The organism is Chryseobacterium sp. DZ-32, from assembly GCF_059587025.1.
Map to the genome: position 1 here is coordinate 1 of NZ_JCAIOM010000011.1, position 57,671 is coordinate 57,671.

Consider the following 57,671-nt stretch of genomic DNA (forward strand, 5'->3'; position numbering starts at 1 on the left):
AATCAAAAATTCAAGACTCAGAAACTTCAGCTAAAAATAAAATCTGTTCTCTAAAAACTCTAAACTCGTGCGGAAACAGCCTATGTTTAGAATTATATTTTGTGCCGCACTCAAACACCAGAGTTTTCTTAACGTTCACAGAATTCATTTTCTTAACGCTTCAGTTTCTTATGTCATTTGATATTGCCAGAAACATAAAAGCTTCACAAAAATTGTGAAGTTTTTTTCATCACTGAAGCCATCCTGCTTACTAAATATCGAAGATGTTTTCTTCACTATTCTTAAAAACTTTATTATTCTTAATGGTTCGAAAAATTATTATTAATCTACTTCTTTTGTCTTGAAACAAAAGAATCAAAAATTCAAGACTTAGAAACTTCAGCTAAAAATGAATGCTGTTCTCTAAAAACTCTGAACTCGTGCGGAAACGATCTATGTTTAGAATCATATTTTGTCCCGCACTCAAACACCAGAGTTTTTTTAACGTTCACAGAATTCATTTTCTTAACGCTTCACTTTCTTATGTCATTGATTCTGTCAAAAAAAAGCTTCACTGATTGTGAAGCTTTTTCATCATTGTGTTTTTAGAATCTGATTTGTGTACGAAATAATTTAATATTGAATATGATTTTAAATAAGCAAATTCATCAGAGAAGGGTCATTGTTCAGATAGTTGACAAAGAAATCATATTGTTTCATCTTATCGATCAGAGGAGTGAAATCTTTGTTTTGCTTCAGAGCAATTCCTACGACTGCTATTCCCTTTTCTTTTGAATTTTTTTGAGTGTATTCAAAATAAGTGATGTCATCATCAGGTCCCAGTACATCCATTACAAAGGTTTTCAATGCTCCGGGACGCTGTGGGAATCTGACCAGGAAATAGTGTTTTAATCCTGCATGAAGCAATGCTTTTTCCTTGATTTCTTCCATCCGGGTAATGTCATTATTGCTCCCGCTGATAATACATACTACGTTTTTACCTTTTATTTCTTCTCTATATTTTTCCAATACTGCTACTGAAAGTGCTCCCGCTGGTTCTACCACGATAGCATCTTTGTTGTACAGTGACAATATGGTTTCACAGACAAGTCCTTCATCTACTATAGCCATATCATATAGTACATCTTTACAACGTTCAAAAGTAAGATCTCCCACTTGCTGTACGGCTGCACCGTCTACAAAACGGCTGATCTTTTCAAGAAGAACAGGTTTTCCTTTTTCAAGGGCTTTTTTCATGCTTGCTGCTGCGGAAGGTTCTACCCCGATAATCTTTGTTTGCGGAGACAGATGCTGAAATACAGTACAGACTCCTGCTGCCAGTCCGCCGCCGCCGATCGGTACAAAAAGATAATCAACCACACCTTCTGTCTGTTCCAGAATCTCCAGTGCTGTTGTTGCCTGTCCTTCAATAATCGCCGGATCATCAAAAGGATGGATAAATACACTGTTATGGTCTTTACAAAACCTCATCGCAGCATCTTTAGATTCATCGAATGTGTCTCCAAATAAAATAACATCAATGTATTCTCCACCGAACATTTTCACCTGTTCAAGCTTTTGCCCGGGAGTTGGCAAAGGCATGAAAATCGTTCCTTTCACCTTCATGGTCTGGCATGCAAATGCAACTCCCTGCGCATGATTTCCGGCACTGGCACACACAACACCTTTTGAAAGTTCTTCCTCAGACATGGTGGCCATCTTGTTATAGGCACCTCTTATTTTATAGGATCTTACCCTTTGAAGATCTTCTCTTTTAAAATAAATATTCGACTCATAAATAGCTGACAGGTTGTTATTGACAGCCAAAGGTGTTTTTACCACTACATTTTTTAATCGTTCCTCCGCTTTATAAACATTCTCTAAAACGGAGGAACTTACTCCCTCTTTCATCATCCGTTTACTTATTAATTATTTTCTGGTCTCAGGCTTCGTACTGTTTTCCCGGCCTTCCACATTTCGCTTTCTCTTAGCTCACTAAGTTCAGCTTCCAGTTTTTCACGGTAATCCGGTTTGCTGTTGCTGTCAATGGAACGTTGAGCTTCATTTCCTTTGGCTACATTGTCATACAGCTCTTCAAACAAAGGTGAAGTAGCATCTCTGAAACGTTTCCACCAGTCCAAAGCTCCTCTCTGAGCGGTTGTACTGCAGTTAGCATACATCCAGTCCATTCCATTTTCTGCTACCAATGGCATCAATGACTGAGTCAGTTCTTCTACGGTTTCATTAAAGGCTTCAGAAGGGCTGTGGCCATTTTTTCTCAATACATCATACTGAGCAGCAAATATTCCCTGTACGGCTCCCATCAGCGTTCCGCGTTCTCCGGCAAGATCGCTGTATACTTCTTTTTTAAAATCGGTTTCAAAAAGATATCCGCTTCCGATCGCAATACCTAATGCTGTCACTCTTTCTCTGGCTTTTCCTGTAGCATCCTGATATACGGCAAAACTGCTGTTCAAACCTCTGTTCTGCAAAAACATTCTCCTCAAGGATGTTCCTGAGCCTTTCGGAGCTACAAGAAATACATCTACATCAGCTGGAGGAACGATTCCTGTACGCTCGCTGAACGTAATTCCGAAACCATGAGAAAAATACAACGCTTTCCCTGGAGTAAGATGCTGTTTTACTTTCGGCCAGTATTCAATCTGTGCAGCATCACTCAGAAGATAGCAGATAATGGTTCCTTTTTCCAATGCTTCTTCAATTTCAAATAATGTTTCTCCCGGTACAAATCCGTCTGCTATTGCTTTATCCCAAGATTTGGAGTTTTTTCTCTGCCCTACAATCACATTAATTCCGTTGTCTTTCTGGTTTAAAGCCTGCCCAGGCCCCTGTACTCCATATCCAATTACTGCTACAACTTCATCTTTTAATGCTTCCTGAGCTTTTTCCAACGGAAATTCTTCTCTTGTTACTACGTTCTCTTCTACTCCTCCAAAATTCAATTTTGCCATTTTTTTTGATTTTATTTATTATTGATTGTGATGTTTAATTTTTTGCTTTTAGCTTGCATATTCTACTGCTGTCAGGTATGGATTTCTGTGATAATGTACTTCCAGAACGTCTACCTGCTTTTCCATTTGTCTGCTGATCTTCTGAACAGAATCTTCTGTTTCTCTGATAACAATAACAAACTTTTTTACTTTTTCCATTTCTGAAGGACCAACATTAAAGGTCACCATAGAAATTCTTCTTCTCGAAAAAATAGCATTGATGCGGCTGATCAATCCTAAATAATCTTCTGTATACGCTGTAATGGTATATTCTTTATGATCTGTTTTCATCTTTTTTATTTTTAAATTTTATTTATTATTTAATACAATTTCCGAAACACTTTTTCCCTGAGGGATCATCGGAAATACATTGTGTTCTTTTCCTGTCATTACTTCAAGGAGGAAAGATCCTTTATGGTTAAGCATTTCTTGGAGTCCTGCTTTCAGGTCTTTTCTCTCGGATACTTTTTTTCCGGGAATATTGTATCCTTTTGCCACCTGAACGAAATCGGGGCTCTGAATATCTACAGAGGAATATCTTTCTTCGTGAAACAATTCCTGCCACTGTCTTACCATTCCGAGATAGCAGTTATTCAGAATTAAGATCTTCACTTCCGGATGATACTGCATAATGGTTCCCAGTTCCTGAATGTTCATCTGAGCTCCTCCGTCTCCCATCACAGCAATAACAGGACGGTTTGTTTCTGCATAAGAAGCTCCTATCGCAGCGGGAAGACAGAATCCCATGGTTCCCAGCCCACCGCTTGTGACATTGGTTCGGGAATGTTTGAACTGAGAGTATCGGCATGTCGCCATCTGATGCTGTCCTACATCTGTTACAATTACTGCTTCACCTGCTGTTATCTCATTCAACTGGCGGATAACCTCTCCCATTGTAATCTCACCTTCTTCGGGGTAGAGCTCCGTATGAATCAGGTTGATGCTTTCAATTTCATGACATTTTTTAAATCTTTTATGCCAGTGATGATGTTCTCTTTTTACGATCTTTTCTGTAAGAAGAGGAAGCGTATGTTTGCAGTTTCCCAGAACGGGAACATCTACTTTTACATTTTTATTGATCTCCGCATTGTCTATATCCAGATGAACAATCTTTGCCTGTTTCGCATACTGATCCAATCTTCCGGTCACACGGTCATCGAACCGCATTCCTACAGCAATCAGAACATCACATTCGTTGGTTAATATATTCGGGCCATAGTTTCCGTGCATTCCTACCATTCCTACCGCTTGTGGATGATGAGTTGGAATAGCACTCATTCCCAGAACCGTCCATGCTACCGGAATTCCTGATTTTTCTGCAAACTGTAAGAACTCCTTTTCAGCTTTTCCGAGCATAATCCCCTGTCCAGCAATGACAAATGGCTTTTCTGCATTATTGATCAACGCTGCAGCTTTTCCGATATTTTCCATACATGGATCGGGATCCGGTTTATAGCTGCGTAATGTGTGGCATGGTGAATAGCCTTTATAAGCAACAGACTGCAGCTGGGCATTTTTGGTAACATCAATCAGAACAGGACCAGGGCGGCCGGACTTTGCGATGTAGAATGCTTTTGCCAATACTTCGGGAAGCTCGTGAGCATCCGTCACCTGATAATTCCACTTGGTAACCGGGCTTGTGATGTTCATCACGTCTATTTCCTGAAAGGCATCAGTTCCGAGAAGGTGTTCAAAAACCTGTCCCGTAATACATACCAAGGGAGTATTATCGAGTAAAGCATCAGCCAGTCCCGTAACGAGATTAGTTGCTCCCGGGCCGCTGGTAGCCAATACAACACCAACTTCTCCTGAGACTCTTGCAAGACCTTGTGCCGCATGCACTGCTGCCTGCTCGTGACGTACAAGGATATGTTTCAGGTTTTCTTTATAATCGTAAAGGGCATCATAAATAGGGATAATAGCACCTCCCGGATATCCGAAAACGGTTTTCACTCCTTCCTGAAGAAAGGCTTCAAGAATGATCCGGCTTCCGCTCAGTTGTATTTCTGTTGATAAATTCGGGTTTTCCATATTTTTTATTGAGTGATTTCGTCTGTTACACAACCTTCTGCCGCGGATGATACTGTTAAAGCATATTTATAAAGCAGTCCCTTCTGTACTTTAAGAGCTGGTTTTTGCCATCCTTTTTTTCTTCTTTCGATCTCTTCTTCTGAAACTTTAAGCTGTATGGTGTTGTTAACAGCATCAATTTCAATCAGATCATCATCGTTTACAAAAGCGATAAGACCTCCTTCATGAGCTTCGGGAGTGATGTGTCCTACTACAAAACCATGAGTTCCTCCGCTGAATCTTCCATCGGTAATCAAAGCCACACTGCTTCCCAGTCCTGCCCCGATAAGCGCGCTCGTAGGTTTAAGCATTTCCGGCATTCCGGGAGCGCCTTTCGGACCTTCATGACGGATGACAATCACATCGCCATGCCGGACGGTTCCATCCTGAATTCCTCTGATCAGATTTTTTTCGCCATCAAATACACGCGCTTTTCCTACGAAACGTTCTCCTTCTTTACCTGTAATCTTTGCTACACTTCCTTTTTCAGCAAGATTTCCGTATAATATTCTCAGGTGCCCTGTTTCTTTTACAGGTTCTGATAATGGCTTAATAATCTTTTGAGTATTAAAATCCAGATCGGGAACATCTTCTAAATTTTCAGCTAATGTTTTTCCGGTTACTGTTAAACAATCACCGTGTAATAATCTCTGGTTCAGAAGGTATTTCATTACTGATGGTATTCCTCCGTGCTCATACAGATCCTGCATCAGGTATTTCCCGCTTGGTTTTAAATCTGCCAGTACCGGAGTTTTATCACTCATTTTTTGGAAATCATCCTGAGTAAGCGGTACTCCCACACTTTTTGCCATAGCTATAAAATGCAGAACGGCATTGGTACTTCCTCCAAGAATAACAATCATGCGCAGCGCATTTTCAAAAGCTTTGCGGGTCATGATATCCGAAGGTTTAATATCTTTTTCCAATAATATTTTCAGGTATTTTCCTGCTTCAAGACATTCTTCCTGTTTTTCTTTGCTTAAAGCCGGGTTGGAAGAAGAATACGGAAGGCTCATTCCTAAAGCCTCTATCGCGGAAGCCATTGTATTGGCCGTATACATTCCACCACATGCACCGGCTCCGGGGCAGGAATTTTTTACAACCCCATCAAAATCTTCTTCAGTAATTTCTCCTGCAATCTTTTTCCCTAAAGCTTCAAAAGCTGAAACGATATTAAGCTGTTCTCCTTTGTAGCATCCCGGAGCTATGGTTCCTCCGTACACCATGATGGATGGTCTGTTCAGTCTTCCCATTGCGATGATAGTTCCCGGCATATTTTTATCACAGCCTGGCAATGCGATCAATCCGTCGTAGTATTGCGCTCCACATATGGCTTCGATGCTGTCTGCAATTACATCACGGCTTACCAGAGAATAACGCATTCCGTCTGTTCCATTGCTCATTCCGTCACTTACTCCGATGGTGTTAAAAATCAATCCGGCTAATCCGTGGTTCCATGTTCCTTTTTTTACGACCTGGGCAAGATCATTCAGATGCATATTGCAGGTGTTTCCGTCATAGCCCATACTGGCAATTCCGACCTGAGCTTTGTGCATATCTTCTTCTGTAAATCCTATCCCGTACAACATGGCTTTGGCTGCGGGTTGTTCACTGTTTTGCGTGAATGTTTTTGAATATTTATTTAACATACTTTTCCTACATTTTCTATTCTTTTCTCTTCTTCAAATAGAGTTCTTTACTAAATTTTGATCCAAAACTACATTTTGTAATATTCTTTTCATTTTCGTTTTTTCCAAAAACTACAATATTCAATTGTTTAAAAAACGAATTTATTTATTTGATAATCAAATGTTTATATTCTTAAAATTTACAATGACAGAACTCTTACCAATTTCAAATATGCCTGTTGTACTCTCCTGCTCGCCGTATTTTCCCAATTTTTGGAAAATGGAACATCATCAAGTGAATCAAGGGCAACAATTTCTGCTGCCGTACCACAGAAAAAGCCTGCATCTGCACCTCTCATTTCTTCAGGTTTGAAAAAAGTTTCCTTTACAGGGATAGCTAGCTCATTACAAATTTCCATAACGGTTTGTCTTGTAATGCCCGGAAGAATACTTCCTTTGGCCGGAGTATATAAAACCCCGTCTTTTTCATAGAAAACATTGGCACCTGAGCTTTCGGCAACATTTCCGTTTTCATCCAGAACCAGCGCTTCATCATATCCTTTATCTCTGGCATCCTGACAGGCTAATATGGAGTTTACATAATGCCCTCCTACTTTGGCTTCCACCTTGAATGCCTTAGGATTAGGACGTTGAAAAGGGGAAGTCATAATTTTCATTTTATCTGCCAGATAGCCGTTGTTCCATTCCCATGCGAGAAGAGACAGATAAGATTTTTGTCCTTTTGAAAGTGACATATTGGGCGAACACGTAACCAACGGACGGATATAAGCATCTGTAAATCCATTACGATCCAGAAGTTCATAGGTAAGTTCTGTAAGCTGATTTACGGAATAATCGAAGGGAATATGCATTAATTCAGCTGATCTTTTTAGTCTTTCATAATGCTCTTTTGCTTTGAAAATCCGGGTTCCGTGGTCTGTGCTGTAGGATTTAATGCCTTCAAAAACAGAGTAACCATAGTGAAGTGATTGGCTGTAAAGATCAGTTCCCGCATCTTTCGCTTTCATAAATTTTCCGTCAAAGTAGATGGTCGTGTCATCGTTGTAATACATGTTATAGAAGTTTAAAAAATTAACAAATGGAAATAAAAAAAGCCCTCTCACGCTGTGAGAGGGCTCAATATATGTACAGTCATACACCTTCCTTCTCACAGCCGTAAGGGAATAATAATGACGATAATAATTACTGATAATAACTGGTACATACTTTTATACTATAAAAAATTAAAAACAAAAAAACCGTTTCATAGTTTGAAACGGTTTTATATATAATTTAAATTAAAATCTATTTAAAATGCCGTTTCCTTACTGTTGTTAATGACAACAGCAATAATAGAAATGACAATAATATTTTTCTGATTCGTAAAATTCATATTGCAAATGTATAAACTTTTTAATTACTCACAAGTTTTTTTTGCACTTTTTATTTTTTTCGTAAAAAATGGTTCAGTGTTTCCTTTGCTTCAGCCACATCGTGAACCCTCAAAATTTTTGCTCCCTGTTCCAATACTTTCATGTGCAGTTTCTGTGTTTCCTCATTAATATCCAACGGTGATTTTCCCAAAGGCCTGTAGATAAATGACTTTCTGGAAATCCCTATCAGCAGAGGAAATTTTCCGAACCCGAGGTACTCAACTTCGTGGATCATTTTCATCTGGTCTTCCACTGTTTTTCCGAAACCAAAACCGGGATCAAGAATGATATCATTCACTCCTTTTTCTAAAAGTTCTTTTGTTTTTTTTGAAAAATATTGGTTCACTTCCAGTGTAATATCTTCAAACTTTATTTTATCATGCATGGTTTCGTAAGAAGGATTTACATGCATCAGAATATAAGGAAGTTTCGTTTCAGCAGCTGTATTGAACATTTCTGTATCATACTGACCTCCAGAAATATCGTTGATCAGATCAATTCCTTCATTACATCCGAATTTTACAGTTTCTGCATAAAAAGTATCCAGGGAAATCAGGGCTTCCGGAAATTCTTTTTTGATCAGAGAGATGGTATTTCCGATTCTGCTGATCTCTTCTTCAGCACTTAAAAATTCTGCATCGGGACGTGTAGACTGTGGTCCGATATCCAATATTTCAGCTCCGTCCTTCAAAAGTTTTTCAGCGTGTTTCAACGCTGATTTTTCATTATTGAATTTTCCGCCATCAGAGAAGGAATCCGGGGTCATATTGAGGATTCCCATGATTTTCGGGGTGTCTAGTTGTACCAGTCTACCGTTGCAGTTGATTGAATGAGTTGGAGGGTTTGAGTGTGGGAGAGTTTTAGGGTTGGAGAGCATGAGATTATTATTGATGAGGGTAGATTATAAATGATGAATAATCATTGATGAATTATTTTTGTAATGCAAAATTAGTGATTTATGAGTTTTAAATGAGAAATTAGAAGCTAGAAGCTAGAAGTTAGAAGTGGACGTTTCACATACCATGCTCAAACACTCTCACCCTCAAACTCTCCGACGCTCCGACTCTCTCACTCTCAAACCCAACAACTCGAATCCCGAATCCCGAAACTCTCAAACTCTCCCACGCTCAAACCCTCTGACTCACAAACTCAGCTTATCAAATTGAAAAATCTAAAACCGAATTCGTATATTTGGAAGATTAAGAAGATTTATGTTAAAAACATCAGTACAGTTTGAGAAAGTTATCAGTCAGTGCCGTGATCTTTTCGGCAAAAAATTGCAGGATTATGGTGCGGCATGGAGGGTTTTAAGACCAAGCTCCATTACGGATCAGATTTATATCAAAGTCAACAGGATCCGTACGCTGCAGATGACTGATAAAAAAATGGTGGATGAGAGTGAAGAAGATGAATTTATCGCCATTGTGAACTATTCTATCATTGGACTTATCCAGCTGGAAAAGGGCCTTTCCAATGATTTTAATGAAAATAAGGAAGAAATTTTAGGTCTGTATGACAAATATTCCGGTGAAGCGAAAGCTTTAATGGAAAGAAAAAACCATGATTATGGTGAAGCATGGAGAGATATGAGGATTTCTTCAATTACGGATCTTATTTATCAGAAAGTATTGAGAACCAAACAGATTGAGGATAACCAGGGCCAAACAATTGTTTCGGAAGGGCTTGATGCCAACTATTTCGACATGCTGAATTATGCCGTCTTCTGTCTGATCAAGTTCTCGGAAAAAGAAAATCAGTTCGAACCCAAAACTATTTAATATGCTCAAAGGTTTATTACGCTTTATTATCGCTGTCATTTTTATCCTTTCAGGCTTTGTGAAAGCCGTGGATCTGGTAGGTTTTTCTTTCAAAATGGAAGAATATTTCTCTCCTGCTGTTTTCAATATGCCGTTTTTTGAAAAGTTTGCCCTGCTGTTTTCTATTATTGTGGTGGTACTGGAGCTTTTCTTAGGATTTATGCTGCTGCTTAAATTAAAGCTTAAATTTACCTTATCCGTATTAATTGCACTTTGTATTTTCTTTGGATTTCTGACATTTTATTCGGCTTATTTCAATGTGGTAACAGATTGTGGATGCTTTGGAGATGCCATCAAATTTACTCCATGGCAGAGCTTCCTTAAAGATGTTATCCTTTTGATAGGATTGATTCTATTATTCATTCTGTACAGAAAAGAATTCCGTAAAAAAGATGAGTATGGAATCAGCGAAAAAGAGTCTTCCCATACGTTCCAATATATTCTTTTAACAGTCTTTTCTTTAGGAATGATCTACGTTATGGCGCAGGGAATCATGCATGAACCGATCATTGATTTCCGTGATTATAAAATCGGGACAGACATTAAAGGTGAAAAAGCTAAAATTGACAAAAACCCTTCTGAATATAAGACATTTTACTCCCTGAAAAACGAAAAAACAGGACAGGTAGTAAAGGTAAATCAGGATGATTATATCAAAAAAACAGAATACTGGGCAGAAGGTTCTCCGTGGAAAATTGAAGATGGAAAAAATGAATCGGTATTGATTAAGGAAGGTTACAAATCTGAAATTGTAAAATTTAAGATTGAAGATCCTACAGGAATGGAAGTTACCAATGAGATCATCAACGCTCCAAAAGCTGTTCTGGTGTTTTCCTATCATCCAAAAGAAATCCCTGCTGACCTGCTTCAGAAAGTGGAGGCAAAAGTAAATGCCCAGAAAGACGCCCTTATCTACGGAGTTTCTACAGAGCCTAATACTTTTAAAACCATCAAAAATGTACTAATGGACGGAACTGCCATCAAAACAATAGCAAGAAGCAATCCGTTTGTCCTCATTCTTGAGAATGGAAAAATTGTAGATAAACAACCTGCAAAGGACTACGTTAATTAATTATAAATGATGAATGATGAACGATAAATGATCTTTTTGACGAGAGCCAATCGTTGATCAATTATCAATTATCAATTATCAATTATCAATTATCAATTATCAATTATCAATTATCAAATTTAAACACTAAACTTAAACATATAAAAGCTCATGCAAAAATCAAATAAATCAATCGCCGGCTATCATTTATTAATGATTCTTTCTTCTGTGGACGGAGAGTTTGCCCCTGAGGAAGGAATGCTGGTACAGCAATACCTGGCGGATGAATTTCCTTTCAGAATGAACCTTGACAATGAATTGGATACATTGGCCCTTTTACAGCCTGAGGAATGGAAAGATCATTTTGAGTTCCATGCAAGATGTTTCCATGATGATTCTACAGAGGATGAACGTGTGAAATTTGTTCAGTTTGCAAAATCTTTGATCAAAGCAGACAATAAAGTAACTGAGGAAGAGCACACCTTCTATGTTCTACTGAAAAACCTTTGGGGATTATAAACCATTACGAAAAAATAAAATAAATCTATATCTAAATCTTATGAGAAGAAAAATAGTTGCAGGAAACTGGAAAATGAACAAAAATGTAATTGATGCACAACAATTAATGATTCAGTTACTAAGCTATAAAAACAATAACGCTACCAACTGTGAAGTTTGGATTGCTCCGCCAGCATTGTATTTGATGATGGCGAAAGATATTTTTGAAAAGGATGAGATCGGTGTATTTTCTCAGGATATGAGCGAGCATGAAAGCGGCGCTTACACAGGTGAAATTTCTGCAGATATGCTGGAATCTATCGATGCTACCGGTTCATTAATCGGGCATTCTGAAAGAAGGCAATATCACGGAGAAACAGATTCTCACTGTAACAGAAAGATCAAGCTGGCTCTTGATAAAGGTCTTATTCCTGTTTACTGTAATGGAGAAACACTTGAACAGAGAAAAGCAGGGCAACACCTTGAAGTCGTAAAAAACCAGACTGAAGTAGCTCTTTTCACGCTTTCTGCTGAAGAAATCAAAAAAGTGGTGATTGCTTACGAACCGGTTTGGGCTATCGGAACAGGAGAAACAGCAAGTCCGGAGCAGGCTCAGGAAATCCATGCTCACATCAGAAATATTATTGCTTCAAAATACGGACAGGAAGTTGCTGACGAAGTTTCTATTCTTTACGGAGGTTCTGTGAAGCCGGATAATGCAAAAGAAATCTTCTCTCAGCCGGATATTGACGGAGGTCTTATCGGAGGAGCGGCTTTGAAACTGGAAGACTTCTCTAAAATCATTGAAGCTTTTAACTAAAATTTCATTTAGATAAAAATAAAAACGGCGGAATCTTCGATTCCGCCGTTTTCCGTTAAAAAAATCTAATTATTGAATATCGACTACATACATTGTTCCCTTGTCTACTTTACCCGTTTTAGGTAAAATTTTGGCTTTTGGATTTCCGTTTCCATCATCTACCACTCCAAAGTCATCATCATTGAAAACAGCCAGTTTATTATTTCCCAGATAAACAATTCCCTCGAATTTATCATGTTCATAACCCAGTTTTGCTACCAGATCTACGGCTAATGTTTTGGTAACAGCTTTTATCCCGGCATTGGTAATTTCGTCCCATGAACATTGTTCTAAAGCTTTTCCATTGATTTTCATTCCGTCAACAGCGCTGATATCGGCTCCGTTTACATCTGTTGCATTGCTCAGATTGATTCTGTATACTTTTTTGATTCCGCCCTGGGAACCGAAATTTCCATCTCTTTCAATCACCAGGAATTCACTGTTACTTATTGCTGTAATATCACAAACCGAATCAGTAGCACCTCCATCCTGCTTATATAGAAACTGTTTAGTCTGCCCTGTAACAGTATCAAATGTGACAATTCTCGTTAAAGTTTTATTGGTAGCCAATGCCTTACTGGGAACATACATCATCGACTGCATGGTTCCTATCAGCGTTCTTCCGTCCGGGCTCATACAAAGCCCCTCCATTCCTCTGTTGGCTCTTCTTTTCGCTAAAACAGCAGGTAACTTTCTTGGTCCTGTATTTACTCCGATAGGGCTTATTCTCTCCATCTCCATTCCATCTGCACTGTAATGGACGATATGCGGTCCGTATTCATCGGAAACCCAGAATGTACCGTCAGCGGTAGCAACAATACTTTCGCTGTCAAGACCATACTGATCAGTACCTAAGACATTTCCGGAAGCATCATATGCTATTTCTCCTGTGCTCCCCATTCCAACAGGATTTGGAAGTCCGGTAATAGGTTGTCCGGATGGATTTTTAAGTTTAATATATTTGATGACCTCTACATTTCCGTCGGCATTGATTTTAAAATGCATAATAGTTGGAGTGAAATTAGGAGCAAGAAACTTTTTTCCATTCTGGAAGTCCGTATTGGGACCTCTGTCTGTAATGACATAGAACTCCCCTTTTCTTGTTGGATGAGCGGCAGCACCGGAACCAAAACCTCCGTTGATAACATCCACTCCGTTTATAGTAGCCAGTTTTGTAAAGGGAAACTCCTGAGGCAGTTTGGAATAATTAATATCCTGATTAATTATGGCTGTATCATCATCACTTTTACATGAAGCCCATACTGCCAGCACGACTGCAGACCATAGTAATTTTTTCATATTCACTTTTATGGCTGCGAAAGTATAAATCGATTGTAAACTGATCTTAAATATAATGATAATTGTTTTTTAACAATACTGATGAATGTGCTATTTACAACCACCCCGTCAAAAATTCTTTGAATTTTTGCCACCCCTCCGGAGGATGGGAATTTTTACGTCTTCAGTTGGAATTTGGCCAGCATTGTAGATTTCTTGTGAAGTATTTTTTTCGGGATTATTGCGGCCGGATTTCTTCGGAATGATAAGCTGTATGGATAAACCTCCATTCCAATTGTGTCATTCTGCAGAATCTAAATAGTGAAATTTAAAATATCATCCAACAAAAAAACCGCACCAGATTGGGTGCGGTTCTCATGATTATATCATCAATTATTTTTTCTCAGTAGATCTTTGTAAAACCTCATCTACCATTCCGTAACCTTTAGCTTCTTCAGAAGTCATCCAGTAATCTCTGTCAGAAGATTTTTCTACCCACTCATACGTTTGTCCTGAGTGATGACCGATGATTTCATAAAGCTCCTGCTTCAGTTTCAACATTTCTCTTAAGTTGATCTCCATATCAGAAGCAACTCCCTGAGCACCTCCTGAAGGCTGGTGGATCATTACTCTTGAATGCTTAAGCGCAGAACGTTTTCCTTTTTCTCCGGCAACCAGTAATACAGCTCCCATTGAAGCAGCCATACCTGTACAGATTGTCGCTACATCCGGCTTGATGATCTGCATGGTGTCATAAATACCCAGACCCGCATATACACTACCACCAGGAGAGTTGATGTAGATCTGAATATCTTTTGAAGGGTCAGCACTTTCCAGGAATAAAAGCTGAGCCGTAACGATGTTTGCTACCTGATCATCAATACCTGTTCCCAGGAAGATAATTCTGTCCATCATCAGACGGGAGAAAACGTCCATCTGAGCAACGTTCAATCTTCTTTCTTCCATGATGTACGGAGTAAGATTCGTTGGGCCATACATTCCCATATACTGATCGGTAACCAAACCGTTGTTTCCTAAATGTTTTACAGAGAAGTCTCTGAATTCCTTTTTAATGTCCATATTTCTATTATGTATTATTTTTTAAATATTCTCGAAGTTTAAATTACAATATTTATTCCTAAAATTTTATAGGACTTTTTGTCACAGAATATCCAAAAATCTGACTCTTGTTTATCTCTTCCTATCTACATAAATCCCTTTGATCGGTGAATATTCTATGATATTGCTCAACCGTATGGAAGCCTGCTTTAAAAGCGTGATTTTTTTGATCAGCTCATAATATTTTACCTCATCCGTATTGCTGTACTGATCAAGCTCTTTGGCTGTTTCCTTGATCAGATAATCAATATACCGGTACTTATGTAACAGAACATCTCCCTGGATCTGATCTGCCACTTTATCACCATAGTTGGGAGGATAAATATTTCTTGAAGCCCAGTTTTCAAGTTCATCCAGCGGGATTAAAGCATCTACAACCTTTGTGGTAATCTCTTCGTCCATAAAAGATACAAAAAAGTTTCCACTTCTGAGTTCATCCTTTTGAATTCCTTCTCTCACCTGATTGATAATAATCTCATTTTCTTTGACTAAAAATGTATACTGCTCTTCTTCAAAATGATGAAGAATTTCTTCAATAACGGTAATCTGATATTCCTCATTATTTTCATTCTTCCTTTTGAGAACAATATCTCCGAACATCAGCATATGATCTACCAGTTTATTCTCCATGAATAATACATCATACAGAAAAGGATCTTCTTTTTCCTTATCCAAAGGAACAATCTCCATTTTCGGAGCTGCTGCTTTTTCCTTCTGCTGCTGCTGAACATGATGCGTCTGATTCTGGGTGATCTGCTTCTGAACATCCAGCTCATTGAAAAGACTCTGTTCGGAAAGCCCGAATTTATTGGAAACCTCTTTCAGATAAACCTCTCTTTTCAGGGCATTTTGTACGAAAGAGACAGATTTTACAATATCTCTGATTGCTTCAGCCTTTTTAATCGGATCATTTCCGATATCTCTCAGGAGAATTTCCGCCTTGAAATCGATGAAATCCATCGCTTCATTTTCGATGTACTTTTCAACGTATTCCTGCGGATGTTTTCTGGCAAAGGAATCCGGGTCATCTCCATCAGGGAAAAGCAAGACACGGATATTCATTCCCTCAGTCAGCAACATATCAATACTTCGGAAACTGGCTTTGATACCGGCATTATCACCGTCAAAAAGAATCGTTACGTTTTCCGTAAGCCTCTTAATAAGTTTGATTTGTTCTGTCGTCAAAGACGTTCCGGAACTTGCCACTACATTTTCAATTCCGGACATATGAAGGGAAATCACGTCCATATACCCTTCCACCAAAAGACAGGCATTCTTTCTTGAAATCGCCTGCTTGCTCTGGTTTAATCCATAAAGAACATTGGATTTATGGTAGATCTCCGTTTCCGGGGAATTGAGATATTTTGCAGTTTTGACATTATTCTTCAGAATTCTTGCTCCAAAGCCTAAAACCCTGCCAGAAAAACTGTGAATAGGGAAAATAACCCTTTCTCTAAAACGGTCTACGCCTGCAGGAGTATTTTCAGGAAAAATAGAAAGTCCGGATTTCTCAAGAATTTCTTTATTATAACCTTTTTCAAGCGCATAAGCCGTGAAAGCATTCTTTTTCTCCGGAGAATATCCCAGCTGGAATTTCTTAATGATATCATCCCTCAACTCCCTTTCTTTGAAATAAGAAAGTCCTATGCTTCTGCCCTCCTGATCATCCCAAAGGATCTCCTGAAAATAAGTATTGGCAACCTCATGGATTTTATACAGCAGATCTTTTTCTGTCTGGGCATTTTTTGCTTCTTCAGAAATTTCCCGCTGGTCTTCTTCAATTTCAATTCCGTATTTTTTTGCAGCATGGCGGAGTGCTTCAGGATACGTAAAGTTCTCAATTTCCATCAGGAAAGAAATGGCTGTTCCTCCTTTTCCTGTAGAGAAATCCTTCCAGATCTGCTTACTGGCAGAAACTACAAAACTGGGTGTTTTTTCATCATGAAAAGGACTGAGCCCTTTGTAGTTAGACCCTGCTCTTTTCAACTGCACATATTCGCCCACAATCTCTTCAACGCGGATCGTGGAGAATATTTTATCAATGGTCTGTTTGGAAATCATGCTGTAAAATTAAGTAATTTATAGGGAAGTTGGAAGAGGCTGAGAATTTCGGTGCGGGTTTCGGGATGCTGGTTCGAAAGTTTGAGATTTAAGAATGGGAATGTAAAAGTTGCTTTTTTCAACTTCCAGCTTCCAGCTTCCAACCTGCAATTTATAATTTCTGACTTCTTCCACTCATAAAAACTCATAAATCATTATTTTTGCAAAACAAATTAGTATATGCAGTTCACTATCCATACAATCGAAGACTGGCAGGAAGTTGTTGACACCATCATTCCTCAATTACAACATAATATTCTTTTATTAAAGGGAAATCTGGGAGCAGGGAAAACTACTTTCACACAATTTCTGCTTAAAAATATGGGCAGCAAAGATGAAGTAAACTCTCCCACGTATTCTATTGTGAATGAATACAATACCGAAAAAGGAAAAGTATATCATTTTGATCTTTACCGCTTAAAAAACATTGAAGAAGTCTATGATATCGGAATTGAAGAATATCTTGACAACTCTTTTTTATGCATCATCGAGTGGCCGGAAGTGTATGAAGAGGAGCTTTATGGTCTTAAGTACCACACAATGAGTATTGTGAATACGGGTGAAAACAGAGAGATTTCATTCGATTAAATATTATGTATCTTTGCTCATTAATTGAGTGTAAAAAAACAATCTGTAAGACATAATTTAATTTAAGGATGAGTACAAATATTTTTACTCCTTTCACAGAAGAAGAATTAATGCCGAAAGAGGAAAAATTGGAGGTTATAAAGAAAGGGAAACAGTTCAGTATTGGAATTCCTAAAGAAACCTGTCTCAACGAAAGGAGAACCTGTATTACTCCTGACGCCGTACAGGTGTTGGTAGAGCACGGCCATGAGATCATTATTGAATCAGGGGCCGGACAAGGTTCATTTTTTACAGATTTACAGTATTCCGAATCTGGAGCGAAGATCACCAATGATCCAAAAGAAGCTTTCGGGCAGGATCTTATCCTGAAGGTGAACCCTCCTACAGAAGATGAAATTGAGTACATGAAGCCTAATACGTATCTGGTTTCGGCACTTCAAATTAATCTTAGAGACAAGGAGTATTTCTTAAAGCTTGCAGAGAAAAAAATAAACGCCATCGCTTTTGAATTTATCGTTGATGAATACAAGCAGCTGGCTTTGGTAAGATTAGTCGGGGAAATTGCAGGAACCGTTTCAATCTTATATGCCTCCGAATTATTAGCCTTATCAAACGGGTTAATGCTGGGAGGAATTACAGGAGTAAGACCCGCAGAAGTTGTTATCCTTGGAGCCGGAATTGTAGGTGAGTTTGCTACAAAAGCAGCCATTGGTTTAGGAGCAAGTGTAAAAGTTTTCGATAATTCTTTATCCAAGCTTAGAAGGCTTCACACGATTGTTGACAGCCGCGTACCGACTTCTATTATTGATCCTAAAGAGCTCAGCAAAAGTTTAAGACGTGCCGATGTAGTAATCGGAGCACTTCCAAGATTGAACATGACCCCTATCGTTACTGAAGATATGGTGATGAAAATGAAAAAAGGCAGTGTCATCATCGATATTACCATAGACAACGGTAAAGTGATCGAAACTTCAGAGCTTACCACCATGGAAGATCCTTATGTCATCAAACACGGTGTCATCCACTGCGGACTTCCGAATCTTACCTCAAGAATGCCGAGAACCACCACCAAGGCCATCTCGAATTTCTTCCTTTCCTATATTTTAAATTATGACGAAGAGGGCGGCTTTGAAAACATGCTGATCCGCAAAAATGAAATGAAGCAGAGCTTATATATGTACAAAGGAAGACATACCAAGAAGATCATCTGCGATCGTTTCGGACTTACGTACCACGATATCAATCTTTTAATTTTCTAATGAAGAAACTGAAATTTTATGCAATAGGCTTCGTTCCGGGGCTTTTGATCGTATTTTTTATTTTAAACAAAAAAGGAGCAAGCTGCAGCGGATATTTACCGAACAGCCGTGTGATTGCTGAAAGTCTTTCCAAAGAATTCAAATATTCTGAAGAAGCTAAAAATGCAATGGCAGCCTACAAGATTGATGAGAAATTTATAAAAGACAGCATCATTACCAACGGAAAGGTAGATTTTGACCGCAGCCATGCACAAAAGAAACCATGTCCGGACTATCTTTTAACCTATCCTGAAAAAAATCCGTCTTACGAGATCACGTATGAAAAATGTGAAGAAACGGTGACGGTAAACAGTCTTAAAAAACTGAAATAGTTTCAAGTACAAGCTATGGACGGCAATTACTACATGATTCATGATTATCTGATATTCATCGGAGTTTTTGCCATTTTCCTGTTTCTGACTATCAGTATTTATCTCTTCAGCCAGAATCAGAAGCTGAAACAGAGAAATACCAAATTATCGGAAACCAACAAACTTATTGAGCAGCACCTGAATGAAGTCCGTCTGGAACATATCGGCACAAAGCTGAATCCGCATTTGTTTAAAAATATTCTGAATTCGGTGCAGTCTCATGCCTATCAGACGTATATGTCACTGGATAAGCTGGCCAATGTGCTGGATTATATTTTATACGAAAGCAACAATAAGTATGTAAGCCCGAAAGAAGAGCTTAATTTTGCTTTAAGCCTTATTGAAATTAATAAAATCAAGATCAATCCACTTTTTGACTTCAGAATTAAATCCAGGATCAATAAATCTGATGCTTTGTATGAAGAAAAGGTATTTGCTCCGCTGATCTCGGTGGACCTTATAGAAAATGCTTTCAAACATACGGATTTTCTGGCTCAGGATTCTTTTATTTCCATTTATATGGAGCTTGAGGACGGTATTTTCACTATGAAAGTCAGTAATAAAGCTTCTCTGAAAAATATTCTGGAAAAGGAAAAAAGCGGTTTTGGAAGCCAGTCTTTTGATCAGAGGCTTAAAATGATCTACAGTACGTATTATCAGCTGGAAAGAAGCTCAAAAAACGGAATATTTACGGCGGAATTAAAAATCAATTTAGGAGAATTCTATGATAAAATGCGTTATTCTGGATGATGAATTACTGGCCATCAGCTATTTAAAACTTCTATGCGAGCAGATTGAGAATGTAGAGGTAGTAAAAGCATTCAATGATCCTAAAATTTTTCTGAATGAAATAGAAAGCCTCGACTGTAATCTGTGCATTCTGGATATTGAAATGCCCGGAATGACAGGTCTTCAGGTGGCTGAGATTATTTCAGGTTCTAAAAAAATCATCTTTACAACAGCTTACAAAGAATATGCTGCTGAAGCTTTCGATTTGAATGTGGTGGATTATGTAAGAAAACCCATCAAAAAAGAAAGACTGGTTCAAGCTTTCGAAAAAGCTAAAGAACTGGTAGAAAATGCTCCTAAAAAAACTTTTATCGAGTGGAATACCAATATTGGAAAAACCGTTATATTCACAGAGCAGATTTCTTACATCAAAACCTCTGAAATCGACAGCAGGGATAAAGATATTATGCTTATTGACGGAACAACCATCGTTTTAAAAAACCTGAATTTCAAAAACCTTCTGGAAATGCTGCCATCAAAAGATTTTGCTCAGGTTAACAAAAAAGAAATTATCGCATTGTCTTCCATTAAGGTATTTTCAACCAACGAAATTATTACCACCATTCCTGCGGAAGATCACTCTTTTCTGAAACTTCAGATCGGAGATGCTTATAAAAATTCATTGATGGAGCTCTTCGGAAAATAGATCTTTTCAAATCTTTCCGGTTTCATTACAGAATATAAGTCCTTCATTACAACTCCCCTTTTTCAGTATTGAATCCTGTTAATTTTGCATAGAATTAATTGATTTTATAATGAAAAATTGCTTCTATGCTGCAGGACTTCTCCTATCCGGCTTGTGTTTTTCCCAGGAAGCCTCTTCAAAACTGAAGGTCTCTTTTTTTGACGGAATAGCAATAGGCGGATATGTAGATCATGGTGCTTATCTCAACTTTACAGGTCCAAATGTAAATCTTACCCATAAAAGCGTAAAATTCATTGTTGGAATGCTTCCTTCACTGAGAATTAAAGAAGACCATTCTTCCGGAACCAAAAACAGTCCTATTATGCCTACGCTGGGAGCAGGTCTTACTGTGGTCTATAAAAAAATAGCCTTCCAGATTCCTGCCTACTATAACGCTAAGACAGCAGATCTGAATGGGAACTGGAAAATAGGATTTGGAATGGGTTATTCGTTCAAATAGATTTTATTACATTTTTTAGAACATTCATTACATTTTAAAAAAAAGAGTATTTAACATAACTATATTCTTTTCAACTTTGCATAAAATATTGGAATCATGAATTTGGGGAAATACAAAAATTTAATTTTCTACATTACTACCATCGCAGTCTTTTCCGCTCTGATGTATTATTTCATCATTGAAGGGCAGACGCTGGAAGTAAAAGAAAATATCGTTGCCAATACCAGCAGCGGCTCTACCTGGGATAATTTCCTGGAATCATTCAAAACCAATCTTCACCATCCGCTTGCGCTATTATTGGCGCAAATTGTCACTATTATTATGACAGCAAGGCTTTTCGGATGGATTTGTATGAAAATAAAACAGCCTACGGTTATCGGAGAAATGATTGCAGGGATTGTACTCGGTCCTTCACTTGTGGGAATGTACTTCCCTGAGTTTTCCGCCTTTCTTTTCCCAAAAGAATCATTAGGCAACCTTCAGTTTCTGAGCCAGATAGGTCTTATCCTGTTCATGTATATTGTTGGAATGGAGCTGGATCTGAGTGTATTAAGGAAAAAAGCTCATGATGCGGTTGTCATCAGCCATGCAAGTATTATTATTCCTTTTGCTCTGGGAATAGGCCTTTCTTATTTTGTGTATCAGGAATTTGCTCCGGATGGTATCCAGTTTACCTCTTTTGCTTTATTTATAGCCATTTCGATGAGTATCACAGCATTTCCGGTACTGGCGAGAATCGTACAGGAAAGAAACCTCCAGAAAACCAAACTGGGAACGATTGTTATTACCTGTGCTGCTGCCGATGATATTACCGCATGGTGTATTCTTGCTGCTGTAATTGCTATTGTAAAGGCAGGTTCTTTTGCAAGCTCTATCTATGTGATTATCATGGCTGTTGCTTATGTATTTTTAATGATTAAAATTGTAAGACCCTTCCTGAAAAGAGTCGGAGACCTTCAGGCCGGAAAAAATACGATCAGCAAACCCATGGTGGCTATTTTCTTTCTGACATTGATCTTATCTGCATATGCTACTGAAGTAATCGGTATTCACGCTTTATTTGGAGCTTTTATGGCGGGAGCTATTATGCCGGAAAATACAAAGTTCCGCACCCTTTTTATTGATAAGGTAGAGGATGTGGCATTAGTACTTCTGCTCCCATTATTCTTTGTATTCACAGGACTTCGTACCCAAATCGGCCTTCTTAACGACAGTCATCTGTGGATGACCGCCGGATTTATTATTCTGACCGCGGTTCTCGGAAAGTTTGCAGGAAGTGCTTTGACGGCACGATTTGTAGGTATTAACTGGAAAGAAAGTCTGACGATAGGAGCTCTGATGAACACACGAGGCCTTATGGAACTTATTGTACTCAACATTGGATATGACCTTGGCGTTTTAAGCCCTGAAATTTTTGCAATGCTTGTGATCATGGCTCTCTTCACCACTTTCATGACTGGGCCTGCACTGGATTTTATTAATTTTATTTTTAAATCTAAAAAAAATCAGGACGAATCCATTCAGGATAATGATTCCAAATACCGCGTTCTTCTCTCATTTGACAAGCCGGAATCCGGAAGTACTTTGTTGAAGCTAGCACACAATTTCACCCATAAAATGAACGGTAATAAAAGCATCACCGCGATGAATATTGCTCCGGTAGATGAAATGCATGCCTATGACATCAATGAGTATGAAGAGTCACAGTTTCAGAATGTCATTGAAACCTCTCAAGATCTGAATCTGGAAGTCACTACCCTCTTCAAAGCATCTACTGATATCGAAAGTGATCTTACCAGCATTACCAACAAAGGACATTATGATCTTCTCCTAATCATGCTTGGGAAATCTATGTATGAGGGAAGTTTATTAGGAAGGTTATTAGGCTTTACCACCAAGATTATTAATCCTGAAAAACTATTGAACACGGTAAAAGGCAAAGGAAATATATTCAACAATTCTCCTTTTGACGATTTTACGCTTCAGATTCTCGACAAAACCAATATTCCCGTAGGAATTTTGGTGGAAAAGGACTTTAAAGCGGCAGATAAAGTATTTGTTCCGATCTTTAATCTGAGTGATTTTTACCTTCTTGAATATGCTAAAAGACTGATCAATAACAATAATTCTCAGATTATCATTCTGGATGCGGCAGGACAGATCCGAAATAATATTGAAGTAAAAGAACTGATCAGAAGCATTGAACAGGTAGCTCCAAACCACATCACTCTGTACAATGAGAAAAAGATTGAAAAAGATTTTCTGGGTTCTCAGGATTTGATGCTCATCAGCAGTAAAAGCTGGAAAAACCTGATCGATACAAAAAGTCTATGGCTGTCTGACATCCCATCAACATTAATAATATCAAATCCATAACACAATAACACACACCGATATTTCTATTTCTATTGAAGCTGTAAATATTATTCGTTGTCTGTAAAGAAAAAACGGGTATATTTATGGCTTCAATTTTTTGGGACATGCTGATTAACAGTGAAAATGGAGTTATAGAGCTGGAAACCTTTACTACCAGACTTTATAAAGGAATGAGTCTTGACCAGCTGAAACAGTCTGATTTTTATAAAGAAAAGTATCATGATCTGTGGGACGTAAAAACCGGATATTTTTGGTATTATTTTAAGCCTGTAGAAATAAAGGGATATCAGGTATCTTTCAGTCTGTGCTTTTTTAAAGATCAGCTGGACATCATCCATATGAATACATGGGAAAACAGTGATGCCAAAGACTGGAATGAATGGACAGAGGAAAAAGAAATGAATATTTTCCGCCGGAATAATACTTTCCTGACCAAAGTCCTTGGAATATCACCCACCCAAAAAAAGAAAAAACCTTATCCCGGCTGTACCTTCAGATTTCCCTGGGGAGATGTGTGGTCGGTTTACGACCCGAGAAGCGCCGCCAGCTTTATGGGAATCAATTTTAATGAGGAGGAAAACAAATAAAAATAACTTATAACCAAAGAATAAGAGAACACTATGTGCCGATATGCCATGATGGTTTACAAAGGTCATTATGCCTGTTTCAACTGCCAGAAAACATTCAAACGCCGCCACCTGAAAGATGTGGACCGGGATGCTCAGACCTCTGTGGAAGCCAAGTGTCCGGAATGTGGGAATCTGATGGCCAATATGGGACTTGACTTTAAATCCCCGCCCAAAAATGATGATAAGCAATGGGCTCATATCCGGGATTTGTATACGGTTGGAATCACTTTTCATTCATGTGGATGCTCTGGTCCCGGATATATTCCTCAGGACCGGAAGGCCATTATTGATCATCTGGAAAAAGTTCGTTCAGAATACATGAAATCTCTGGTATTCTGGAGATACCGCATAGAGCCTGAAAATAAAAAAGAACGCGAACTGGACTATCAGAAAAACAGCTCACACCTATGGGCCGTCAACCGTAATGCTTTCAAAGAAACAGTGACCAATCAGGAAGGTATTAACTATTGGCTTAAAAGAATCAATGAGGTGGAAGAAAGGCTCAATATTATCAAGGCTGATAAATCATAACACTACTCTAGTTTACAAGCTTCAGAAGCCTTTTAAAATCCTCTTTGATTTTTTCCTCCTGCTCAGCGGGATAATCCGCACCGATACTAAATCCGTGTCCTGTAGTATTGGTGATCATAATGATATTTCCGTTTTCAAAATAATTCCTGGTCATTGTAATCTTTGATTTTTTCAAATCAAAGGCTTCCGTGTCATTATTTTCTTTCATTGCTTTAGTGTCATAGAAAAGCGGTCGGTTATATTTATAATCTTTCTCGAAAACAAAAGAAAGCTGTCCGTTAAGAAGATAATATTCTGTCAGCTTCTGCCCGATTTCTCCATAATGTTTCGCAATTACCTTTTGCAGACCTTCATCTGTGTAATAAAATGTGGCCTCCCCACCTTCTGCAGATTCTCCTTCAATATCTTTCTTTTTGACAGCAGTCCATTTTGTCACGGAATTGATTCTTTTAAAATTTGCCTGAATAGGTTTTATCCTATTTTTTAAACTCTTGTTTCCTGTTGTATCTTTCTCATTGTATGCTTCTCCCTTCTTTACAGTATCCTGTGCTTGGATAGTGAAAAAAACAGGCGACTGATCTCCGGACTTCTGAGCATATGCAAAACTCAAACTGATCAATATTATGCAAACTCCATGCAAGAATCTATTCTTCATATTTTCTTTTTTATAGCTTTAAAATTAATAATAACTTTTGGTTGTACTGCATATAATGAAACCACAAAAGTTACAAATAACTGTTTTAGCTTTGAAAATCCTTATACCAGCTAAGATTCCTACAGAATGATACAATTGGAATGATTGTCTTACCATACAGTTTGCCACTCCGTAGAAATCCAGCCACATTAAACCAACAAGAAAAGCATCAACAAAAACTCCAATCCTGACCAGCACCACAATTGAAGACGTACAATTCCCATCCTCCGGAGAGGTGGCGAAAATTCAAAGAATTTTTGACGGGGTCGTTTTCGGAGTGGTTTCTTCACACCATCAGTTTCATGTCGTAATTCTACTACAATTTTTAAAATTTAACCCCAAAAATTTATTTCCAACAGTGTTTTTTAATAGCTTTATCTGATAATTCACATTGGATGGAAATTGATTTCTTACAATATCAGGTACGAAACGGAGACACGCTCACCTCCATCGCTTCCCGGCTGGGTATGACCGGTGAGGAGCTTAAGCTGTTTCATAATTCCCATTGCCCGAAAATGGATAAAGTCTGGTTTGAAAACCTTAATGACGTTAAAAATATTTTTGTCCCTACTCATTTTAAAACAGAATCACAGAAGGAAAATGAAAGGAATAACAGTCTTCCCGGCCAGTTCTCTGATTCCTTTTGGGCCCAAACTTATAGTATTAATGAGACTTTTGAAACCTCTTTCGAATCTTCAGTTAACATCGATTATACCATTGATGTAAATCTCCGAAAAGACCAAAACACAGGTCTGTATATCCTTAGCTACAGTCAGAGAGACTTTAAATCCGGAGGAAATGAACCGGATGATAAGGTAAGCGGCCTTTCGATAGCCTGCATGAAAAGTATTATGCCGCTTGAATTTATTCTTAATGAACATGGCAGGATAAAAGGATTGGCAGATCATAAAAAAATCACGGAAACTTTTAGCAGACAGCGTAAAGATCTTGAAGAGTTTTATGTAGGTGAAGTCGCTCGAAATTATATGGATTCTTTTGAAAGGAACATCAGCAATGAAGCGTTTTTATTACAGCAATTTCAGAGCACACTGCTGTTTCAGACTCTGTTTCCCCAAACAGACTGGTTCAGGAGAAAAATAAAGTGGACAGAATCTTTTTATTTTGTACAAAATTCATTTCCGGTAGCCTGTGAAATTAAACCGGAACATAAAAATAAAGAAGAGGACTCTGTTTTAACTATTTTAAGCGGAAAAATCACTGAATTATGTACCTCACAGGAGATCATGCGCGGGATCAGGCTCAAAAAACCGGCTGCAAGACCTGCTTCAGGAAATATTGTATTAGAATACACCACTCACACTAAAAATAAGAATCTTCTTCAGGCTAAAGCCTCGGTTTTACTCAGCCATGAAGAGGTATTGATACACCAACATCACATCAATATAACACAAGGATAATATGAAAAATTATGTCACACAAAAAGGCGATACTTTCAGTTCTCTGGCCCGGCAGTTTAAGCTGAAAAATGAAGGTATTTTAAAAACTTACCATAATCTCCACTGTCCGCCGGAAGATGTCATGCAGGAACCTGTTCCGGGAAAAACGATCTTGATTCCGGAAGATCCACAGCTCATGGCTGAGGAAACAGAACCTCAAAATATAGCTGCATCTTCCCAGGAGGAATCTACAGAAAATGTAGGTTCTTATGAAGGGAATTCAACGGAAGAAACTCCACGAAATGAAGAGCAGTCATCCGGAAAAACGGAACAACAAAGTGATAAAGAAGAAAAGGAAGATAAAAAAGAAGACAGTGGTTCTAGTCCTCATAAAGGAAAATATTTCATTGTGCAGAAAGGAACCGTGCAATGTAATCAGGGATTTAAATTTCCAAAATTTAAAGTGACCAGCCATCAGAAACACTACTGGAATGATGAAGAAGGAAACGCTGATTATCTGGCCGTAACAGAGGATGATCTTCAGCTCGATCCTGCGGCACAGCCGTTTGGACAATGCAAGCTCAAGCCAACTTCAGGAGGATATCTTCCGTGTGCTTATGCTCCAGCCGGAAAGTGGCAGAAGACGTATGAAAAAGTAAAAGTGATGGGGAAAAGCTGTCTTACGGAAATCTCAGAACTCATGTGCAGTACGGGAGGGAAAATTACCATCCTCAAACACGGACAGCAAAGCGAAGTCGGTAAAAGCCAGGTTCCCAAAGCAAATACGCAGGAACAGCAGGTTTATAATCCTGTTGTGGATTTTGATGAATTCAAGGAAGATACAAAAGATACAGACGAACTTTATTACAGCTAAGCCATGACAGGAACTATTATTGGGAATCAGAATCCTCTGGTAGGAACAACCTATACCTACGAAATAAAACCTTCAGGACTTTCATTTGGTCTTAAAGGTGATTATGAATGGTATCTTTTTAAGAAACAAAAGAACGGAAGCTGGAAAGACATCACCGGAAAGCCCAAGACCGGTGAAAAGGTAACGTACAATTTTGGGGAAATAGCACTGGGAATAGAGTTTCAAATGAAAGTCTATGAAACTAAAAAAGGTATTTTACCTGGTCTTCCCTCTACCAGAGAACTGGCTGGAAGCTGTGTATTAATACCAACAAGCAACAAAGTTCCGAAGATTGATAAAGTAGTACTCTTCAACAGAGGAGCAAAAGACGTCAATAAAGCCAGCTACCGTGATACTCTTATTGCGCAGGCTCATTGTATTGCAATGTTTAATAAAGAGATTGAGTTTCATCTTTGGGAAGATGACGCTCCTGGAAAAGGGCACGATGCCAGTATTAACAAAAACAACCGTCACACCCGCAGCTATAAGGCTCGCGTCAATGAAAAAGGGATTGCAGAAGTGTCAATACCCCTGATGTCTGATGAAAAAATCCTTCGTCAGATGGCCAATCAGTTTCTGATGAAAGGTGACAGGAATGAAGGCGCGAATCATGAATATTATGTTACAGCCACTTATTCAGGGCAAATTCAGGGAGCCAGCCAGGTGAATGTAGCTGTAGCCAATCCGGATTATAAAGGCCAGCCTCAAAACCAGCCAAAACCCAAGCCGCAACCTGAAAAACACACGCCAAAATTCCCGGCCGGACAAGGAGGTGGTCCCAAACAGCCGGATCCTAAAGGTAATATTATAGAAGCTGTTTTCATAGATGATAAAGGAAATGAACTTTCCAAAGTTGCTGTAGGAAATAAAGTTAGGGTAAGAATCCACTCCAAAAATATGGTGGGAAAACACATCCAATATGTAGTCTGGGAATATGATACCACTTCCAATGATGAAGTTTACAGAAGCGGAAATATTAAAATTCCTGCCGATGTATGTGATACTTCAGGATTTGTCATTACCAAAGACATTTTCGGAAAAGGAATAGACTCCCCTATCGGCGATCCTGACTCCGGTACACAAAATTATTTCATCGAAATTATCTCCAAAGATCTTTCTGCGGAATCTCAGAAATTTGGGGTAAATTCGGATGGGTTGATGCAGGTGGAGAAGGTGAAGAGTGCGGCGGGGGTGCAGAAGCAGCCGAAAGCAGACAAAGGATGCGGTGGCAAATATTGTATTGATAAAAACTCCCCTCCTAGCGAACTAATTAGAGAAATTAATATTCGCTTAGCTGGTTTTGGAGGAAATGTACCTACAGATAAATTTACAGACAGAACTGAAAAAATGGTTAAGCAGTTTCAGAGAGATTATATGAAGGTGACAGAAACTGGAAAAATTTGTGGTAATGTTTTGAGAGCCATTGATGAGTTTGCTATAAAATATCCGGTTAATATTAATGAAGCAAAATGTCCTTGTGGTCAATGTTCAGGATTCGGTAATGGTTTATTCCCTGAACAAAAAAATAATTCTAAAATATCTGAAAAAAATAGAAAATATGAATATCCAGGGATTCATAGATCCTTATTATGGGTAGAAAAAGCAATTAAATTTTATTTATCAAATCAAGAAAAACAAAATGGTTTAAAAGTAGGATTAATTTTTTCTGGATATAGATGCAATGTAAATAACAAAAAAAATAGAAGGAGTAGTACTAATCATATGGGTAAAGCTCTTGATCTTCACATTTATAAACTTTCTGATAGTATTAATACTGAAAAAAATGCTGATAAAGTAAGAGACCTTCTTATAAAATATACAAATGCGGAATATAGATGGGGAGGAAAAAACGTTTTTGCCCTAGAACCAAGTTCAAGAAATAGAATAGAGACTGAGTTTATTGCTACAACCTGGGTACACTATGATGTAAGAACTTTTCATTTAGATTATCTTAAAGATGAGTTTTTTGCAAAAAATAATAATGCTGTTAACGGAGAAAATATTATAGCTTTAGCGAATCGCCTTGGTTTTCAAAATACCTGTGCGTGTAATAATAATTTTTCTCAATCAAATAAAAATGAAGAAAATACTAATGATAAACGAAAATGGTCACATAGTGAGTTTGGCAATCTAATTGCAATACGCGAGTCAAGTGATGATTATAATAAATGCAATCAAACTAAAGGAGGTCTCAAGGTTATCAATAATGTAAAAGTTATTGAACTTACAATAAAAGAAGTTCAAGATAAACAATCAAATAGAGACGTTTTCGCTGTGGGTAGGTATCAATTAATTCCTAATACTTTAAATGATGCAATTACAAGTTTAGGGTTAGATACTAATAAAAAACTAGATAAAGAAATGCAAGACAAAATCTTCGATGATTATCTAATTAAAATTAAAAGACCTAAAATAATTGCATATTTAGAAGGGCAAGGAAGTGTTGAAGATGCAATGTATGATTCTGCTAAAGAGTGGGCAAGTATTGGTGTTGAAAAGGGAAGGCGAATTAGTGATAAAAAGATAAAAAAAGGAAAAAAAGTTATTTCAATAATTAAAAGATATGCCAAAGGTGGAGAATCTTATTATGCTGGTGACGGTTTAAATAAAGCACATATAACTCCAGAACAAATTAAAAACGTTTTAATAAATTCAAAGAATGCAAATAAATAACATTTTATTAGTAATTATCCTATTATCCATGATTGGATGTAAAAAGGATCCACAAAAAACAATACTGAAAACACCAGTAGCTCAACAAAACCAAAGTATTTCAAAATCTCAAAAGACAAACGTAGAAAATAATAAATCTTTTGTGATTAGCTGTGGTTCGGGTTGCGCAATGACTTATACTGCTGAAAATATTCTACAAAATGATGCTAATTCAATAAAAGTTAAGTTCAAAGTTGAGATGTATACTGATGAACAGCTATCCGATACCTACTATGAAACTTATTTTTTCTCATATAATAAAAATAAAGAAATTGAAAAAATAAGTATTGAAGGAAAAAATGAAAATGTTCTAAGTAATCTTATGCCCGATGCACAAGACTCTTTTAGAGAGTTTGCTACTGAAATTATCCAAAATAAGAATTTTGATCTTTCACAAATAAAAGAGGCAAATAATGCACTTAATAACCAAAAATATAATATCTGTGCGCTACCTTTCGATTTTGATAATTACTATTCTACTTGTAATGAAAATGAGGGTGAGTGTCAAAGTAGGTATCCATCATACCAATATTCTGAATATAAAAGTATTTTAGAATCATATGGTATTAAGGATGCTCCAAGTAGTTTTTTCTTACTTCCAAAAATCAATAATTTTCAACCAATAATTCTCGCTTATACAGATTCGGACATTGAAGGTTATTATTTAAAAGTGGTTGAAAAAAATAAATTAATTTCTTCTTTACAGATAGCTAAATTTGACGAACAAACAGTTGAAGATTTTCTAATCACCAAAGATTTTGAAGTTGAATTATATACAAGGAAAGATGCAACTGAAAAAAGAATCTTAAAAAAGAAATATAAAATACAAAAAGATGGTTTTATAAGATAGTTCTTCTATCGATTACATTTAAAAATAAACCTTCAGCTATATAATGAAAAGCTTTTTAATTTTACTATTGCTCATATTTCTATCATACTCATGTGAACAGAAGAGAGAAGAAAAAAAGGACACCCTTAATAATCAAACTGTTGAATCTGATTTACAGAAAATTGTAGGAAGTATTCCACTATCAAAACAACAGATTTCAATTCCGTCAGGAGAATATTTTGCAACCAACGAGAAGTTAGATGATTATGGAATCTCATTGAAAATTGATAAAGATTCGATCATTTATACAGAATCTGGAAATATGGGGAAAATGTATAATCAATACCTGCTTAAACAAGTTAAGACTATTGATGGAAAAATATTTTTAAAATATTCAGAGGTGATTAATGGATACACTGGTGATGCAGATAAACCACTTTATTTTGGTATTCTTCAATATGATAAAGGCAAATTACTGTTTGAGAGTGAAAACACAGAAAAAAAGTATGGATTAAAAAATGTAATATTAAAAAAATAAAAATAATTATTACAATTTGATTAAGATAGAACTTCTGCAATTTATTGCTGGATTCTAAAATAAACACAAATGATAAAAAACATTTCTTTAGCTCTTTTGTATTCATTTGTACTTTCTTGCACTGGACAAGAAAGTAAACTTCAATTGCAGAATATCAAAGAAATAAACTCATTAAAAGACAAACCTTGTAACATTACAGATGAAGGAGACGGCACAAAATCAAACTATGATGACCTGTCTCCTGAATTTATCAATAAAGCAAAAAAAGTATTAGAGCAAAGAAAATTTCAATTTCCTGATGAAAATACCTTTAATCAAAAAATTTTGGATGTATTTTCTTTCAATTTGAAAGATTATAAAAATTCCATAATTGCTTTACGTCCGGCAATGTTTCCAGAGGTAGCTATTAAAGAAAATAAATTTATTTTCATTCAGGACGCTGGTGCTGCCGAACCAGAGTTTATAAATCCTGACTTGTTGTATCATTTTAATTCTTATATATTTTATAATACTCCCGTATCTTATGTTTGGCTGCAAACAAACAATTCAAATCTTTTATACGATTTAGTTGTTTACTATGGATACAATAAGGATAAAAAGCTTGTAGAATCAGTATTTAAAAAATTCGATTTTAATAGTCTTTCCGATATGGAGCAGTTAATTTTTATAGATTCTGGCGGGTATAAAAAATTGAAAAAACAAATATTTGACGACATAGAAACTATTATTTATAAAGGTAAAGTTGAAGACTTTTCTTATGCTAAAGAAGGTGATGGTTATTTAAGAATAGGTGATATTATAAGTAAAATATCATCATCTCCCAAAGAATATTTTGAACCTGAAAAAACAATATCTTATTTATTTGAGAGAGAATTAAGAGTTGGAATACAAGGTGATATTGAAAGCTATTTAAATAAAAATCCAACATATAAATCAAATCTGGAAAAAAATAAATTTTATGATTTCCTACTTTAAAAGACTATGTGAAATACATTTACCAAAAAGAAAGCAATACCAATTTTATCATTCAGGATAGTGATGGTTTTACCAACCTAAGAAAGGAGAAAAACTCTTCTTCCCAAATCCTGCAAAAAATCAACACAGGTGAACAAGTTGAAGTTTTAGATCAAAACGGAGATTGGTGGTTAGTGGTTTCTAAAGAAGGTAAAAAAGGATATGTTCACAAAAGCAGGATGAAATCTGAATAAATAACTTAAACAAATGATGAAAAACTTTTTAATTTTATTTTCTTTTATACTTGTTACATGTAAAGAAAGTAGTCATAACCAAACAGTCAATGAAACTAAAACATCAACGCTTAAAAAAAATGACAGCCCAGCAACAAAACTTAATGTGTCGGATGATCCAATTCATGACAATAAAAATAAATTTTCTAATATTAATCAATCAGAAAACTCAAACACTATAAACTCCAAATTTATAGGTCATTTTTTAGTAACACAAGCAACAGAGGAAACAACAACGGGCACTGCATTTATTAAATATTCTTTTAGTATAAAAAAAGATAAGGCAATCTTAGTAACAGAAACGTATCAAGAACCAATTATTTGCAATGGTGATTATAAAACTCTTGAAAAAAATGATATTTTAGAATTATACTATTCAGGAAACGAGAAAAACTGTAAATCAGCAATACCTAATTTTAAAATAAAAAAAGAAAACAACACCTATTTTATTAAAGGAGTTGGAGGTGAAGCTACATTTAATGAATGGATAGAATTAGATAAAACGAAATAATATCTATAAAGTAAGCCTAAAAATACCCCTCTACACACCAATTCACCCCATCTATATATAATTTAGAAAAGAAATTTCGTTTCATTTAAAAAATATTTTTACCTTTGCTACGTGAATTTTAACAACGGAACATATTATTATAGAATTTTTACCTCAGCTCTGGGATAGGGATTCTTATGAATATAATTTAAAACCTCGTCCTAGGGACGAGGTTTTTTTATTTTAAAAAATAGAAAAAGATGAAAATAAGTATTATTGGAGTGGGATTAATCGGAGGTTCGATGGCCTTGAAATTAAGAGAGAAAAACATTGCCAGCTTCATCTACGGAATCGATAACAATACACAGCATATCAGTGACGCATTAGAACTTAAAATCATTGATGCCGGAGTAGATCTTGAGCATGGAATTAAAAATTCGGATCTGATTATCCTTGCTATTCCTGTAGATGCGGCAAGAAAACTATTGCCTTCTGTTCTTGACTTAGTAACTGACCAGCAGACGGTAATGGATGCAGGTTCTACAAAAGCAGGCATTGTACATGCAGTAAAAGACCATCCGAAACGTTCAAGATTTGTGGCTTTCCACCCGATGTGGGGAACAGAAAATAACGGCCCGAAATCCGCTATTGCAGAAAGTTTCTCCGGAAAAGCAGGTGTCATTTGTAACAAAGAAGAATCCGCAGAAGATGCACTGAACATTGTTGAACAAGTGGTTAATGCCCTTGATATGCACATGATTTACATGAATGCACAAGATCACGACGTTCATACTGCCTATATTTCCCATATTTCCCACATAACGTCTTATGCCCTTGCCAATACGGTATTAGAAAAAGAACGTGAGGAAGAAACTATTTTTCAGCTTGCGAGCTCCGGTTTTTCAAGTACGGTACGTCTTGCCAAATCGCATCCTGAAATGTGGGTTCCCATTTTTAAACAAAACAAAGAAAATGTGCTGGATGTTCTGAACGAACATATCTCCCAGCTCAGAAAATTCAAATCTGCCCTTGAAAAAGAGAATTATGAATACCTTGAAGAGCTGATCACCAATGCCAACAGGATCAGAGGAATTTTAAGGTAACCAATTCCACACGATACTAAAAGCCCAACGGTTTTTACTTTTATTTTATTAAGAAACCCTTAGTCAGTAATGTCTAAGGGTTTTATGTTGTAAAATAATGGTATTTCTATTAACACTCAGGAACGTTAACAGCAATTGCCAGTCCGCCTTCGGAAGTTTCTTTAAAACGGTCACTCATAGACTGAGCTGTTTCCCACATGGTCAGAATCACCTCATCCAATGTTACTTTTGCTTTCGTGGGATCACTTTCCAGTGCAATATTGGCTGCTGTAATGGCTTTCATCGCTCCCATCGTATTCCTTTCAATACATGGAATCTGTACCAGCCCTTTAATTGGATCGCAGGTTAATCCAAGGTGATGTTCCATCGCAATTTCTGCCGCCATCAATACCTGTCCTACACTTCCTCCTAAGATTTCTGTAAGTCCGGCTGCTGCCATTGCAGAAGATACTCCGATTTCCGCCTGACATCCTCCCATCGCTGCAGAAATAGTTGCATTTTTCTTGAATAAAGTCCCGATTTCTCCCGCTACAAGCAAGAATCTTATAATATCCTCCTCACTCGTAAATGGGGTAAATGCCTGAGAGTACATCAATACCGCCGGAATAACTCCACTTGCTCCATTGGTAGGTGCGGTAATAATTCTTCCGAAGCTTGCATTCTCTTCATTCACTGCCAGTGCAAAGCAGGCAATCCACTTGTTGATATTAGTAAAGTTCTCTTCAGCATCTACTACCTGCTGGAACCATTCGTCTTTGTTTTTATAGATTTTATCTCCCAGCAGCTTTCTGTTGATCCCTGCGGCTCTTCTGGAAACATTCAGTCCGCCAGGAAGAACTCCTTCCTTATTGACACCTTTGTAGATACATTCTTTGATCTGCTGCCAGATATAAAGTGCTTCCTGCCTCGTTTCATCCTGGGTTCTCCAGCTTTCTTCATTCATGAAAATCAAATCCGACATTTTATCAAATCCCAGCTTTTCACAATATTTTGCAATATCTGAAGCTTTATGACAAGGATACAGCGTACGTACACACTGCTTCTGAATAGAGTTTTTTTCCTGACTGGCAATGAACCCTCCTCCTACAGAATAAAAATCCTGCACAAGTTCAGTTCCGTCTTCGAAAACAGCTCTGAAGATCATTCCGTTCGGATGAAAATCAAGGCTCTTTTTCATATTTAAAATCAAATGATGTCCGTAGATGAACGGAATTACCTTTTCACCACCAAGGTTAATGGTTTGAGTACTCTTGATGTAATCTATCTTTTCATCAATTTTTGAAGTATTGATCGTTTTAAAATCCTCTCCATTCAACCCAAGCATTCCCGCAATATCAGTTCCGTGCCCGATTCCCGTTTTTGCGAGTGAGCCAAAGAATTCAAGAAAAACCTCTTTAACTTCTTCTATTGATCTTTCTCTTTTTATAATCCTGATAAATGCTGCCGCTGCGTTCCAGGGTCCCATCGTGTGTGAACTGGATGGACCTATTCCTACTTTAATAATTTCAAAAACCGATATTGATTCCATAAATGATTCGTCATTTTCCTCAGAAACAAAGATACATGATAAATCCTGAAATATACCTTCAAATTTTTAATGATATCAACATATCGTCACAATATAAAAGCTATTGCAGGCTTTCTTCATGCTGCGAAAGATCAAGCCCTTTATTTTCAGACTCTTCAGAAACTCTTAATGTGATCATGGAATCTGTAAGTTTATATAAAATTAATGAACCTAAAAAAGTAAAAACAGAAACCAAAACAAGGGCTGCCATATGATGAAGAAAAACATCAACCCCGCCATGAAGCAGACTTGCTTTTTCACCATGAGCAAAAATGGCGGTAAGAATCATTCCCATAATCCCTCCTACTCCATGGCAGGCAAAAACATCGAGGGTATCATCTACTTTTTTTAAAACCTTCCAGTTCACCATCAGATTGGAAACGATTGCTGTGATAAATCCGATAAAAAGGCTTTCCTGAATGCTTACAAAACCGCACCCTGGAGTAATGGCCACCAATCCTACTACAGCTCCTATACAGGCTCCTAAAGCCGATACACTTCTCCCATTGATTCTATCAAAAAAGATCCAGGTCATCATCGCCGAAGCAGATGCTATGGTAGTTGTTCCAAAAGCGGTAGCCGCAGATGCAGAAGCACTCAAAGCAGATCCGGCATTAAATCCGAACCATCCGAACCACAGCATTCCTGTTCCCAGAAGCACATACGGAATATTGGAAGGCTCATGGTGAGGATTCTTCCGGTTTCCTACCACCAAAGCTCCCGCAAGCGCAGCAAAGCCGGCACTCATATGCACAACGGTTCCTCCTGCAAAGTCTTTTACCCCGAAATATTTGTTTAAAAGACCCTCAGGATGCCACACCATATGACAAAGCGGTGTATAAATAAATATACTGAAAAGAACAATGAACAATAAATAAGATATAAAACGAACCCTTTCTGCAAAAGATCCGGTAATAATAGCCGGAGTAATAACAGCAAATTTCATCTGAAACAAGGCAAAAAGAATAAATGGAATCGTGGGAGCCATCAGTTTATGGGGCAGATTTCCTACTCCTTTAAAAAAGGGATAACTGAGTGGATTTCCAATGATCCCGTAATGCTGTCCCGCCACCGTAATTCCAATAGATTCGCCGAAAGATAAAGAAAAGCCTACGACCACCCAAACCATGGAGATAACGCCTAAGGCAATAAAACTCTGCAGCATGGTAGAAATTACATTTTTCCTTCCGACCATTCCTCCGTAAAAGAAGGAAAGCCCTGGTGTCATGAGCAAAACAAGTCCTGCCGCAGCCAGAATCCAGGCAACATCAGCGCCAACAATTTTATCTTCACTTAAGAATTCCCTTGTATCAGGAATATCGGCAGCCGGATTCCAGAATAATCCCCCAATGGCAACGATTGCGATAACAGAGAATGAAACGATCCATTTTAATCCTACTTTCATAAAATTTATATTTAACCCTATCAAATTTAAATATAAATTCCATAAAAACTACACTTTTAAACCAAACACCCCTAAAAAAATATTTAATCTGTGACTTTTTCAGTTTTTTCAGAAAAAATCTCTGCCAGTATTTTGGAAACTTCTTTGGATTTAGTGGCCGGAAAAAGATGTGTTCCTCCTTTCACCACATAGTTCGGATTTGAATAGCGGATGGGAAAAACAATGTCTTTATCACCTAATATCTGAATGACATTGGGATTCTCTTCAAATTTCCATTCGGAAACTTTTTCTACGGACCATTTGAGGTAATAAGGGTCTCTTACTTTAAAATATTGAAGGAGTTTCGGGTTTTTAGGATCAAAAAGCTTTCGGACAACGGCATATACATTGGCAGCTTTGTCGTTGAACAAACCTACAGGAAGTATTCTTGGAATTTTTGTAATCTCACCTGTCCTGATGAATCTGGATTTTTCCCTGTCCGATTTTATACTTCCCAGGATCACTACTTTTTCTGCAGGTTTCAATTGATTAATCTCCTGCACAATAATTCCTCCGAAAGAATACCCCAACAGACAGAAAGGCTCGGAATCATCTACTTTTTCCGCCATTCTTTTAACATAAGCATCGAAAGGCTCATTTTTTTCGGGAATAAGCCAGTCTATAAAAATCAATTCACAGTGTTTGGGAAACTCTATTCTTTCAAGAACCTTGAAGTCTGCTCCCAGACCGCTTACGATATAAATTTTCATACCACTAATTTATAAAAAATACAGAAACAAGAGAAGTGCGGGATCAGATCTTTATATAAGGAAAATAAAAAAAGCAGTCCTCACGAACTGCTCTTCTGTATCAGTAGAATATATTTTACTTTTTCTTTTTCGGAACTCTATTCTCGTTATCCAGCATTTCTGTAGAAACTTTAAACTGAATGTCCATTTCGTTTTTAATGAAATAATCTTTCAATGAAGACTGATAGAATACTTTAAAATCTCTTCTGTTCAGGGAGAACTTCGCAGATTCAATAGAAGTTGTGAACTGGGTAACGTATACATTCGCAGGGAAAGAAATTGTTTTTCTTACTCCTTTAAGGGTAAGGTCACCGTACACTGTAGAATTGTATTCACTGTTTGCCAAAGGAATAATTTTAGTCAAATGGAATTTTGCAATGGGGAATTTTTTTACTTCAAAAAAGTTTGAGCTTTTCAGATCATTAGTAAGCTTGATCTGATCCTCATCAGAAACATCTCCCGCCATCATACTTCTCATATCTATTACAAACTCTCCATCCACCAGGACCGTATGGTCAAAGTTAAATTTTCCACTTTTCAGCTTTACTGTTCCTGAGTGGGAAGTTTCTTCAGTTTTTACCACTTTATACCCCCACCATCTGATCTCTGATGAAGTCACTTTTGACACTTTATCAAATTTCTTCTGGGCAGAAACAAATGACATGCTTGCGCACACCATAGCAAACAATAGTAATCTTTTCATTCTTTTTTATTTACAATTCAACAAAAATAAAAAAAAGTGTAGAACTTCTACACTTTTAATAATCTTTTTTTGATTAATTTATTGAGCAGTTACCTTTACAAGCATATCAATATCATCTTTCACAAAAACGTCCTGCATCGTAGACTTGTAAGCTACATCAAACTTCTGTCTGTCGAAAGAGAATTTGTTGGATACTAAACTTACCACTCCTTTGCTGTAAGAAATCTTCGCAGGGAAAGAGATTGGGCTGGTTTTTCCTTTTACAGTAAGGTTTCCTGTTACAAGAGAATTGTAGATTTTATCATTGTTTTTCTTTACTCCTGTAATTTTGAAAGTTGCTGTTGGGAATTTTTCAACTTCAAAGAAGTCACCATTCTTAAGATGTCCGTTTAATTTCTGCTGGTATTCTCCTGTAAGGTCAGTAGAAGTAATAGAAGTCATATCCAATACGAAGCTTCCGCCTACCAATTGGTTTCCTTTCATTACCATATCTCCGGATTTCACTTTTACAGTACCGTCGTGAGAACTGGCCTCAGATTTTGCTACTTTGTATCCCCACCAGTGTACATCAGATGCTACTACTTTTTTTGACTGTCCGAAAGCTAAACCTCCGGCTAAAACTGCTAATAAAAATATTTTTTTCATTGAATAGAGTTGTTTACTTATTTAACAATACAAAGGTAGGTATCTTATTCAATAGATTTCATTGATGTATATCAATAAAATTTATAATTTTCATGAATAATATCATCCCATAAAAAAACTCCGAATTTCTTCGGAGCTTTATTTTATAGCTGATAGTAAGCGGTGTAAAGTGCTATACCATTTAATGCTGTGTGATTTTGCTTGACCAGATAGATGGGAATATTTTTAAGCATTTCCTCCATTTTATCACTGATCTTGAATTTCTCATAGAATTTCCCCTTGTCGATATATTCTGCGATCATCTGTGGAATATCGCCGGCAATCAGTAATCCTCCGGTAGCTTTTAACTTTAATGTTAAGTTATTGGCCTCTCTAGCCAGGAACTCAAGGAAGGTATCCAAAGCGATTCTGCAGATCAGTACATTTTCCTCAACAGCAGCTTTATAAAGTTCTTCTACAAAATTCCCCTGCGCAAGACGTTCTCCTAACCATTCCGGTTCCGGATGTCTTTTCACATCTCTCAGGAATCTGTAAATATTGAATAGTCCTGACTTGGATAATACATTTTCCCAGCTTACAATACCATAGATATTATTTAAGAACTGGTAAAATTCAACTTCTACGTTGGTTCTTGGTGAAAATTCTGAGTGCCCTCCCTCTGTTGCGAAAGGTCTCAGGTATTTTCCGTCAAAGAAATATCCGGCTTCTCCTAATCCGTTTCCGGGAGCCAGAACTGCTACATTTCCTTTTTCTAGATGTCCGCTTGTATAGATCGCTTCAAGATGATTATCTTCAAGAAGAGCCATTCCATAAGCAGAAGCCTCCAGGTCATTCAGCATATCTACTCTTTCAAACCCGAAATCGCGGGTATATTCGGCAATATCTAAATGCCAACCTAATCTTGCTGGACTGCTTTTCCCGTCCAATACAGGACCTGGCACAGCCATTCCCAGACGTTTTACATTCTCAAGCTGGTTATCCTGAATAAACTTCTTTAAAATATCTGAAAAGGAAGCATATTCTTTGGTTGCATATGTATTTTCTACTTTTATCTCAAGACCTCCGTTCCCGGAAACAAAATAGCCTAAGATTGTTATATCTTCACGAAGACTTGCTCCAATGATAGAAACACTATCATTATTACTGTTCTCTACTCCTGGTAAATAAAGTGGAAATTTTGGATTCAGAATCATAACCTCAAATTTTACCAAATATAATAATTGTTTTTGTAAATCCTGCACAGAACAAAAAAACCTTTTCACTTTCATGAAAAGGTTTTGGTTAATAATTGTTTATATATTAAATCTAACTACTTTCCTAATGGAATATTATAACCGAATCCTACCCCGATATTCCCCACATTATAGTCCTGACCTGGCAAATCTCCTTTAGTACCTACAAAAACCTTTTGGTATTGTACGAAGAAGTTCCAGTCTCTGTTGTGGTATCCGATCTCCGGTTTAAGGTAGAAGCCTCCGCCTGCTCTTTCAACATTGGTATTGGATGCTACAGCTTTATCTCCAACTAAAAATCCGTATCCTAAATCAGTTCCGAAATAGAAACCGGTTTGTTTTGGATAAATTCTGATTAAAGCTGCTACAGGAACTACTCCTACATCATTGTTTTTATATCCGTTGTTGTCTTTTCCAAAATAATGAGTATATCCTGATGCGATACCCAGCCCAAACCCCGGTGTAATCAGATTCTGGTAAGCTACATCCACTCCTACTGCTGCAGAAAGGTTATCTGCGGGAACTGCTAAACCAACATTTGCACCTACCTTGATCATATTGTTCATTTGAGCACTTTGGGCGCTTGCGATACCAGCTGTTAAAATACCAGCCAGTACTATTGCTTGTTTAAACATTTTCATAACTCTAATTTTTTAATTTTACTAAACAAGAGGATGTAAAAATCATGCCAAGCCAAAGTATTCAATTGATTTTAACATTAATAAAATTTATAAAATAATGAATATCAACACTTTAATTTTAACAAAAATTAAATATTTGTTTAACAAATTTTATCAAAAACTGACCTCAAAAAGTGAATTATAGCAACAAGAAAGGAGGCATGAAGATGGAAGCTGGAAGTAATAAGCTCTTGTATAAAAACTCACGTTTGTTATAATGAAAGTAAAGAGAAATTTCCCCTTCCTTTAACCATAACTCCCAGCTTCATTCTTCCAGCTTTCAGCCTAAAAACAATATTAACAATCCTTAACCCGTTATGAGTTTTAACCTTCTTCTCAGAATTACATCAAAAAATAAATTCTCCATGATGGCAGATTCATTAGTAAAAAACAAGCATCTTCTCTGGCGGGCAGGTTTTGGTGTTGGTATTCATCAAATTGATGGTTTGAAAAATAAAAACATTAAAACACTGATGAATGAATTATTTAAAGAAGAAAGTTTCAGCGAGATCACCTATGATACTCCTGATCCGGTTTCGGCAGCAGATTATATGAACAGTACAGCTCCTGCGGAAAAGAAAAAAGAAATGCAGCGGATCAACAGGGAACAAAATAATGAACTTAATCTGAACTTCCTGAACGCTATCGTTAACAACAAGGAGCAGATGAGGGAAAAGATGGCCTTTTTCTGGCATGGGCATTTTGCATCAAGAGTACAAAATCCAAGGTTCAACAAACAGCTTTTAAATACGATAAGAAAAAATGCACTGGGCAATTTCAGAGATCTGCTTTTTGAAGTAAGCCAGTCGCCTGCCATGTTGAATTTTCTGAATAACCAACAGAATAAAAAAGACCATCCTAATGAGAATTTTGCCCGTGAAGTGATGGAACTGTTTACCATGGGAAGAGGAAATTACACTGAAAAGGAAGTAAGAGAAGGAGCAAGAGCTTTTACAGGATGGAGTTATGATAAAGAAGGGAATTTTAAAGAAAGAAAAAATCTCCATGATGAAGGCAGCAAAACTTTCCTGGGAAAAACAGGCAACTTTGACGGAAATGATGTTCTCAATATTATTCTGGAACAAAAGACAACGGCTCAGTTTATTACCACAAAGATCTATAAGTTTTTTGTGAATGAAAAAGTGGATCAGGATATCGTCAATACACTCAGTACAAACTTCTACCATTCAGGATATGACATTAAAAAGCTGATGACTGAGATCTTTTTAAGCACCTGGTTTTATGATCAGAAAAATATCGGAAACAGAATAAAATCACCTATAGAACTGATGGCAGGTATGATGCGAATCCTTCCAATGCATATTCAGAACCCTGAAAACCTCATCGTGTATCAGAAATTACTGGGGCAAATGCTGCTTTACCCGCCCAATGTAGCGGGATGGCCGAATGGAAAGGCATGGATTGACAGCTCTACTTTAATGCTGAGGCTTCAGATTCCGCAGATCTGGTCCGGACTCCGCCCTTTGGAATACAGTCCCCGCCAGGATGATGATATCGATATGGGAATGAAATCCCGGGAAACAGCTTTAAACAAAAGTTTTAAAAATCCCAATATCACCATCGACTGGGAGCGTATTGAAAAGATTTTCGCCAGTAAAAATTGTGAAGATTATCTTTTGCAGAATACTCAAACTCTGGATATGAATTCTGTAAGGAATTTTTCTGACAAGAGTATTAAAATGAATGTCATCAACCTGATGTCTACTCCGGAATATCAGTTATGTTAGGTAGGAGGTTTTAGGTTGCAGGTAGCAGGTAATAGCTGTCGCAGAATAACTTGGCTACCCCTGATTTATTTTCTGCTGCTATAAAAATATAATGCAGCCCAGCCCTATAACGTACAACCTGTTACCTGCAACCTTTCATCTGCCACCTTAAAAACCTAAAAACAAAATTATGTTAATCAAAAGAAGAGAATTCCTCAAAATAAGCTCACTGGCTACTGCTTCTATGCTGATGCCTAATTTCTTAAAAGCGATGACGCTGGATGAAGCGTTGAATCCCAGTCAGAATATTCTGGTCGTTCTTCAGTTTACGGGTGGAAATGATGGTTTGAATACAATCATTCCGGCAAAAAATGATATTTATTTCAGGGAAAGAAAAACATTGGCCATACAGGATTCAATACCACTTACGGATGAAGCAGGGATTAATCCTTCTCTCTCCTATTTCAAAGAACTTTTTGATAACGGAGAGCTTTCTGTGATGAATAATGTAGGCTATCCCAACCCGGATAAGTCGCATTTCCGAAGCATGGATATCTGGCAGTCGGCAAGCAGAAGTGATCAGTTTCTGGAAACAGGCTGGCTGGGACGTTTTCTGGACGAAGAATGTTATCGCTGTGATCATCCTACGCAGGCACTGGAAGTAGATGATATGCTTAGTCTGGCCCTAAAAGGTGAAAATAACAAAGCTTTTGCCTTTAAAGATCCCAAAAGACTGTATCAGACCAGCCAGGAGAAATATTTCAAATCTCTTTATGACCACCATCACGACGATGAAACGGTATCTTACCTTTATCAGACTTTGGGTTCTACCATTAATAATGCTGATTATATTTTTGAGAAGAGCAAAGCCAGAAAGACAGAGCAAATCTATCCCAGTTCTCAGCTGGGAAAAGACTTCAAAACGGTAGCTTCTTTAATAAAATCTGACATTAATACCCGGGTATACTATCTTTCGATCGGAAGTTTCGATACGCACGTCAACCAGAATGACCGGCAGAAAAAGTTATTCAATGATATTAATGAAGCGGTAAAATCGTTTGTTGCTGATATGAAAAGTAATGGTCTTTTTAAAAATATCCTGTTAATGACATTTTCAGAGTTTGGCCGTCGTGTGGCACAGAATGCCAGCAACGGAACCGATCACGGGACCGCTAACCAGATGTTTTTTATCAGCGGAAACCTTAAGAAAAAAGGACTGTTAAATGCACTTCCTGATCTGCAGAATCTGAATGATGGCGATCTTATTTACAAGGAAGATTTCAGAAAAGTATATGCAACAATCCTGAAAAACTGGCTTAAAGCAGACTCTTCCAAAGTATTGGGATGGAAAGACGGGATCTATGACTTTGTGTAGGGAAACCGAGATTCCTACGGAATGACACAATTGGAATGGTGATCTATCCACACAGCTTGTCATTCCGTAGGAATCCAGCCTTCTTTTCCCAAAAGCACAATCCTGCCCCTTACCTCAGCTGAAAACGCGAGAATTCCACTTCATCGGACGGGTAGCGAAAATTCAAAAAATTTTTGACGGGGTGGTTTTCAGCACTCATTAAAAAGATCCATTAACAACAAAAAAGAGACTGTACCTTGTTATGACAGTCTCTTTTCAATAATTTTAAATGTAAACTACTTTTACGTTTAAGCCGTAATCTGCTTTTTTTCGTTCTCTTTCTCTTCCTGTTTTTTATCTATTTTCTCAGATATTTTTTTAACGATATACTCTATCGCCAGCGGTGCTATGATTGCAATTAATGCTTTAAATATTCTTGATTTCATAATTAATTTGGTATTGTTAAGGTAATAATACAATTTCCAAGCCAAGATAAAATATCAAAATAAATTATCTGCAATAACGCTTTATTAATCGTACATTAAAACAAGTTAGTTTTCCTCAGGAACAACCAGACTCTGATAGTTTTTACATCCTGCATTGAATTTTTCCTCCATCTTCAGCCGTAGTTTTTTAGGCTTGTGTACAATCAGGGAGTCTCCAAACCCAAGGAGCAATCTTTCCAGTTCATAATTGATCTGAACACATATTTTAAAAAGAGTTCCGTCATGATCTTCCTTTATGATCTCCTGACTTTTATGCAGCGGTTTTGTCTTCACATAAGGGGCATTTCCCGAATCTACCCAAAAGACTACATTCCTGGGATCCATTGATTCTGAAACAGTAACCCCAACAATATCTTTGAAGTATTCATCTCCATCCAACTCCTTGTCAATATATACAATACTGTCATCTGTTTCAATACTTTCCATTCTGTCCAGTGCCAGATTGTACATTTTCTGTTTGTAAAGACAGATCAGAAACCAGCGGTTGTTGAATTCCTTCAGCAGCTGCGGATGTACTGTAAAAATATTGGATTCCCTTGCCGTAAAGCTTTTGTAAAGGATCTTCAGTACTTTTTTATTAGCAATACTTTCATACAGAATATCAATATGTTCCAATCCTTTTAACTGTTCATTTTTATCCAGATGAATAATAGATTTCTGGCTGGTGGCATGAATAGAATCTTCCAGTTTCTGAATAACCCCATTCATTTCTTTGAACATAGAAAAGTCTTTAAATTGTTTTAAAATCTGAACTGCATTGTTCATTGCCTTCAGATCACTTTCATTCACAGAAATATTATGAATGCTGTATTCCGGATCACTGTAACGGTAGTATTTTCTTTCATAAACTTCAATAGGAGCTTCATACCCGAATTTTTCACTCCGCATATTCTGAAGATCGAGCTGAACAGTCCTCTTACTTACATAAGATTCTTTTCCCTCAAATTCAAACAATGCTTCCGAACATTCATCAATGAGATCTTCCAGCGTGTATTTCCTGTATTTATTTTTAAGACATTTATCTAATGTTTTATACCTGATCAGAGCATTTTTATTGGATGACATACCTTAGTGTTTAATGATTGGGTGTTTCTTTTAATAGCAATCTGCTTTTATTTCTGCTCTTTTCCTGAAAATTATTTCTCTCTCAAAGCATTTTCGTCAAAAGTAATCCCTTCCCAGCCGAATTTCATAAAGTTCCGGATATTCTGATGATCAGTTCCTTCAGGATTTTTCAGCACATCCTCTCTGTAAAACTCACCAAACAGCCAAAGGGTTTGTTCTTTTGTCAGATCCTTAATGCTTGCAAAACTGAAGACCTTGCAAGAACCGTTGTTCTGTCCGGCCTGATTGGTTGTATCTCCGTTTTGAAAGGCAGTAGGAGTAAATTCATAATGTTCATCAATATGAGCTATCACATCATTAAACTGGATCGTTTCCGGAAAATGTTTTAATTGTTCTAATAATACCATGAGCCTTTTTTTTTTTAATAATATACAATTTTACGAATCTGCCGGAGGCCTTTTTTCGTCTTTTTAATAAATTTTTGTAAAAATAATTAAAATTTCTTTATCTACGCAAAACTATTGCGCAATAATGATATTACTTTGCATCATCAAAATGAAACAATATGGAATTTAATGGAAATCATTTAATCGAATTAGGATATAGACCGGCAAAATGGTTTAAGGATGCCATTACCTATATCAACGAGAATAAATTGGATGAACATCAGATCGCAGAATATCTGGTACAGTTCAAACAGCCAGATCTTATTCCGCTTCATAAAACAGCTAAAGATTTTATAATCAATATACGTGCAGAGCACGAAAGTGAAAATGATAATGTGGACAAAGTAATCAAAACCATGGAGGTTCTGATGAAAACCCCTACTCTGGTTGGCGGAGCTTTAATGCCGGACGCCTGCCCTACAGGTCCTGAAGGCCAGATTCCGGTGGGAGGAGTGGTCGTGGCTCAAAATGCCATTCACCCGGGATTCCATAGCGCCGATATCTGTTGTTCAGTGATGCTGACGGATTTTGGAAAGACAAATCCTAAAGATGTCCTGGATGCAGCACACTCTGTAACCCACTTCGGATATGGAGGAAGGCCAAGAGGTGAACAGATGTCGATGTCCCAGGAACTGATGGATGCTTTCAGAGAAAATGAGTTCTTAAATGATGAGAAACTGATCAGTATCGCCCGTTCCCATATGGGAACCCAGGGAGACGGAAACCATTTCCTTTTCGTTGGAATTTCCAAAAATACTGGAAACACAATGATGGTAACCCATCACGGATCAAGAGCTCCGGGTGCTGCCTTATATGATAAAGGAATGAAGACCGCCAACCGTTTCAGACAGGAAATCTCCCCTGAAACATTAAGAGAAAATGCCTGGATTCCTTATAATACAGATGAAGGTAAATCGTATTGGGAAGCACTGCAATTAATAAGACAATGGACCAAAGAAAACCATACTTCCCTTCATGATGCAGTGCTGAACAAGCTGGAAATCGAGAAGGAAAACAGATATTGGAATGAGCATAACTTCGTTTTCAGAGATGGAGACCTGTTCTATCATGCAAAAGGAGCTACTCCGCTGGATGATAAGTTCATGCCTGATATTACAGGACCAAGACTAATTCCCTTGAATATGGCCGAACCAGTATTGATTGTTCAGGGAAAAACGAATGAAAGAAACTTAGGTTTTGCACCGCACGGAGCAGGAAGAAATTTCAGCAGAAGCCAGCATAAAAGATCATTGGCTCATAAAACCACTGAGGAAATCTTCAATGAGGAAACAGCAGGATTGGATATCCGTTTCTACTCTAATGAGATTGATATTTCTGAACTTCCAAGCGCTTATAAAAGTGCGAAGAATGTAAGAGCACAGATAGAAGAATACGGACTTTGTGAAGTTCTGGATGAAGTGATGCCTTACGGATGTATTATGGCCGGAGATGTTCAGAAGAATGCTCCGTGGAAGAAAAAAAAGAAATTCAGAAAAGCATAATTTTAATAGTATGTTCAAACCTAACGGGTTTTAGAAACCCGTTAGGTTGAATAAAAACAATAAACCAAATTTCAAAGCACTAAAAAATTCAAGGCAAAGAAAGTTCCTATATTTCCAGATTTACTTTCCGCCTTTTTACAAATTACAAGGCAAACGGAGTTCCTATATTTTTTGGAAAATACTCCCCGCTTTTTATAAACTATAGGTAAAAGGAGTTCCTATACCTTTCACTTTTAATGAATCTACTCCTCACTTATTTTTTAAACTTAAAACAATGAAAACACTACAATTATTCAATGCTGTACTGGCCAGAAAATCTGACGAAAAACCATTTGTTTCCAATGATGGTTTTATTATTGAACCAGATGCTTTATGGGCAAAAAATGAGATCATCTCTTTTTATGCAAAGGAAAAACTGAATGGTAATGATTTGAATAAAACCTTTCATAAATCCTGGGAGAAAATAAAGAACACTTCCAGAATTGATTTATTTTTTGAACAGATCACTCATTATATTTCAACCTATGGAAGCGATTTCCAAAGCGAAATCTATATTCCCAATGAAATATTGAATGTTCCTGATATGAAGCTGGTTTTTAAAGTAATCAAAGCCTATTCTGTGGAAGAAATGCAGGAAAAATGTCTTGCTCTTTTAAGATCAGGAATTGCTTTAAAAGAAGAAACCATTGATGATTTGCTTTCTATTTTACATACGGAGCTGGAATATGATTTTACAGGAAAAGAAAACATCAGGAATAAAGAAGCCATTATAAAAATAGCTGATCTTTATGATATTTACCCTGAAAATCCTGTTGAATTCTTGCGTTATGTCATTTATAAAACGACGAGCACTACGCTTTTAATCAAAAATGATGATTTGATTAATTTAATCAAGCAGAGTAATTTCAATCCGACATATCTGTTTGAAAGCTTTGGAATGGAAAAAATGGCGGAAATCTTCAACAGATTTAAACCGTTATTTCTGGCTTATAAAAACAGAGCACCCAAAGCGATCAATAAAATATCAAAGTTATCTAAGGTTCATCATAAACCATTGGTTTCAAACCCACTGAACGATGCTACCAATACATTACTGGAAAACAGCGATTGGCACTGGCTGGAAAATGCGACACCGTTTGCATTATTCAAAGCATTGTCAGCATGTTACTCCAGAATGTACGGTCAGGATACCTTTGTTTACAGAATCCGAAACGGAAAATCATGGACTAAAAAAGGTAAGGAAACTTACGTGAATCAGTTCAATTATGATTTCATTCTGGACTTTTTGAAACTGAAGTATGAAAACCTATCCGGAAAGAAATTCTATTTTCCTGAGAATGTAGAATTTGCATTGCCAACTTCTGAAAAGATGTTTGTTGGAAATATTCCTACCGGAACCCGTTTTTATGCGGATAGACTGGCTGTAGGTATTTATTGGGAAGATCAGTGGGGTGCCAATGACCTTGATCTTTCCGGATTGAACATCGCAGGAAAAATAGGTTGGAATGCCGCTTATAACCATGGTAACGGGCAATTGATGTACTCAGGAGATATGACATCTGCGCCTAACGGTGCGGTTGAATATCTTTATGCCAATAAAGGCCTTTGTGAACCAACCCTTGTTATGAACAACGTTTTCAGTGGAGACGCCAACTGTGGATATAAAATTGTGATCGGAAAAGGAGATGATATTTCCTACGATTATATGATGAATCCTAATCACCTCTTTGCTGAAGCCAGATGTAATTCTGTTCAGAAGCAAATGGTTCTGGGAATGCTTGTAGCGAAGAATGAAAAGCAATGTTTCGTACTGTTGAATTTCGGAGCCGGACATTCGCATGTTTCAGGAAATAGCCAGATTTCTGCAATGGCAACAAGTGCATTATACCAGCAATGGTATGAAGCGATGTCTTTCAATGAGCTTATCAAAGAGCTTGGAGGTGAGATTACCACAGAAAAAGCGGAAGCTGATTTTGATTTCTCACTGGAAAGCCTGGAAAAAGATAGTTTTATCAGAATTTTTAAATAAATTCCATGACGTCATCTGATGGTATCGGGTGGCGTTTTTTTGTGGCGGTTTGGTTGGGTAAACGTTGAGAACCACCCCGTCAAAAATTCTTTGAATTTTCGCCACCCCTCCGAGGGAGGGGAATTTTCACGTCTTCAGTTGGGAGAATGGTCGGGATTGTTCTATTTCTGTGTATGTTTTTTACAGGAATCCGGCCTACAAACTAATCTTTAACAAACGGACTAAAGTCCGTTCCTATTGAATACAAGCCTTTATGGTAATTATACATTCAACTTTTTAACAGAAAAAACTCCTTCATTCACATGAATGATCACTTTCCTTCCATAATCAATCTGAATAGTAAACATATTCTCCAGTGGAAACTGAAGCACCACCTGAAGGATCAGACGAATAACTCCGGCATGCGTAATTATAAGTGCTTTTTCCAGATCTTTTCTTTGAATGAATTCATTCCAGAAGCTGAGAACGCGGTTTTGCATTTCCAGAAGACTTTCACCGTTTGATGCTTTTACACTAACAAAATCTTTGTACCACGGATTGATTTCTTCTTCTGGAATATCCGTCCATTTTTTTAATTCCCAGTTCCCGAAATTCATTTCGCGAAGTCTTTCATCTGTTTGGTATTCAAATTTAAAATAACCAGCCAAAAAACGGCATCGCTCAGAAGGACTTGAAACAATTACATCATAATGACCATCAATATCCAACGATTTAAAATCTTCGATACACTCTTTCCGTAAAGACATTTCAGCAAAACCATAACACAGGTTTTCAGGATTGTCCACAGCAGTATGACGGATCAGATGAATTTCCATACGATAATTGTTCCTAAATAAAATAAAACTTCACAAACCTGCTGTACCGATCCCAGACAATCACCTGTATACCCTCCGATATGTTTTTTAAAATACCAGCCCATATATATTTTTCCTAAATAAGCGAGCGCAAAAGCAAAAATCAAACGCCAGTCCGGAAACAGGGCAAAAGTGGCTAAAACACTGATGAAGCTTACCAGCAAAGCCATTCCATCCAATGGTTTATTGGCTAAAGGCTTTGATTTGCTTACATCAATATCGGTAACATACTCGTGGGTATAGATCATCGTTCCTGCAATAAAACGGCTTACCGTATGCCCTAAAATAACAATGAGTAAAACGCCCACCGGATTACTCATTCCTAAGGTTTGAATACTATAAAATTTTAAAGCAAAAAGCAAAATGATCCCTATCGTTCCATATGCTCCTACCCGGCTGTCTTTCATAATCGTCAGGATTTTTTCCTTTCCATATCCGCCTCCGAAACTGTCGCACATGTCTGTGAAGCCATCTTCATGAAAAGCTCCGGTCAGCAAAACATTGGAAATCATCATTAAAACAATCCCGATTTCAAGATTAAAAAGCAGTGTAGAAAGATAAAGAACCAAAGCGTTGATGAACCCTACAATCAAACCTACCCAGGCAAAATATTTCTGAGATTTATTCATAATCTCGCTGGAGTACGGAATGGTAAACGGAACCGGAATTCTAGTGAAAAACATGAGTGCCGTTGCAAAGTAAATCAGTTCATTTTTTATAGCTTTCATTTAGTTTTTATTTGATACATCTGCATCTTCGAAACTTGACATTTCATTCAGAAAATTAACGGCACTTTGAATAATCGGATAAGCCAATGCACAGCCTGTTCCCTCTCCGAGACGCAGATTCAGATTGAGAATAGCCTGCTCTCTCATCAGTCCCAACAGCTGAGGATGGGCATTTTCATTGCTTACATGGCAGAAGATACAGTTATTCAATACTTCAGGATTCTTTTTCCAGACCGTGGCTACCGCAACTGTTGCGATAAAACCATCCACCATGATCAGCATATTGTGATGATAAGCTTCTTCTATGGCTCCAATCATCTGGGCTATTTCCAATCCGCCAAAGGTCTGGGCAATCTCATCCTCAGACATTTCAGAAGGATATTTTTCAACAGCTTCTTTTAAAATACTGATCTTATTGTCAAGCTGATGATCATTCAGTCCCGTTCCACGTCCGATACAATGGATAATAGGAATATCAAAGAGCTTGCTCATCATCAAAGAAGAGGCGGAAGTATTCCCGATTCCCATTTCTCCAAAGCCAATGATATTGCAGCCTTTTTTAGCAATATCATTCACCACAGACTTTCCATTTTTAAGTGCCTGCTGATATTCTTCGAAAGTCATGGCAGGTTCTTCCAGAATATTACGGCTGGATTTTCTGACTTTTTTATCAATGAGATTCAGCCCTTCCGGGAAATCAAAATTCACTCCTGCATCTACAATTTTAATGTTGATACCATTCTGTCTGCAAAAAACATTAATGGCAGCACCTCCGCCAAGGAAGTTCATCACCATCTGATAGGTGACCTCCTGTGGATAAGCACTTACGCCTGCAGCAGCAATCCCATGATCGGCCGCAAAAACTACCATATGAGGGTTGAGCAACTGCGGAGAAGTGGTTTTCTGAACCATTCCGATTTTGTGGGCAATATGTTCAAGATGTCCTAATGCGCCTAACGGTTTTGTTTTAAAATCAATTTTATGCTGTAATTCTGATGATAACATGGATGTTTATAGTTACGTTAAATGGAAAAGTGCAATATTAGTAAAATTCAATGAGTCTTTTTCTTTTGTCTTGACACAAAAGAAACAAAAGGTCAAGACCTTGAAAATTGAGCTAAAAATAAAATGTGTTCTCTAAAAATTCTAAACTCGTGCGAATTCATTATTACTTTTTTGTATCAATATATTCGTCGCACTCAGACAGGAGAATTTTCTTAACGTTCACACAGTTTATTTTTTTAACGCCCAATTTTCAAAAGTCAGAAAAATTTTAGCCTCCAATATTCACTTACTCACAAACCGAACCCCGCAACTCTCAAACTCTCAAACTCTCCCACACTCAAACCCTAAACTCCATCCCCACGAAACCCGCACCTCGAAACTTAAAACAGCTACGCGAGTACATTGCGCACTTCACCCTTTACTTTGCACCATCAATCAATACCAATGACACCGAAAATACTTGAAAAAATAAAAGAAATAGAAGCAGCACGGGGTGTGGAAGTCCTTCTTGCTGTAGAATCAGGGAGCAGAGCCTGGGGTTTTGCGTCTCCTGACAGTGATTTTGATATACGATTTATATACCGTCACGAAAAAGACTGGTATCTTTCTCCATGGGATAAGGATGAAACCATAGAATTTATGACGGAAGATGATCTGGATGGTTCCGGTTGGGATCTGCGAAAGACGTTTCATCTGTTGTTAAAGTCAAACGCGGCTTTGCTGAGCTGGTTTTATTCTCCTATCGTGTATAAATCAGATGAAAAGTTTGTAGAACTGTTCAAACCTTTGGCTGCTGCCTGCTTTTCTCCGGTTGCGGTTTCTTATCATTATCTGAGCATGAGCAAGAAATATCTGGAAGCCTGCAGACATGATGAAGTAAAATTAAAAAGCTATTTTTATTGTTTACGAACCACATTAACAGGAAAATGGATCATAGAAAAAGGAACGGTTCCTCCTGTACTGTTCAGTGACCTGCTTGTTTTAACAGATGATGATACCAAAAGAAAAATAGAAGATCTTGTCACCTTAAAAGCCACCAAAGGAGAATCCTACTACCATCCGAACGATTGGGAACTGTTTGATTTTCTGGAGAAAACAATCGCTGAAAATGAAGAGAAATCGAAAGGTTTATCAGGAGGAAAGGCGGATAAAAGTGAGATGGAGAGGTTTTTTAGGGAGATGTTACAATTATAATAAGTTATGAAACAACTATCTGAAAGAGCTCTTAGTTTTTTAAAACGAAAAAAACGAAAAGAGGAGTTTTACATTGATAAAAAGGAGATAGAAAATTACTTATCCTTATATTCCATCAAAAATTACTCTGAGATCCTTAGGTTTCAAGAAATGTATTCTGGCCTTATCATAAATGATAATATCATTCATATTTTCAATCCTGCTAATGTAAAAGAACATAAGACAATCAAAACCTTTCTATGTGAAGAGCAAGTTCTGTTCCCTATCTGCGATGGACTTTGTATTTCGGAAGATGGAAGAATTGCTATAAAAAATAATGCCAGCAATGATTATATCTTTTATTTTGAATTTTTTGAAACTTTTATAGAGCAACAAGCTTTTTTTGAGGAGTATCAAGATTACAAACACCTTCCAGCCATAGGATATTATACTAAGAATATCAGTTTAATTTCAAAAGGTCTTCCAGATTATGATTTCATTACTGAATGTTCGGACCGTTATCATTCTCTTTGGAAAAATATTTCGAATCTTGTTCACGCCAAATTATACCCTGAAGGCTACACGATCATTTTTGATAGTATTTCAGAAAAAGAACGTAGTTTTTTAATTAAAAAGCTAGAATCAAACAAATTAATTTAATTAACTAATATGACCATCCAAGACCTAAAAAACAAAAACCTCCTCCTCTTCGAAGCCATTTCCGGAAGCAGAGCTTTCGGGTTGGCGACGGAGAATTCTGATACGGATATCCGCGGGGTATATTATCTGCCGAAGGAAGATTTCTTTGGCCTGAACTATATTCCGCAGATTTCCAATGAAACGAATGATCTTACGTATTATGAAATCGGAAGATTTGTAGAACTGCTTCAGAAAAACAATCCTAATATTCTGGAAATTCTGGCCAGTCCGGAGGATTGTATTCTGTATAAACATCCGCTGATGGATTTATTGAAAACAGAAGATTTTCTTTCAAAACTGTGCAAAGACACTTTTGCAGGGTATGCTGTTTCCCAGATTAAAAAGGCAAAAGGTCTCAATAAAAAGATTGTAAATCCGATTGATAAAGAAAGAAAATCAATCCTGGATTTCTGCTTTATTTTGGAAGGACAAGGTTCTGTACCCTTGAAAAAATGGCTGGATGAGAATGGTCTCTCACAGGAAAAATGCGGATTGATAAGTATTGATCATACCAAGGGAATGTATGCTTTATTTTATGATGAATCGGGAACATTGGGATATAAAGGAGTTATTCAGAATGAAGAAGCTAATCAGGTTTCTCTATCCTCTGTTCCTAAAGATGAAAAACCGGTTGCATACCTGTTTTGCAATCTGGATGCGTATTCTGTGTACTGCAAAGATTACAGGGAATATTGGAAATGGGTTACTGAGCGTAATGAAGACCGTTACAATGTCAATCAGACTCACGGGCATAATTACGACAGCAAGAATATGATGCACACCATCCGCCTGCTTCAGTCCTGCGAACAGATTTTTAAGACCAATTCACTGAAAATCCGTGTAGAAAACCGTGATGAACTCTTAGATATCAAAGCAGGAAACCAGTCTTATGAAAGTGTGATGGAAAAGGCAGAAAGCTTGATACAATCAATAGAAAATCATTATTCCACTTCCACTCTACCCGACGCTCCGGATCTGGAAAAAACCACAAAAATCTTAGTTCAGATCAGAGAAAAACTGTATAATCATGAATGATAAACGATAAATGATAAATGATGAGTGATGAATAGTGGGATTGGTGAATTCCATCACTCCCACTCTCAAACACTCAAACCCAAAAACTCACTTTTTAGACGCCTTTGCCATGGGATTATAATCCAAACATATTTTAATCCAATACTCAAAATCGTCTGCTTTTTTAAAACCTATGGGTTCTACATAGCAATAGCCATTTAACTGTTTCCCTTTCATGATCATTGGGAGAAAACCTTTCTTCTCCGAAACCTCATCTTCCAACTCCGGGTCATAACGGCACATCAGATTATCATGACTGATGTTGATGCACATCTTTCCGTTCACCAGAAAAGACAGTCCGCTGAACATTTTCTTTTCCTCAACCTCTATATTATTTTCCATTGAAAGCCGTTCACGTACACGGTCTGCAAGTTCAATACTGTAAGCCATGATTTCTTTTTTTTTGATCTATCCTTTTTAATAATAATGGCTTCGACAGGCTCAGCCTGACAGTGCTTAAAAATTGTCGTTGGTATTCCAGTTGTCACCCTGAGCCTGTCGAAGGGTATCAATAAGAAAACCTTATAATCATTTCTTGAGTATTACTTAAAGGATAAGTTTGATCAACTTTTCTCTTATTAAAATTAATAAAAAACTGTGATTAACACCTTATTTTTTTAGTATTATTGATGAATTCAAAATTTAAAAATTAAAATTTTATTTAAATAAATTATTGTTTTACGATAATTAATTATACATTTGCAATAGTAATTACCATTCATACCATGAACCAGACCAAAATTATTGCAAGAATTTTATTTTATATCTGCGCCTTACTTTCGGCCGGATATTTAGTCACTTTTGGGTATTCCTTATTCTGTCTGATGAGCGGATTTGCGGTCACGCCTTATAAAGAAGGCCAGTTCCTTCACATCAATTATCCGTTTACAGAACAACCGTTTCTGAATATCGAAAACAATTATCCTTATATGATCTTTTCCTTTATGTTGGTGCTTATCACTTATGGAATCTTTTTCTGGTTATCTGCCGGGGTTTTCAAAGTGTTTTTCCAACAAAAACTGTTTACTCAGGAAAATATCATTCAGCTTAAGAGATTTTACCTGTACAATATTTTCATTCCGCTTCCTCTGGTTATTATCGTGAGTTTCTTTGTGGAAGTAGAAAGTATCATATGGGGACTGGTGTTTATTCACTTTATGCTTGGAATTTTCTGTCTGTTTCTTGCGAATATCTTTAAGCAAGGACTACATTTGCAAAACGAACAAGACCTATTTATTTAAAATGCCAATTATAGTCAACTTAGATGTGATGCTTGCCAAACGAAAAATGCAGAGTAAAGAATTGGCAGAAAAACTGGGTATCACACCCGTAAACCTCTCTATCCTGAAAACCGGTAAAGCCAAAGGTGTCCGCTTCGATACTTTGGAAGCCATCTGTAAAATCCTGGAATGCCAGCCGGGAGATATTCTTGAATTTAAAGAGTAGACGGGATTCGGGTTGCGAGCTTCGGGGTCTGATTTGAAGTGTTTTAGAATGGGAGTGTAAAAAATTCTCTTCTAACTTCTAACCTCTAGCTTCTAGCCTCCTGCCTCTAGCTTCCAGCCATTAACTTCTAAACCAGCTGCCAAAAGGCCGCCTGTCCTTCCATTCCCCAAACACAACGTTATGAACACATTAACCATCAACAACCTTAGCCTTACCTATAAAAATGGATTTCAGGCTATTAAAGACATTTCACTCAACATCAAAAACGGTATGTTCGGGCTTCTTGGTCCGAACGGAGCCGGAAAATCTTCTTTAATGAAAACCATTGTCGGACTTCAGAAACCGACCTCCGGAACAATACTTTTCAATAAAGTGGACATCATCAAAAATCCTGATTATGTTAAACAAAATCTTGGATTTCTGCCTCAGGATTTCGGAGTATACCCGAAAGTTTCCGCGTACGATCTATTGGAACATATTGCCGTACTGAAAGGGATTACCGAAAAAAGCAAACGTAAAAAACAAATTCTGAGCTTGCTGGAAAAAGTCA

At 37.2% G+C, this 57,671-nt stretch carries 57 protein-coding genes (1 of these 57 running past the window's edge); 32 read left to right on the plus strand and 25 right to left on the minus strand.

What is annotated here, in order from left to right:
- Positions 1–630: 630 nt before the first annotated feature.
- From ilvA to folP, 7 genes are all read right to left on the minus strand, one after another.
- Complete coding sequence (gene ilvA / locus AC59HC_RS13440; RefSeq protein WP_343642214.1) at positions 631–1,893, minus strand: threonine ammonia-lyase; 1,263 nt, start codon at positions 1,891–1,893, stop codon at positions 631–633.
- A gap of 11 nt (positions 1,894–1,904) precedes the next feature.
- Positions 1,905–2,951 carry a ketol-acid reductoisomerase gene (ilvC, locus tag AC59HC_RS13445; protein WP_110009246.1) on the minus strand — a complete coding sequence of 349 codons (1,047 nt, stop codon included), beginning with the start codon at positions 2,949–2,951 and terminating at the stop codon, positions 1,905–1,907.
- Positions 2,952–2,999: 48 nt separating this feature from the next.
- On the minus strand, positions 3,000–3,281 hold the full coding sequence (locus AC59HC_RS13450; RefSeq protein WP_110009245.1) for an ACT domain-containing protein: 282 nt from the start codon (positions 3,279–3,281) through the stop codon (positions 3,000–3,002).
- 18 nt (positions 3,282–3,299) lie between these two features.
- Entirely contained in the window at positions 3,300–5,021 is a 1,722-nt protein-coding gene (gene ilvB, locus AC59HC_RS13455) for a biosynthetic-type acetolactate synthase large subunit (protein WP_496558796.1), read from the minus strand.
- Positions 5,022–5,026: 5 nt separating this feature from the next.
- Positions 5,027–6,709: a dihydroxy-acid dehydratase gene (gene ilvD, locus AC59HC_RS13460; RefSeq protein WP_343642220.1), complete on the minus strand. Its 1,683-nt coding sequence runs from the start codon at positions 6,707–6,709 to the stop codon at positions 5,027–5,029.
- A 179-nt stretch (positions 6,710–6,888) separates the two neighbouring features.
- Positions 6,889–7,761 (minus strand): branched-chain-amino-acid transaminase, encoded by an 873-nt coding sequence (gene ilvE / locus AC59HC_RS13465; RefSeq protein WP_496558797.1) that lies wholly within the window; start codon positions 7,759–7,761, stop codon positions 6,889–6,891.
- Between the two features lie 370 nt (positions 7,762–8,131).
- Positions 8,132–8,998 (minus strand): dihydropteroate synthase, encoded by an 867-nt coding sequence (gene folP, locus AC59HC_RS13470; protein WP_496558798.1) that lies wholly within the window; start codon positions 8,996–8,998, stop codon positions 8,132–8,134.
- Positions 8,999–9,332: 334 nt separating this feature from the next.
- Between folP and AC59HC_RS13475 the strand changes: the two genes are divergently transcribed.
- The 4 genes from AC59HC_RS13475 to tpiA all read left to right on the plus strand — a co-directional run bounded on the left by AC59HC_RS13475 (position 9,333) and on the right by tpiA (position 12,307).
- Positions 9,333–9,899 (plus strand): DUF1599 domain-containing protein, encoded by a 567-nt coding sequence (locus tag AC59HC_RS13475; RefSeq protein WP_411413617.1) that lies wholly within the window; start codon positions 9,333–9,335, stop codon positions 9,897–9,899.
- Between the two features lies 1 nt (position 9,900).
- Complete coding sequence (locus AC59HC_RS13480; protein WP_496558799.1) at positions 9,901–11,010, plus strand: BT_3928 family protein; 1,110 nt, start codon at positions 9,901–9,903, stop codon at positions 11,008–11,010.
- 150 nt (positions 11,011–11,160) lie between these two features.
- Positions 11,161–11,508 carry a TerB family tellurite resistance protein gene (locus AC59HC_RS13485; RefSeq protein WP_142719433.1) on the plus strand — a complete coding sequence of 116 codons (348 nt, stop codon included), beginning with the start codon at positions 11,161–11,163 and terminating at the stop codon, positions 11,506–11,508.
- 40 nt (positions 11,509–11,548) lie between these two features.
- A complete protein-coding gene (gene tpiA, locus AC59HC_RS13490; protein WP_202839529.1) occupies positions 11,549–12,307 on the plus strand; it encodes a triose-phosphate isomerase in 759 nt (252 codons plus the stop codon).
- Positions 12,308–12,376: 69 nt separating this feature from the next.
- Here the strand turns inward: tpiA and AC59HC_RS13495 are convergent, their stop codons facing one another.
- From AC59HC_RS13495 to dnaG, 3 genes are all read right to left on the minus strand, one after another.
- On the minus strand, positions 12,377–13,645 hold the full coding sequence (locus tag AC59HC_RS13495) for an esterase-like activity of phytase family protein (RefSeq protein ID WP_496558800.1): 1,269 nt from the start codon (positions 13,643–13,645) through the stop codon (positions 12,377–12,379).
- Between the two features lie 372 nt (positions 13,646–14,017).
- Positions 14,018–14,704: an ATP-dependent Clp endopeptidase proteolytic subunit ClpP gene (clpP, locus tag AC59HC_RS13500; protein WP_027373257.1), complete on the minus strand. Its 687-nt coding sequence runs from the start codon at positions 14,702–14,704 to the stop codon at positions 14,018–14,020.
- A gap of 111 nt (positions 14,705–14,815) precedes the next feature.
- Complete coding sequence (dnaG, locus tag AC59HC_RS13505) at positions 14,816–16,804, minus strand: DNA primase (RefSeq protein WP_202839532.1); 1,989 nt, start codon at positions 16,802–16,804, stop codon at positions 14,816–14,818.
- A gap of 219 nt (positions 16,805–17,023) precedes the next feature.
- On the opposite strand from dnaG, the gene tsaE reads away from it, so the two are divergent.
- The 9 genes from tsaE to AC59HC_RS13550 all read left to right on the plus strand — a co-directional run bounded on the left by tsaE (position 17,024) and on the right by AC59HC_RS13550 (position 24,570).
- Positions 17,024–17,431: a tRNA (adenosine(37)-N6)-threonylcarbamoyltransferase complex ATPase subunit type 1 TsaE gene (tsaE, locus tag AC59HC_RS13510; protein WP_202839540.1), complete on the plus strand. Its 408-nt coding sequence runs from the start codon at positions 17,024–17,026 to the stop codon at positions 17,429–17,431.
- A 68-nt stretch (positions 17,432–17,499) separates the two neighbouring features.
- A complete protein-coding gene (locus AC59HC_RS13515; RefSeq protein WP_062671272.1) occupies positions 17,500–18,690 on the plus strand; it encodes an alanine dehydrogenase in 1,191 nt (396 codons plus the stop codon).
- On the plus strand, positions 18,690–19,061 hold the full coding sequence (locus AC59HC_RS13520; RefSeq protein ID WP_496558801.1) for a hypothetical protein: 372 nt from the start codon (positions 18,690–18,692) through the stop codon (positions 19,059–19,061). Before AC59HC_RS13515 ends, AC59HC_RS13520 begins: the two co-directional genes overlap by 1 nt.
- Before the next feature lie 15 nt (positions 19,062–19,076).
- Positions 19,077–19,850: a histidine kinase gene (locus AC59HC_RS13525; RefSeq protein WP_496558802.1), complete on the plus strand. Its 774-nt coding sequence runs from the start codon at positions 19,077–19,079 to the stop codon at positions 19,848–19,850.
- Positions 19,825–20,535, plus strand: coding sequence for a LytR/AlgR family response regulator transcription factor (locus AC59HC_RS13530; protein ID WP_202839549.1), 711 nt, complete (start codon positions 19,825–19,827; stop codon positions 20,533–20,535). The genes AC59HC_RS13525 and AC59HC_RS13530 overlap by 26 nt, the downstream gene beginning before the upstream one ends.
- A 109-nt stretch (positions 20,536–20,644) precedes the next feature.
- On the plus strand, positions 20,645–21,034 hold the full coding sequence (locus tag AC59HC_RS13535) for a hypothetical protein (protein WP_202839552.1): 390 nt from the start codon (positions 20,645–20,647) through the stop codon (positions 21,032–21,034).
- A 102-nt stretch (positions 21,035–21,136) separates the two neighbouring features.
- On the plus strand, positions 21,137–23,410 hold the full coding sequence (locus tag AC59HC_RS13540; protein ID WP_082798726.1) for a cation:proton antiporter: 2,274 nt from the start codon (positions 21,137–21,139) through the stop codon (positions 23,408–23,410).
- 83 nt (positions 23,411–23,493) lie between these two features.
- A complete protein-coding gene (locus AC59HC_RS13545; protein ID WP_496558803.1) occupies positions 23,494–23,997 on the plus strand; it encodes a hypothetical protein in 504 nt (167 codons plus the stop codon).
- A 48-nt stretch (positions 23,998–24,045) separates the two neighbouring features.
- Positions 24,046–24,570 (plus strand): hypothetical protein, encoded by a 525-nt coding sequence (locus tag AC59HC_RS13550; RefSeq protein WP_343642254.1) that lies wholly within the window; start codon positions 24,046–24,048, stop codon positions 24,568–24,570.
- 7 nt (positions 24,571–24,577) lie between these two features.
- On the opposite strand, the gene AC59HC_RS13555 is transcribed toward AC59HC_RS13550, so the two are convergent.
- Complete coding sequence (locus AC59HC_RS13555; RefSeq protein WP_343642256.1) at positions 24,578–25,225, minus strand: hypothetical protein; 648 nt, start codon at positions 25,223–25,225, stop codon at positions 24,578–24,580.
- 434 nt (positions 25,226–25,659) lie between these two features.
- On the opposite strand from AC59HC_RS13555, the gene AC59HC_RS13560 reads away from it, so the two are divergent.
- The 9 genes from AC59HC_RS13560 to AC59HC_RS13600 all read left to right on the plus strand — a co-directional run bounded on the left by AC59HC_RS13560 (position 25,660) and on the right by AC59HC_RS13600 (position 34,493).
- Positions 25,660–26,682, plus strand: a complete 1,023-nt coding sequence (locus AC59HC_RS13560) for a LysM peptidoglycan-binding domain-containing protein (protein ID WP_496558804.1) — start codon at positions 25,660–25,662, stop codon at positions 26,680–26,682.
- Position 26,683: 1 nt separating this feature from the next.
- Positions 26,684–27,535, plus strand: coding sequence for a DUF4280 and LysM peptidoglycan-binding domain-containing protein (locus AC59HC_RS13565; RefSeq protein WP_496558805.1), 852 nt, complete (start codon positions 26,684–26,686; stop codon positions 27,533–27,535).
- A gap of 225 nt (positions 27,536–27,760) precedes the next feature.
- Complete coding sequence (locus tag AC59HC_RS13570) at positions 27,761–30,247, plus strand: peptidoglycan-binding domain-containing protein (protein WP_496558806.1); 2,487 nt, start codon at positions 27,761–27,763, stop codon at positions 30,245–30,247.
- Positions 30,234–31,136, plus strand: a complete 903-nt coding sequence (locus AC59HC_RS13575) for a hypothetical protein (RefSeq protein WP_496558807.1) — start codon at positions 30,234–30,236, stop codon at positions 31,134–31,136. Before AC59HC_RS13570 ends, AC59HC_RS13575 begins: the two co-directional genes overlap by 14 nt.
- A gap of 43 nt (positions 31,137–31,179) precedes the next feature.
- A complete protein-coding gene (locus tag AC59HC_RS13580; protein WP_496558808.1) occupies positions 31,180–31,653 on the plus strand; it encodes a hypothetical protein in 474 nt (157 codons plus the stop codon).
- Positions 31,654–31,722: 69 nt separating this feature from the next.
- The gene (locus tag AC59HC_RS13585; RefSeq protein WP_496558809.1) at positions 31,723–32,628 is read left to right on the plus strand and encodes a hypothetical protein; all 906 of its coding nucleotides are present in this window, start codon (positions 31,723–31,725) and stop codon (positions 32,626–32,628) included.
- 8 nt (positions 32,629–32,636) lie between these two features.
- Positions 32,637–32,861, plus strand: a complete 225-nt coding sequence (locus AC59HC_RS13590; protein WP_496558810.1) for an SH3 domain-containing protein — start codon at positions 32,637–32,639, stop codon at positions 32,859–32,861.
- A gap of 13 nt (positions 32,862–32,874) precedes the next feature.
- Positions 32,875–33,411, plus strand: a complete 537-nt coding sequence (locus AC59HC_RS13595; RefSeq protein WP_330745608.1) for a hypothetical protein — start codon at positions 32,875–32,877, stop codon at positions 33,409–33,411.
- A 239-nt stretch (positions 33,412–33,650) separates the two neighbouring features.
- Positions 33,651–34,493 (plus strand): prephenate dehydrogenase, encoded by an 843-nt coding sequence (locus AC59HC_RS13600; protein WP_496558811.1) that lies wholly within the window; start codon positions 33,651–33,653, stop codon positions 34,491–34,493.
- Between the two features lie 109 nt (positions 34,494–34,602).
- Here AC59HC_RS13600 and AC59HC_RS13605 read toward each other — a convergent pair whose 3' ends face one another.
- The 7 genes from AC59HC_RS13605 to AC59HC_RS13635 all read right to left on the minus strand — a co-directional run bounded on the left by AC59HC_RS13605 (position 34,603) and on the right by AC59HC_RS13635 (position 41,474).
- The gene (locus tag AC59HC_RS13605; RefSeq protein ID WP_110009219.1) at positions 34,603–36,021 is read right to left on the minus strand and encodes an L-serine ammonia-lyase; all 1,419 of its coding nucleotides are present in this window, start codon (positions 36,019–36,021) and stop codon (positions 34,603–34,605) included.
- A gap of 100 nt (positions 36,022–36,121) precedes the next feature.
- Positions 36,122–37,465: an ammonium transporter gene (locus AC59HC_RS13610; protein WP_496558812.1), complete on the minus strand. Its 1,344-nt coding sequence runs from the start codon at positions 37,463–37,465 to the stop codon at positions 36,122–36,124.
- Between the two features lie 83 nt (positions 37,466–37,548).
- Positions 37,549–38,214 carry an alpha/beta hydrolase gene (locus AC59HC_RS13615; RefSeq protein ID WP_202839589.1) on the minus strand — a complete coding sequence of 222 codons (666 nt, stop codon included), beginning with the start codon at positions 38,212–38,214 and terminating at the stop codon, positions 37,549–37,551.
- A 115-nt stretch (positions 38,215–38,329) separates the two neighbouring features.
- Complete coding sequence (locus AC59HC_RS13620; RefSeq protein WP_411413604.1) at positions 38,330–38,956, minus strand: YceI family protein; 627 nt, start codon at positions 38,954–38,956, stop codon at positions 38,330–38,332.
- Positions 38,957–39,034: 78 nt separating this feature from the next.
- Positions 39,035–39,601 (minus strand): YceI family protein, encoded by a 567-nt coding sequence (locus AC59HC_RS13625; RefSeq protein ID WP_137905858.1) that lies wholly within the window; start codon positions 39,599–39,601, stop codon positions 39,035–39,037.
- 143 nt (positions 39,602–39,744) lie between these two features.
- On the minus strand, positions 39,745–40,794 hold the full coding sequence (locus tag AC59HC_RS13630; protein WP_496558813.1) for a glucokinase: 1,050 nt from the start codon (positions 40,792–40,794) through the stop codon (positions 39,745–39,747).
- Between the two features lie 116 nt (positions 40,795–40,910).
- Positions 40,911–41,474: a hypothetical protein gene (locus AC59HC_RS13635; protein WP_202839593.1), complete on the minus strand. Its 564-nt coding sequence runs from the start codon at positions 41,472–41,474 to the stop codon at positions 40,911–40,913.
- Positions 41,475–41,878: 404 nt separating this feature from the next.
- Between AC59HC_RS13635 and AC59HC_RS13640 the strand changes: the two genes are divergently transcribed.
- On the plus strand, positions 41,879–43,261 hold the full coding sequence (locus AC59HC_RS13640) for a DUF1800 domain-containing protein (protein WP_496558814.1): 1,383 nt from the start codon (positions 41,879–41,881) through the stop codon (positions 43,259–43,261).
- 169 nt (positions 43,262–43,430) lie between these two features.
- Entirely contained in the window at positions 43,431–44,615 is a 1,185-nt protein-coding gene (locus AC59HC_RS13645; RefSeq protein WP_429815910.1) for a DUF1501 domain-containing protein, read from the plus strand.
- A 287-nt stretch (positions 44,616–44,902) separates the two neighbouring features.
- On the opposite strand, the gene AC59HC_RS13650 is transcribed toward AC59HC_RS13645, so the two are convergent.
- From AC59HC_RS13650 to AC59HC_RS13660, 3 genes are all read right to left on the minus strand, one after another.
- On the minus strand, positions 44,903–45,040 hold the full coding sequence (locus tag AC59HC_RS13650) for a hypothetical protein (RefSeq protein WP_167348772.1): 138 nt from the start codon (positions 45,038–45,040) through the stop codon (positions 44,903–44,905).
- 105 nt (positions 45,041–45,145) lie between these two features.
- Positions 45,146–46,165 (minus strand): helix-turn-helix transcriptional regulator, encoded by a 1,020-nt coding sequence (locus AC59HC_RS13655; protein ID WP_395972836.1) that lies wholly within the window; start codon positions 46,163–46,165, stop codon positions 45,146–45,148.
- Positions 46,166–46,236: 71 nt separating this feature from the next.
- Positions 46,237–46,572 carry a HopJ type III effector protein gene (locus AC59HC_RS13660; RefSeq protein WP_202839599.1) on the minus strand — a complete coding sequence of 112 codons (336 nt, stop codon included), beginning with the start codon at positions 46,570–46,572 and terminating at the stop codon, positions 46,237–46,239.
- Between the two features lie 158 nt (positions 46,573–46,730).
- On the opposite strand from AC59HC_RS13660, the gene AC59HC_RS13665 reads away from it, so the two are divergent.
- Entirely contained in the window at positions 46,731–48,113 is a 1,383-nt protein-coding gene (locus AC59HC_RS13665; protein ID WP_202839600.1) for an RtcB family protein, read from the plus strand.
- 274 nt (positions 48,114–48,387) lie between these two features.
- Positions 48,388–50,142 (plus strand): hypothetical protein, encoded by a 1,755-nt coding sequence (locus AC59HC_RS13670; protein ID WP_496558815.1) that lies wholly within the window; start codon positions 48,388–48,390, stop codon positions 50,140–50,142.
- A gap of 260 nt (positions 50,143–50,402) precedes the next feature.
- On the opposite strand, the gene AC59HC_RS13675 is transcribed toward AC59HC_RS13670, so the two are convergent.
- From AC59HC_RS13675 to cobT, 3 genes are read right to left on the minus strand one after another with little or no spacing between them, the layout of a single operon-like run.
- Positions 50,403–50,957 (minus strand): histidine phosphatase family protein, encoded by a 555-nt coding sequence (locus tag AC59HC_RS13675; protein WP_202839602.1) that lies wholly within the window; start codon positions 50,955–50,957, stop codon positions 50,403–50,405.
- Positions 50,942–51,724 carry an adenosylcobinamide-GDP ribazoletransferase gene (locus tag AC59HC_RS13680; RefSeq protein ID WP_496558816.1) on the minus strand — a complete coding sequence of 261 codons (783 nt, stop codon included), beginning with the start codon at positions 51,722–51,724 and terminating at the stop codon, positions 50,942–50,944. Before AC59HC_RS13680 ends, AC59HC_RS13675 begins: the two co-directional genes overlap by 16 nt.
- On the minus strand, positions 51,725–52,729 hold the full coding sequence (gene cobT, locus AC59HC_RS13685) for a nicotinate-nucleotide--dimethylbenzimidazole phosphoribosyltransferase (protein ID WP_496558817.1): 1,005 nt from the start codon (positions 52,727–52,729) through the stop codon (positions 51,725–51,727). It lies immediately after the preceding gene.
- A 444-nt stretch (positions 52,730–53,173) separates the two neighbouring features.
- On the opposite strand from cobT, the gene AC59HC_RS13690 reads away from it, so the two are divergent.
- From AC59HC_RS13690 to AC59HC_RS13700, 3 genes are read left to right on the plus strand one after another with little or no spacing between them, the layout of a single operon-like run.
- Entirely contained in the window at positions 53,174–53,923 is a 750-nt protein-coding gene (locus AC59HC_RS13690; protein WP_496558818.1) for a nucleotidyltransferase domain-containing protein, read from the plus strand.
- A 6-nt stretch (positions 53,924–53,929) separates the two neighbouring features.
- Entirely contained in the window at positions 53,930–54,562 is a 633-nt protein-coding gene (locus AC59HC_RS13695) for a hypothetical protein (protein ID WP_496558819.1), read from the plus strand.
- Between the two features lie 9 nt (positions 54,563–54,571).
- Entirely contained in the window at positions 54,572–55,636 is a 1,065-nt protein-coding gene (locus tag AC59HC_RS13700) for a nucleotidyltransferase domain-containing protein (RefSeq protein WP_496558820.1), read from the plus strand.
- A gap of 87 nt (positions 55,637–55,723) precedes the next feature.
- On the opposite strand, the gene AC59HC_RS13705 is transcribed toward AC59HC_RS13700, so the two are convergent.
- A complete protein-coding gene (locus AC59HC_RS13705; RefSeq protein ID WP_496558821.1) occupies positions 55,724–56,065 on the minus strand; it encodes a TfoX/Sxy family protein in 342 nt (113 codons plus the stop codon).
- A 335-nt stretch (positions 56,066–56,400) separates the two neighbouring features.
- On the opposite strand from AC59HC_RS13705, the gene AC59HC_RS13710 reads away from it, so the two are divergent.
- From AC59HC_RS13710 to AC59HC_RS13720, 3 genes are all read left to right on the plus strand, one after another.
- The gene (locus tag AC59HC_RS13710) at positions 56,401–56,916 is read left to right on the plus strand and encodes a DUF2975 domain-containing protein (protein WP_496558822.1); all 516 of its coding nucleotides are present in this window, start codon (positions 56,401–56,403) and stop codon (positions 56,914–56,916) included.
- A 1-nt stretch (position 56,917) separates the two neighbouring features.
- The gene (locus tag AC59HC_RS13715; RefSeq protein ID WP_002980904.1) at positions 56,918–57,121 is read left to right on the plus strand and encodes a helix-turn-helix domain-containing protein; all 204 of its coding nucleotides are present in this window, start codon (positions 56,918–56,920) and stop codon (positions 57,119–57,121) included.
- Between the two features lie 180 nt (positions 57,122–57,301).
- Positions 57,302–57,671, plus strand: the start of a protein-coding gene (locus AC59HC_RS13720) for an ABC transporter ATP-binding protein (protein WP_496558823.1). The gene runs 503 nt beyond the window's last position; only the first 370 of its 873 coding nucleotides appear in the window; the start codon lies at positions 57,302–57,304; its stop codon lies off the right edge, out of view.

Bases quoted from the DNA above. Each gene is read 5' to 3' on its own strand.
- ilvA (WP_343642214.1), bottom strand. From the start codon at position 1,893: ATGATGAAAGAGGGAGTAAGTTCCTCCGTTTTAGAGAATGTTTATAAA.
- ilvC (WP_110009246.1), bottom strand. From the start codon at position 2,951: ATGGCAAAATTGAATTTTGGAGGAGTAGAAGAGAACGTAGTAACAAGA.
- AC59HC_RS13450 (WP_110009245.1), bottom strand. From the start codon at position 3,281: ATGAAAACAGATCATAAAGAATATACCATTACAGCGTATACAGAAGAT.
- ilvB (WP_496558796.1), bottom strand. From the start codon at position 5,021: ATGGAAAACCCGAATTTATCAACAGAAATACAACTGAGCGGAAGCCGG.
- ilvD (WP_343642220.1), bottom strand. From the start codon at position 6,709: ATGTTAAATAAATATTCAAAAACATTCACGCAAAACAGTGAACAACCC.
- ilvE (WP_496558797.1), bottom strand. From the start codon at position 7,761: ATGTATTACAACGATGACACGACCATCTACTTTGACGGAAAATTTATG.
- folP (WP_496558798.1), bottom strand. From the start codon at position 8,998: ATGCTCTCCAACCCTAAAACTCTCCCACACTCAAACCCTCCAACTCAT.
- AC59HC_RS13475 (WP_411413617.1), top strand. From the start codon at position 9,333: ATGTTAAAAACATCAGTACAGTTTGAGAAAGTTATCAGTCAGTGCCGT.
- AC59HC_RS13480 (WP_496558799.1), top strand. From the start codon at position 9,901: ATGCTCAAAGGTTTATTACGCTTTATTATCGCTGTCATTTTTATCCTT.
- AC59HC_RS13485 (WP_142719433.1), top strand. From the start codon at position 11,161: ATGCAAAAATCAAATAAATCAATCGCCGGCTATCATTTATTAATGATT.
- tpiA (WP_202839529.1), top strand. From the start codon at position 11,549: ATGAGAAGAAAAATAGTTGCAGGAAACTGGAAAATGAACAAAAATGTA.
- AC59HC_RS13495 (WP_496558800.1), bottom strand. From the start codon at position 13,645: ATGAAAAAATTACTATGGTCTGCAGTCGTGCTGGCAGTATGGGCTTCA.
- clpP (WP_027373257.1), bottom strand. From the start codon at position 14,704: ATGGACATTAAAAAGGAATTCAGAGACTTCTCTGTAAAACATTTAGGA.
- dnaG (WP_202839532.1), bottom strand. From the start codon at position 16,804: ATGATTTCCAAACAGACCATTGATAAAATATTCTCCACGATCCGCGTT.
- tsaE (WP_202839540.1), top strand. From the start codon at position 17,024: ATGCAGTTCACTATCCATACAATCGAAGACTGGCAGGAAGTTGTTGAC.
- AC59HC_RS13515 (WP_062671272.1), top strand. From the start codon at position 17,500: ATGAGTACAAATATTTTTACTCCTTTCACAGAAGAAGAATTAATGCCG.
- AC59HC_RS13520 (WP_496558801.1), top strand. From the start codon at position 18,690: ATGAAGAAACTGAAATTTTATGCAATAGGCTTCGTTCCGGGGCTTTTG.
- AC59HC_RS13525 (WP_496558802.1), top strand. From the start codon at position 19,077: ATGGACGGCAATTACTACATGATTCATGATTATCTGATATTCATCGGA.
- AC59HC_RS13530 (WP_202839549.1), top strand. From the start codon at position 19,825: ATGATAAAATGCGTTATTCTGGATGATGAATTACTGGCCATCAGCTAT.
- AC59HC_RS13535 (WP_202839552.1), top strand. From the start codon at position 20,645: ATGAAAAATTGCTTCTATGCTGCAGGACTTCTCCTATCCGGCTTGTGT.
- AC59HC_RS13545 (WP_496558803.1), top strand. From the start codon at position 23,494: ATGGCTTCAATTTTTTGGGACATGCTGATTAACAGTGAAAATGGAGTT.
- AC59HC_RS13550 (WP_343642254.1), top strand. From the start codon at position 24,046: ATGATGGTTTACAAAGGTCATTATGCCTGTTTCAACTGCCAGAAAACA.
- AC59HC_RS13555 (WP_343642256.1), bottom strand. From the start codon at position 25,225: ATGAAGAATAGATTCTTGCATGGAGTTTGCATAATATTGATCAGTTTG.
- AC59HC_RS13560 (WP_496558804.1), top strand. From the start codon at position 25,660: ATGGAAATTGATTTCTTACAATATCAGGTACGAAACGGAGACACGCTC.
- AC59HC_RS13565 (WP_496558805.1), top strand. From the start codon at position 26,684: ATGAAAAATTATGTCACACAAAAAGGCGATACTTTCAGTTCTCTGGCC.
- AC59HC_RS13570 (WP_496558806.1), top strand. From the start codon at position 27,761: ATGAAAGTCTATGAAACTAAAAAAGGTATTTTACCTGGTCTTCCCTCT.
- AC59HC_RS13575 (WP_496558807.1), top strand. From the start codon at position 30,234: ATGCAAATAAATAACATTTTATTAGTAATTATCCTATTATCCATGATT.
- AC59HC_RS13580 (WP_496558808.1), top strand. From the start codon at position 31,180: ATGAAAAGCTTTTTAATTTTACTATTGCTCATATTTCTATCATACTCA.
- AC59HC_RS13585 (WP_496558809.1), top strand. From the start codon at position 31,723: ATGATAAAAAACATTTCTTTAGCTCTTTTGTATTCATTTGTACTTTCT.
- AC59HC_RS13595 (WP_330745608.1), top strand. From the start codon at position 32,875: ATGATGAAAAACTTTTTAATTTTATTTTCTTTTATACTTGTTACATGT.
- AC59HC_RS13600 (WP_496558811.1), top strand. From the start codon at position 33,651: ATGAAAATAAGTATTATTGGAGTGGGATTAATCGGAGGTTCGATGGCC.
- AC59HC_RS13605 (WP_110009219.1), bottom strand. From the start codon at position 36,021: ATGGAATCAATATCGGTTTTTGAAATTATTAAAGTAGGAATAGGTCCA.
- AC59HC_RS13610 (WP_496558812.1), bottom strand. From the start codon at position 37,465: ATGAAAGTAGGATTAAAATGGATCGTTTCATTCTCTGTTATCGCAATC.
- AC59HC_RS13615 (WP_202839589.1), bottom strand. From the start codon at position 38,214: ATGAAAATTTATATCGTAAGCGGTCTGGGAGCAGACTTCAAGGTTCTT.
- AC59HC_RS13620 (WP_411413604.1), bottom strand. From the start codon at position 38,956: ATGAAAAGATTACTATTGTTTGCTATGGTGTGCGCAAGCATGTCATTT.
- AC59HC_RS13625 (WP_137905858.1), bottom strand. From the start codon at position 39,601: ATGAAAAAAATATTTTTATTAGCAGTTTTAGCCGGAGGTTTAGCTTTC.
- AC59HC_RS13630 (WP_496558813.1), bottom strand. From the start codon at position 40,794: ATGATTCTGAATCCAAAATTTCCACTTTATTTACCAGGAGTAGAGAAC.
- AC59HC_RS13635 (WP_202839593.1), bottom strand. From the start codon at position 41,474: ATGAAAATGTTTAAACAAGCAATAGTACTGGCTGGTATTTTAACAGCT.
- AC59HC_RS13640 (WP_496558814.1), top strand. From the start codon at position 41,879: ATGATGGCAGATTCATTAGTAAAAAACAAGCATCTTCTCTGGCGGGCA.
- AC59HC_RS13645 (WP_429815910.1), top strand. From the start codon at position 43,431: ATGTTAATCAAAAGAAGAGAATTCCTCAAAATAAGCTCACTGGCTACT.
- AC59HC_RS13650 (WP_167348772.1), bottom strand. From the start codon at position 45,040: ATGAAATCAAGAATATTTAAAGCATTAATTGCAATCATAGCACCGCTG.
- AC59HC_RS13655 (WP_395972836.1), bottom strand. From the start codon at position 46,165: ATGTCATCCAATAAAAATGCTCTGATCAGGTATAAAACATTAGATAAA.
- AC59HC_RS13660 (WP_202839599.1), bottom strand. From the start codon at position 46,572: ATGGTATTATTAGAACAATTAAAACATTTTCCGGAAACGATCCAGTTT.
- AC59HC_RS13665 (WP_202839600.1), top strand. From the start codon at position 46,731: ATGGAATTTAATGGAAATCATTTAATCGAATTAGGATATAGACCGGCA.
- AC59HC_RS13670 (WP_496558815.1), top strand. From the start codon at position 48,388: ATGAAAACACTACAATTATTCAATGCTGTACTGGCCAGAAAATCTGAC.
- AC59HC_RS13675 (WP_202839602.1), bottom strand. From the start codon at position 50,957: ATGGAAATTCATCTGATCCGTCATACTGCTGTGGACAATCCTGAAAAC.
- AC59HC_RS13680 (WP_496558816.1), bottom strand. From the start codon at position 51,724: ATGAAAGCTATAAAAAATGAACTGATTTACTTTGCAACGGCACTCATG.
- cobT (WP_496558817.1), bottom strand. From the start codon at position 52,729: ATGTTATCATCAGAATTACAGCATAAAATTGATTTTAAAACAAAACCG.
- AC59HC_RS13690 (WP_496558818.1), top strand. From the start codon at position 53,174: ATGACACCGAAAATACTTGAAAAAATAAAAGAAATAGAAGCAGCACGG.
- AC59HC_RS13695 (WP_496558819.1), top strand. From the start codon at position 53,930: ATGAAACAACTATCTGAAAGAGCTCTTAGTTTTTTAAAACGAAAAAAA.
- AC59HC_RS13700 (WP_496558820.1), top strand. From the start codon at position 54,572: ATGACCATCCAAGACCTAAAAAACAAAAACCTCCTCCTCTTCGAAGCC.
- AC59HC_RS13705 (WP_496558821.1), bottom strand. From the start codon at position 56,065: ATGGCTTACAGTATTGAACTTGCAGACCGTGTACGTGAACGGCTTTCA.
- AC59HC_RS13710 (WP_496558822.1), top strand. From the start codon at position 56,401: ATGAACCAGACCAAAATTATTGCAAGAATTTTATTTTATATCTGCGCC.
- AC59HC_RS13715 (WP_002980904.1), top strand. From the start codon at position 56,918: ATGCCAATTATAGTCAACTTAGATGTGATGCTTGCCAAACGAAAAATG.